The sequence below is a fragment of the Nocardia sp. NPDC057440 genome, assembly GCF_042802915.1.
Lineage (GTDB): Bacteria > Actinomycetota > Actinomycetes > Mycobacteriales > Mycobacteriaceae > Nocardia.
In genome coordinates this window covers 222556-279121 of sequence record NZ_JBHVDF010000008.1, presented here as the reverse complement: position 1 = coordinate 279121, position 56566 = coordinate 222556, and the positions used below count along the sequence as shown (strand labels likewise).

Below are 56566 nucleotides of genomic sequence, written 5' to 3'. Positions count from 1 at the left end.
GCCGGATTGCCGGATTGCCTGTCTCAGACGAACCCTCCCGGCATCCGGCCGATGCCTGCACAATGTGATCGAGAACGCCGCCCGGACAGTCATGTCCGCGCAGCCGAGCATGGGGAGACACGTATGAGCTCGAGAACCGACCTCGAACGCGAACTGGGCGGGCCGCTTTCGGCCCTCGATCTACTCTCCGATCAGGAGACCACCGAGCTGCTGACGATGTTCCACACGGCACAGCGGATCGAGACCGAGGGACTGACCGAAGCGGTGGACAAGGTGGTCGGCGCGCTGCCATGGCCGTTGCGCACGGCGGCCAAGAAGATCATGTTCGGGAATGCGCTGGGCTGATGACGGACTTGGTAACCAAGGCCCAGATCATTCTGCTGGCCAGGACTTTGCACGTGCAGGCCGAGAGCCTCGCACACCTCGAGAAGCTCGGCGCGCAGCAGCTGCATGAGCTGCAAGAACGCATGGCAGGCATAATCTTCGATCGGAACAACGCGATCTTCGAGCGACTCGGCGCGCTGGTTCCGATCGTGCCGCTGCGCATCTCGCTGCCGCTGGTGACGCGAGTCGTGCCGCCGACGATGGCGGGCCGGGCGGCCGGCGCGGTCGGGGGCGAGCATCCGAAGAAGGCCGCCGAGGCAGTCGGCATGTTGGATGTCTCCTATGCGGCGGACTGCGCGCCCTTCATGGATCCGCGCAGCGTCGGTCAGCTCGCCGACGTCGCTCCTCCCGGCCCGGTGATCCGAATCACCAACGAGCTGTTGCGTCGTGGCGACTACATCACCGCGGGACCGTTGCTCGCCTATGCGACACCGGAATTGATCCGAGCCGTCGAGCAGGGCGTGCACGATGACGAGGCACTCATCCGGTCGGCCGCGTACGCGTTCTCCGGCGCGAACGTCAGTGCCATCGTGCGAGAGCTGCTCACCGGTCCCGCCCAACGGATTCCGCGCATCGTCGCCACCGTGCTCGCCGGCGAGACCGATCTGCGATTGGCCGCCCTCTCGACTTTCGCCCGCTGCGACGAGGACGTGATCGCCGCGGTCGGCGACATCCTGTTCGACGTCGGTTCGACCGGGGCGATCACCGACTTCGCCATCTCGGCCATCGAGGCGGGCGCGGTACCCGACATCCTCACGTTCATCGGGCATTTCAGCCCCGCCGCACTGGACAGCCTCGCCGCCAACCCGCTGACGTCCGACGCAGCGGCAATGGCGACACTGGTCGCCGGGCTCGATGAGCGTGCCGAGGCCGCGCTCTGGCGCGGACTGCTGAACTTGGTGGAGCGCGCCGAGACCGATGTACAACGCAGAGTCGCACGGCATCTCACCGAACTGACCGAACCCACCCTCGCGGCGCTGCCCGTGGTCGCGAGGACGGCACACCTGTGGCCGACGCTGCTGCGGGTGCTGGCCGTCGCGGAGGTCGGCACCCAGACACAGATCGGTGCGGTGTGGTCGAAGCTGCCCGCCGCCGACCGCGAGCAGCTCGAACGCCGAGTCAGCGATCTGGCGCTCGACACCGAACTGGCCACCCTCACCGGCGCGCTCGACAGCTAGCGCCGTCGCCTAGACCGGCGTGAAGTCCCGGCTGCCGATGTAGCCGGGCCGGCGCCCGGGCGCGGCAAACGGCTCCACCGGCGTGTTCGCCACGCTGTTGAATACTAGGAAGATGTTCGAGCGCGGGAACGGGGTGATGTTGTTCGACGACCCGTGCATGACATTGGAGTCGAACAGCAGCGCCGATCCAGCGGCGCCGGTGAACTGGGCGATCCCGTACCGGTTGGCCAGCGTCGCCACATCGGCCCGGCTCGGCACGCCGATCTCCTGTTCCTGCAACGACTCCCGGTAGTGCTCGGCGGGCGTGCTGCCGGTACAGGGCACGAAGGTGCGGTGTGAGCCGGGCATCATCATGAGGCTGCCGTTGATCGAATAATTGTTGGTGAGTGCGATCGACAGGCTCACCGCGCGTGGCGCGGGCATCCCGTCCTCCGCGTGCCAGGTCTCGAAATCCGAATGCCAGTAGAAGCCCGCGCCGTGGAAACCCGGCATGTAGTTGACTCGGCTCTGATGCAGATAAACCTCGGAACCCAGTACCTGCCTCGCCAATCCGGCGACGCGTGACTCCTGGACGAGCTCGGCCACCGCCGCGCTGAGCCGATGCACCTCGAAGATCGAGCGCACCCGGTTCGACGACTTCTCGACAATGACGCGGTCGTCGCCGTGCAGCGCCGGATCTCCGGCGAGGCGGTCGATTTCGGCGCTGAAATCGGCCACCTCACCCGGAGTCAGTAGCGCGTCGAGGATCGCGAACCCGTCGACATCGAAGCTCGCCAGTTCCTCGTGCTCGATTCGGCCCCACACCGTCGGATCAGGGCGATCCAGGTGCGGCGCGGGACCGCCGAGACGAGTCGGATAGCGATCGGTGATGCGAGTGTCAGTGTGCGCCAACACTATTACGTATTCCTTTCAGACCGCGTTGGCGGCGACCAGCGGATAGACGCCGTTGCTGTCGTGGACTTCCTGCCCGGTCACCGGCGGGTTGAAGACGCACATCATCCGCATCTCGGTACGCGCGTGCAGCCGGTGGCGCTCGTGCTCGTCGAGCAGGTACATCGAGCCGGGTTCGAGTTCGTAGGTGAGGTCGTTGTCCAGATCGGTGAGCGTCCCCTCCCCCTCGATCAGCCACACGGCTTCCACGTGATAGCGGTAGTGGAATTCGTGCTCGGTGCCCGCGTCGATGGTGGTCTCGTGGAAAGAGAAACCGACGCCGTCACCGCCCAGGACGATGCGCTTGCTGCGCCAACCCGTGCCCGCGACGTCGCGTTCGGTGCCGGTGATGGCCGCGGTGGTTCGCACGATCATCTCAGCGACCCCCGATGGTGTCGATGGCCGTGCTCAGCAGATCGAGACCCAGGTCGAGTTCCTCGTCGCTGATGGTCAACGGCGGCAGCAACTTCACCACTTCGTCCATGGAACCGGAGGTCTCCACCAGCAGCCCGCGCTCGAAGGCGACCTGGCACACCTTGCTCGCCTGGGACGGGTCGTCGAACACCACGCCCTGGACCAGCCCGCGCCCGCGCAGCGAGACGCCAGGGAACTCCGCGGCCAGCCTGCCGAGCACCTGTTCGATCCGCTCGCCCTTCGCCTCGGTCGAGGCCTGCAGCGCGCCGTCGGACCAGAAGTGCTCCAGCGCGACCTGTGCGGTGACGAAGGCCGGGTTGTTGCCGCGGAAGGTGCCGTTGTGCTCACCCGGCGCCCACTGGTCGAGTTCCGGCTTGAACAGCACCAGCGCCATCGGCAACCCATAGCCGCCGATCGACTTCGACAGCGTCACGATGTCCGGAGTGATGCCTGCGACCTCGAAGGAGAAGAACGGCCCGGTCCGCCCGCAGCCCATCTGCACGTCGTCGACGATCAGCAGGATCTCCCGTGCGGCGCACAATCCGGCCAGGTGTCGCAGCCATTCCGGACGTGCCACATTGACGCCGCCCTCGCCCTGCACGGTCTCCACGATGACCGCGGCCGGGCGATCGAAGCCGGACGACGTGTCGTCGAGCACGCGCTCCATCCACTGGAAATCGGCGGTGGTGCCGTCGAAGTAGCCGTCATAGGGCATGGGCGTCGCGTGCACCAACGGCACGCCCGCACCTGCACGCTTGGCGGCGTTGCCGGTCACCGACAATGCGCCGAGTGTCATGCCGTGGAAGGCGTTGGTGAAGCTGAGGATGGTCTTGCGGCCGGTGATCTTGCGCGCGAGCTTCAGCGCGGCCTCGACCGCGTTGGCGCCCGTCGGGCCGGGGAATTGAACCTTGTAGTCCAGGCCGCGCGGCGCGAGGAGGGTGTCGCGCAACGTCTCCAGCAACCGCCGCTTGGCCACCGTCGACATGTCCAGCCCGTGCGTGATGCCGTCACTCGCGATGTAATCCAGCAGCGGCTGCTTGAGCACCGGATTGTTGTGGCCGTAGTTCAGCGCACCCGCACCCGCGAAGAAGTCGAGGTAGTCCTTGCCGTCCTCGTCGCGCAGCCAGGCCCCTTTGGCGGTGGTGAATACCGTGGGCCAAGCTCGGCAATATCCGCGAACATTCGATTCGAGTTCTTCGAAAATGGTTGTTTCAGCGGTAATCATCGGCGATCCTCCTGCGTGGTACGGGCGGTCGGGGCGATTCGATACAGATCTTCTGCGGCGTGGCTGTCCGGGAAAACTCCCGGTTCGAACAAGGGGCGCTTGGTGATTCGCGCATCGCGGCGGCGTGCCACCGCAGTGAACATGGCGATGGACCCGGGGTTGTCGGGCGCGATGGTCGTTTCCAGCACCGAAACTCCAGCTCCGGCGACAGTGTCGAGCAACTTGTCGAGCAGCGCGGCGCCGATGCCGCGACCCTGCTGGGCCCGCTCGACCGCCACCTGCCAGACGAACACCGTGTGTGGCGCCTGCGGACGCACATAGCCGATCACGAAACCCACGATCCTGCCGCCGACTTCGGCGACCACCGATGTGCCGGGGAAGTCCCGGCACCAGAGCAGGTAGGCATAGCTGGAATTGGTGTCCAGCACATGGGAATCCTTCGCGATCCGCCAGATGTCGGCCGCGTCGCCGACCCGCGGCGCGCGCAGCACAACGCGCGCTCCCGGCGCGGACTTCACTGTGGCCGAGGGTGATTCAGCATGTGAGCGATCGATTGTTGCGGTGGACAGTGTTGGCAGTGACATACATCTCCCAGGTTGGGTCTGCAGTACTTATCCAGGCTTACGAATCAACTTTGAGGTGGTCCGGTCGAGTTGTTTACGGTCGTGTTACGAAAAGGTCACAGAGACTCGCCGGCGAGGCCGGGCAACCGGAGGGTGAACCGGGCGCCGCCGCCCGGCCGGTCCACGCACTCGACCCGACCGCGATGCGCGGACATCGTTTCGGCGACCAATGCCAGACCGATGCCGGTGCCGGTCGCCGAGCTACGACCCGACCGTATGGTCACGAAGCGCTCGAAGATGCGACCACGATCCGCGGCAGGCACACCGGGTCCCGCGTCGTCGACGGTGATCACCGCGTCGCCGTCATCGCGGCGCACGGTCACCGCCACAACGCCGCCGCCGTGCCGGTCGGCATTCGCCAGCAGATTCACCAGGGCTCGTTCCAGCTCGAGTTTGCGGCCGCGCACGGTCACGTCCTCGACCACGGTCAGCAGCTCCGGTGCGTGCCTGCTGCCGGCCAGCGTATGGGTCAGCAGCTCGCGCACCGACAACGGATCGACGTCGCCGCGGTGCATGCCGGCCTCGGCGCGGGCCAACGCCAGCAGATCGTCGAGCAGCCTGCGCAGGTGATCGACCTCGTCGGTGACCAGCCCCAGCGCCCGGCGCGGACGCTCGGGGAACTCGACGCTGTGCCGATTGAGCACGTCGACGCCGGCCATCAGGGTGGTCAGCGGGGTGCGCAGTTCGTGGCTGACATCGCCGACCAGGCGGTGTTCACGCTCGATCCGCCGCTGCAGCGAGTCGACCATGGTGTTGAACGACCCGACAGTCGTGGCCAAATCCGGGTCACGGGTCTCGGGCAGCCGGGTGGTGAGGTCACCGGCCGCAATCCGGGCGGCGGTCCTGGAGACCTGCTGCAGGGGCGTGAGTACCCGCTTGCTGGCCCACCAGCCGACCGCGGCGCCGATCAGGGTGGCGACCAGCGCGCAGCCGATCAGAACGTTGCGCAGCAGCTCGAGATCGGGCTGCAGATCGCCGGCCGCGTATCCCTGCGTCTGCGGCCGCTGCGCCTCCAGGTAGCTGCGGCTGATGGCGAAGACCGAAATCACCAGTACCAGGGACATCAGCGCGGTAATCGCGGCGAACGCCGCCACTACCCGGGTGCGCAGGCTCCAGCGCTCCGGATCGAATCCGAATGCGCGCCAGCGTTCCGACGCAGAGTGCCGCCGTTCGCCCACGCTGTGCTGCCGGTCAGCGGCCTGTTCCCAGCGCTCGGGCGCGAACCGCTCCTGATCAGCGCTGCACATCTAGCCGGTAGCCGAGCCCGCGCACCGTCACCACGATGCGCGGGTCGGACGGATCCAGCTCGATCTTGGTGCGCAATCTGCGCATATGCACGTCGACGATCCGCTCGTCGCCGAAAAATCCACGGTCCCATACCCTTTCGAGGAGCAGGGTGCGGCTGAGCACCCGACCTGGAGTGTCGGCCAATTCACACAACAGCCGGAACTCGGTCAGCGTCAACCCGATCTCTTCGTCGCCACGGCGCACCGCACCGCCGTCGGGTGCCAGGACCAAGGGCGCTTCCGGGTGCGCGTCGAGCACCACTTCCTGCGGGGTGTCCCGCTCCGCGGACAGCCGCGCGCGCCGTCGCAGCGCCCGCATCCTGGCGGTGATCTCCTTGATCTCGAACGGTTTGGCGACGAAATCGTCCGCACCGGCCTCCAGCGCCGCCACCACGTCGTGAGTATCGTCACGCGCGCTGACCACGATGATCGGCACGTCGTGTTCACGCCGGATCTCCCGGATACAGTCGAAGCCATCCATGCCGCCGAGCATCAGATCAACGATCATCACGTCGGGGACGCCATTGCTGCGCAGATGAATGAGCGCGTCCTCGGCTTCCTGCGCCTCTGCGACGTCGTAGCCCTCGTCTTCCATGGCCAACCGCAGTGCACCACGCACACGATTGTCATCTTCCACGATCATCAGGTTCGCGCTCAAGACCCTCATCCTTTGCAGACACGCGTGGAGCGTGCCGCGACGCGGAGAATCGCATCCCCATACCGACGCGACAGTTTCCGCACTTCGAGCAACTTGCCGAACACACACTTACCCGGACCGACCGTTCGGTAAACGTCGCGGTTCGCGGTCAATGATGTGTACAGCGGCTTCCAGCCTGCTCATGAATACGGCGGCGGCGCAAGCTGGGCGTGATGTCCGACACGATCGAGCGTCGAGTCGGACGGGTCATCCGACCACGCGATCCACGCCCTCCAGCCGGTTGAAATTGCTGACCGATCCATCCGCCCACCGTTCCTGATACAGGAAGCTCAAACCTCGCGCGTCGAAGTCGGCGAACCATTCGTCCCAATCCACCGGCTGCAGGACGGCACCGCCGTAGCCGGGGAAATCCAGGCGCAGCACACCGAGGTGCCCGTTGTAGGCACTGCCCGGCATCGTCGCAGGACGCGCGCCACGCCGCTCGGCCCACCGTCGAATGACCTCGTGATCGGTAGTGACCAGCGTGCGACCCGACCGTGCGGGCCGGTCGGTGTGAGGCGAGATTTCTCGTGCTTGTTTCAGCGACCGTGCACTGTCCGGAGCGACGTGCACGTTCCGGGTACTCGGTCGTCGCTGATAGTTCATGACGACCTCCTGCGCCGTAGGCATCGAAATCCGGCTACTGTCTGCGTACCCCTGGGTCGTGTCCAGCAAACCGATGCCGCGGCACCGCGAAATACGTTCGTGAGCAAGATGACTCAGCGCCACTCCGAGAATGCGCTCAATCCCGCAATGCCTGTTCGCGCAGCCCCTTCAGCGTGCGCGACAGAATGCGTGACACGTGCATCTGGGAGACGCCGAGATACTCGGCGATCTGGGTCTGGGTCTTCGACTCGAAGAAACGCATGATCAGCACCCGTCGCTCCCGCTCGGGCAGCTCCGCGATCAGCGGCTTCACCGCCATGAAATCCTCCACCAGGTGGTAGGAGGACTCCTCGGCGCCGAGGCTTTCCAGTAGCGGCAGCGGCGCGTTCTCGTCGTCACCGGCCAGCGCATCGATCGAGGAGGACTGATAGGCGTTGCCCGCTATCAACGCCTGGGTGACCTCCACCAGGTCCACCTCGAGTGCCGCGGCGATCTCCCTTGCCTTCGGAATCCGGCCGAGCCGCTGCGCCAGAGCCTCGACCGCGGGTCCGATGGTCAGCTGGATCTCCTTGACCCGCCGCGGAACTCGCACCGCCCAGGTGTTGTCGCGGAAATGCCTGCGCACCTCGCCCATGATCGTCGGCACCGCGAAGGACAAGAACGACGAACCACGATCGACGTCGAAACGATCGGTCGCGTGCACCAGCCCGAGCCGCGCCACCTGCAGCAGATCGTCGAAAGCCTCGCCGCGCCCGGCGAACCTACGGGCAATGTGCTCCGCCAAGGGCAGGCAACGCTCGATCAGCTCTTCTCGCAACGTTTCTCTACGCGGATCTTCGGAAGCCAGCGCGGCGACCTTCTCGAAGAGCGGCTCGACATTGTCATAGCTATCGCCTGGCGATCTCGATTCACCGGGCATCCTAGGCACCTCGCACCCAGCTGAAGTCGACCGCGGTCGGATACCCCGAGACCACGCTGTCGAACGGGGACTGCACCGCCGCGATGGAATCGGTCAGGGTCCGGACAATGTGCCAACCGAAGCCCGCGTGTGCCACCACCGTTTCCGCCGCCGCGACCGAGGCGACGTGTACGAACATCTGCGTCTGGTCATAGCTGAACTCACAGTCGATGGTCGAGCCCGGCACCGCGTCCAAGATCAGCGAGGTGGCCACCTCGTCGAGCGCGAGCCGGATGTCGGTCACTTCGTCGAGCGCGAAATCCGCGATCATCGCCACAGTTTCGGCGAGTGCGCGCAGCATTGTCAGCTGTTCCAATTGCGCGGGCACCTGGATCCCGATCGTTGTGGTCTCCACCGAATCGCGCTCCTTCCGGGATCGTTCGAACAGGTACCCGAGGGTTCAGGGTCGAAACCCGTATCCATTACTCGCTTTTCGCCATCGCCACGGTGCTACGACCCAGGCCGCGGCGAACAGGACCGCGACAACCGCACCCGCAATCGCACCCTCGACGACGTCGGCCACCAAGACCACCGCACCGGTGGCGAACCCGGCTTGGGACGACAGAATCAGCAGCGCCCCGATGAGGAACTGCACGCCGGTTGGAACCACGCGCAATTCCTGGACCAGAGAGTCCCAATTCCGGTCCAGTTGCTCGGCCTCGGTTTCCTCGCGTGGATTCCGATCCGAGGCGTGATCTTGTGCGGCCACGAACAGCGTCCTTCCTCTACCGGTCGCTTACCCGAGTTCCCAGCGCATACACGCCCCGTTCCGGGGTATTCGGACGAATGCCCCTGTTCGACGGTTCTACCTGAAAGGAAACATTATGCACGGCGAACCGAGCGATTCGCGCCGAAACAACGACATCGACCGGCCCGAACACGATTTTCCGGACGACTCCCGCACCACAAGAACACACGCCGGTGAATCTATAGAAGATACCCGCGACTGGCCGGGAATCATTCTCTTCGGCGTCGGTATCGCTTTGCTTGCACTCACCCTGACCGCCGCGGGATACGGATTTGCCGGCTGGGCGGCTATCGGCGGTATTGCGTGCGCCCTGTGCCTGGGGGTAGGTGCGGTGTTGGTGATCGCCGAGCACCAGCGGGTCAACAACCAGGAACGGCTCGGCCTCAGCCGACCACGCGGCCATTGATATCCATTTTCGTCAGGAGAATCCAAGATGAGAACCACCGTAGGACCGAGCAGGGCGGCGATCGCCGCATTCGCGGTCGCCGCCGCGACCGCCGTGTTCACCAGCGGCTGCGACGAGGCGAAGAAGGCAGTCAACGCGGGCGGTGACACACCGTGCAACGAGTTCGTCGCGCAGGACAAAGACAAGCAGCGCGTCACCGTGACCAAGTTCCTCGAGCAGGAACGCAGCGACAAGTCCGCCCCGACGAACGACCAGGCGATCGACGCGGCGATTGCATCTATCGAATTGATGTGCACCGCCCAGGCCAATCCGGATACACCGATCAGGAAAGCCGACCTGACGGGAATCTTTGTACCCAAATAGACTGCTCCAGCCGAATCGAAAGGGTTGCCCGACGGAAGCCGGGCAACCCTTTCTGCATTCAGCTATGGATTTTTCGATGAAGGACCGGATCGACTACTGGCCGCGTTGATACGCGCGCTGACGCTGTTCATCCAAAGCGGCTTCGGCACGTTCCTTTTCGGCGGCGGCTTCCTTCTGCGCGGCTGCGCGCTGAGATTCCGCCTTGTCCTGCTGAGCCTTTCCTTCGTCCCGCAGGTCGTCGTTTCCGAAGACGGCTCCTACGGCCTCCTTGACCTTTCCCTTGACACCTTCGACAGTGCCTTCGACAGCTTCGCGGGGACCACTGTTGTGTTCGGACACGATATCTACCTCCGAAATGTCGGTTATCAGGTGGACACTCACCGCATACCCGCCATCGATGGGCTCAATCGGAAGTCTCGATTTTCGAAAGTAGCGCTGGTCACAACAACTCTCGGCGGTTTGCGCATGAAGGCAACGGGTATCGCCTCGACGGAACGGTCATGAGACGAGGCAGAGGAGCACACCATGGGGTCCGCAACGGTACCTCCCATTCCCGATCCCGATCCGATACCGGATCCGGGGTCACCGCCGCCGATACCGCAGCCGGGGGAACCGGTTCCGCCCGCACCCGACCCGGTGCCGCCGCCCGTTCCGGAACCACCGCCGGCGCCGGGTCCGCGACCGACCGAACCGCCGCCGACCATTCACTGACCGGCAGCCACCGTTGTCATCGGTTGCGCGAGCTCCGCACCCAGGTGAAGTCCACAGCGGTCGGATACCCGGATACCGTCGCGTCGTAGTGCTCCTGTGTCGCGGCAAGAGAGTCGGTCAGCGTGCGCACGATGTGCCAGCCGAAGCTGTCTTCGCCGACCGCTGGTCGCGCGGCCCCCACCGAAGCGACGTGGACACACATCTGGTTGTCGTCGTAGCGGAATGCGCAGTCGAGAGTGCTGCCCGGCACGGCGTCCAGGATCAGCGAGCTAGCCACCTCGTCGAGCGCGAGGCGGATGTCGGTGACCTCGTCGAGCGCGAAATCCGCGATCAGCGCGACGGTTTCGGCGAGGGCACGCAACATGATCAGCTGCCCGAGCTCGGCGGGCACCTGGATACCGACAGCCCTCGTTCCCAACGCTGCTTCCGAGATCGGTTCCGCCATGCCAACCACCACCTTTCTTGCCGTCACCGAGCGGCTCTCTTCGTTCGACACCAAACGACAGCCCGGGCCCTGTCGGCCGATCTTTGTGTATCGGGCGATCACGGGTGCGACGAATAGCCAGCGGCACGCGCATGGACCGGCTACCCGGTCCATGCCGCTCGAAACCCCTGGTCTTGTCCGAAGCCTGATCGGCGTCGTGGTGGGATGACGTCCCTCAGCGCCCGCCGGCCGATCCGCTCGGCGGGATCCGGGTGTGCACGGTCAGCAGCAGATGATCGAACTCCGTGCGAAGTCCTGTTGTGGAATGCACCATCGACCGCAGATCGGCGACCAGCTGGGTGGCCAGGGCACGCAGTTTGGTGTTGGTCTCCTGGGAACGCCAGCTCAGCACCCGGAACGCCTGCTCGGCGCTGATGCCGTAGACCAGAATCAACGCCCCCTTCGCCTGTTCGATCACCGCTCGCGCCGCATACAGCTCGGGCAGGGTGTCGTCGAGGGTCTCCCTGCGGTGTTCCTCGATGGTGTGCGTGACGTCGATGTAGTACCCCGACGTGCCGATCACCTCGTCCTCGTCGTCGACCATGCGGTCGGCGACGACGATCACGTGGTGCACATCGCCCTCGGTGTCGACGATGCGGTGGCTGCTGCAGAACGGCTCAGCGGTCTCGATGGATTTGGCCAGCGCGCTGGCCACCTGTGCTCGGTCGTCGGGATGCTTATGGGACAACAGCAGCTCGGTGGTCGGTTCTATCTCTCCACAGCCGTAGCCGTGCATCCGTGCGACCTCATCGGACCATTCCCACTTCTGGTCGGCGAAGAGGAAGTGGAAATAGCCGACATTCTGCGGCGTGCCTGCACCGATCACGCGATCGAGCGCATGCGCGCCTTCGGGGGACAAACCGCTTTCCGTCACACAGCAAGTATGTTCCGCACACCTCGCCGCTGCGACTGAATGGGCTCCTCCGAGTGTCGCTCGGCTCGGCGCGTCACGCATCCGATACCGAGCACATCGTCCCTACCACCGGGCTACGCCCGCCCGCACGGCGTCGACCCGATCGCCCCCACCGCAGCCACCGCAGCCACCGCAGCCACCGATTGAGCGGTACTTCTCCGGGTAATCGGGATGCGACGCCACCATATCGGCATCATCCGATATCGAGGAGGAGAAGTGAATCGGTTCAGTATTGCAGTGCGGATCGCGTTGTCCGCCGGATTACTCACCGCCGGTGCTCAGCTCGCGGCATGTTCGAGTGACGGCGAACCCGATCTGGCACCTGCGACACCGACGACGAACAGCATCTCGATATCGATTCCTGCGCCCTCGAGTTCTTCGGGCGCGCCCGATACCGACGAGATCACCCCCGCGGCGGCCACCAAGCTCTGCGACATGATTCGACCCGAGGTCGGCACCTGGCGCGAGGAAGGCACCGTGCTCGGCAAGATTTCCTTCAATGGCACCGTGCACAATTGGGCAGCCCGCAGCGGCGGCCTCAACGACGTCGTCATCGCCGACCGCAAGATCATCGACACGATCACCCTCGAACATTGCCCCGATGTCCGCCAGCAGGTGCTCGATGCCCTGGATATTCCGGACCTCGCGTCCGGGCTTGCGGGCTTCAACTGATCCGGCTACCGGTACATCCCGATCTTGCGCGCGACGGACTCCTGGTACAAAACAGGGAGATGAAGGCATGACAACCCGACATCAGCAGAATGTCGTGAATCTCTTACATGTACAGCACCAGCGAATGACAGAGCTCATCGAGGAAATCCTGTTGTCGGCCGGCATCGAGAACAGTTCGGCCTTGCGAGAGCTCGTACGACTGATCGCCGTGCACGAGGCCACCGAGGAAGAATTGGTGCAACACAGCATCACCGCATGCTGAGCACCTACACGAACGAGGTTGCCCGGTGGTGAGACCGGGCAACCTCGCGGCCTGTCGGGCTCTACTGCTGTCGCGTCCTTTCGCGCAGCTCCGCCAGATCTGCCTCGGCCCTTGCCTTTTCGGCCTCAGCTTCCTTCGTTGCCGCGCCGCGCAGCGATGCCGCCTTTCGGCCTTCGGCCCGCAGATCGTCATTGCCGAGAACGGCTCCTGCCGCTTCCTTGGCAGTGCCCTTCACGCCCTCGACGGTACCTTCGAAACCTTCGTGTGGTCCGCTCTTGTTTGTGGGCACGGTATTTCACCTCCAATAATTGGTTGATCAATAGTGGCCGCATACCCGGCGTCGGCCGGTCCAATCGACACGCATTCAAACGTTTCACCACAGCGATAACGGCTATGCCGGGAATATGACGCCACTCTGGTTGAACGACGCCACGGTGCCGGCGCGGCTGCGGCTGACGCCGGGACTTCGCTTCGACACCGTCGTGATCGGCGGCGGCTTGACCGGTCTGGTGACTGCGTTGCTGCTGGCCGAGAGCGGCGTCGAGGTGGCGGTGGTCGAGGGTAGACGTCTCGGGGCGGGCACGACCGGCGCAACCACCGGAAAGATCAGCCTGCTCCAAGGAACTCGCGCGCAGCGCATCGCCGCGCGGCATTCCGATCGAACGGTGGCCGAGTACGTCGAAGCCAATCGCGCCGGTCAGCAGTGGCTGCTGCGTTACTGCGAGGAACACGCGCTGCCCGTCCAGCGGTTGCCTGCCCTCACCTATGCCCAGACCGAGGACGAAATACCCGCGGTGCGTGCCGAACTCCGGGCCACGCGGGCGGCAGGCCTCGATACCTATCCCGTCGACGATCTGGACGTGCCGTTTCCCTTCCACGGTGCGGTCGGGCTCGCCGACCAGGCGCAGCTCGACCCGATGGCACTGCTCGCGATGCTGGCCGCCGATGTCGAGGCACATGCCGCGCCGATCTTCGAATCCACCATCGCCCACGGCGTTCACCACCGCGACAACGACGATCTCGTCATCGACACCGAACACGGCGAACTCGCCGCGCGCACCATCATCGTGGCCACCGGTACACCCATGCTCGATCGCGGCGGCTTCTTCGCTCGGCTCACCGCACAGCGCTCCTATCTCACCGCGTTCCGCGTCGCCGAGCCCATCCGGCGCGAAATGTTTATCAGTGCGGGCCAACCCACACGCTCGCTGCGCTACGTGCCCGGCCGTGACGGCGATCTGCTGCTCGTCGGCGGCAACGACCACGTGGTGGGGCGCACCGGCTCCACCAGCCGCCGCGTGGATGATCTGGCCGAATGGACCAGAACCTGGTTCCCCAGCGCCGAACCCCTGCAGTCCTGGTCTGCCCAGGACTACCACCCGATCGACGAACTCCCCTACGCCGGCCCATTGCTGCCCGGCCGGGAACGCATCCTGGTCGCGACCGGCTACGCGAAATGGGGATTGACCAACGGCATCGCCGCCGCGCTCGCCCTCGCCGGCCGCATCAACGGCAAACCACCGCGGTGGTCCGGCGCCCTCGCTACCTGGCGTCCCGCCGAAGTCAAAGCGATCCCTTCGGCCGCGCAAACCAACAGCGCTGTCGCACTGCGCCTTTCGACCGGTTGGCTACGCATGGCCCGATCCGGCTATGGCCCGATCCCCACCGAAGGCTGCGGCCGCGTCGAACGCCACGGCCTCCAACCCACGGCAGTCAGCACCGTCGACGGCAAAACCACCGAAGTCTCCGCCATCTGCCCCCACCTCTACGGCATCGTCCGCTGGAATGATGCCGAAAAGTCCTGGGACTGCCCCCTCCACGGCTCCCGGTTCGCCGCCGACGGCACGCTCCTCGACGGCCCCGCCACCGCCTCCCTCCCCCTGCTCTCCGGCCCTGCCGTCGTACCGGTCACCGACCCGCCTCGGGGTGGGCCGTCGACGGTGTTTCCCGAGAAGATCTAGCCAGTGGCGGTGCCTTTCACAAGATGTCCCGGTCAGAGATAGCTGTCGAGGGCCGAATTGCGTTCCGGTGCTGGCCATCCTCGTAGCCGACCGACCCCATCTCGGCGACCGCAGGAAGCAGCGCGATGAATCCCATTCGGAGCCTCGCGACGCTCGCGACCTTCCTACGGGCCACGAACCAGCCGACGACGAGGGCAGGAACCATGACGACCACGGTGGTGAGCACTGCCCATCGTTGAACCTCGTCATCGTTGGTCGCCATCAGGGCCACAACTCCGGCAAGGAACAGCAGGGTGGCAATACCGGTGTATGGGGACCCAGGAAGCCGGAACGCAGGACGCACGGCCCGGCCGGTGCGCGACCAGCGCCACAGCTGCAGCTGGCTGAGCACGATCACCGACCAGCATGTGATGGTGCCCAAAGCCGATACGTTCAGCACGATCTCGAATGCCTTCTCCGGCACGACGGCGTTGAGCGCGACTCCGAACAGCGCGATCGCACCAGCCGCCAGAATCCCGACGAAGGGCACGCCCCTGGTCGACATCCGGAACATGATGGCGGGCGCGCTGCCATTCGTCGACATCGACCGCAGGATCCTGCCGGTCGAGTAGAAGCCGGCGGTGAGGCTGGAGAATGCCGCTGTCAGCACCACGACATTCATCAGCGCCGCGGCGCCGCCGAGGCCGAGGTTCGAGAAGAAGGTCACAAAGGGGCTCTCACCGGCCTTGAAACTGGTGTACGGCAACAGTAGGGCAAGCAGGATCAACGATCCTACGTAGAACACCGATATGCGGGCGATGATCGAGTTGATCGCGCGCGGCATGATCTTGGCCGTGTCCTTGGCCTCCCCCGCCGCCGTCCCGACCAGTTCCACCCCGGCATAGGCGAAAACTACACCGGTGGTGACCATTACGAGCGGAAGGATGCCGGTAGGAAACAATCCACCGCTGTGCTCGACCACGCTGACACCGGTTTCCCGGCCCTGAATCCGGAACCGGCCGACCAGAAAGACCGTTCCCGCCAGCAGGAATGCCACCAGCGCAACAACTTTCACCAGCGCGACCCAGAACTCCAGCTCGCCGAACCATCGCACCGAGACCATGTTGATGCTCAGCACCAGCGCCAACGCGATGAGGGCGATCACCCATTGCGGAACGCCCTGGAAGGCTCGCCAGTAGTGGAAGTAGGTGGCAATAGCAGTGATGTCGACAATTCCGGTCATACACCAGTGGAAGAAGTACATCCAGCCGATGCCGAATGCGTACTTCTCACCGAAGAACTCACGCGCATACGACACGAACGACCCCGATGAAGGGCGGTGCATCACCAGTTCACCGAGGGCACGCAGAATGAAGAAAGTGAATATTCCGCACACTGCGTACACGATGAACAAACCAGGGCCTGCATTCGCAAGACGGCTTCCCGCACCGAGGAAGAGACCGGTGCCGATAACGCCGCCGATGGCGATCATCTGCACTTGGCGTGGTCGGAGGCTCTTGTGGTAGCCAACATCTTCGGTCCGCAACGGACCTTTCGCCTGCGAGTCTTCACCGGGACGAACTGTGATCATGGTGGGAAGCCCTTCACCCCGAACATTCGGATCGATCCCGAATGTACCGCTAGTCAACGGACCATTCAACGGGTTCTACAATTTGCCGCAAAATCCCCCTTCAAATCCAGCTTCCTTGTAGAGATGCCCATAGTTTGCTTCCCAAAGACCCGGCTCGACGAATCTCGCCGCCGCACATCGGGCCGTTAGATGCGGAATGATCGGGACTCCGCCCGGGGAGACGCCGGTCGTCCGGCCCATATGTCGGCGAGCTCGAGCAGCAACTCCGACCGTGGCCGCCTCGGCAGTTCGAGCCCGAGACGGCCGAGACGATCCGCTGACATCGCGGACAACCGCGCTGGTGGGAGACCATGCGAACCGCCATGCAGGGCCAGTCGCTCCCCGTACCTCGAGCTCGACACGGGCGCATACGAATCACCCGAAAACCGCTGGCAGTCGCAGTCACATCGCAATCAGCGAAATTGTTGTCGTACAACACGATCCGAACGCATCGGGTACTGTCCTACGGCACGTGTTTGTGAACGGGATAGTTGCTCAAGATATTTCACTACACTCCGGAATCGAGGCAAACGATTGAACCACAAGCTCTGGTTGCTCGGGCGGGTCGCCACAGTCGGTGGTCATGTACTGCTGGAGAAGATCACCCGGCCGAAAGCACGGAGCGTCGATGACGTCCCCATCTCCGGCGACGCGATCACCGTCGGCTGGCTGACGGCTGTCCTGTGTCGCGACGTCGCCGATGCCGAGGTGCTCTCGTTCAGCACATCCAACGGCAGTCACGGCACGTCCACGCGGGTTGCGATTCGCGTCGACTACAACGAGGCGGGCCAGCAGGCCGGATTGCCGACCGAGCTGTTCGCGAAGACCACCACCTCCCTCAGCCAGCGCATACTGCTCGGCGGGGCGAAAATGATCGACGGCGAAACCCACTTCTTCATGGACTTGCGTCCCGATGTCGAAATAGAGGCTCCGATCGGCTATTGGGGCGCCTACGATCCGTCGTCGTGGCGGTCGATCGCGCTCATGGAGGACATCGCCGCGACTCGTGGCGCGGTGTTCATCGAGCCGAATGCCCCGATCGCCCGCGACCAGATCGAAGATCTGGTGCGCAATCTCGCCCGCCTCCACGGCACCTTCTGGAAGCATCCGTCGATCGCGGTCCTCAAGACCCCGAACGACATGCTCGACGCCGTCCGCTCCGCGATCGATATGAAGAAGCGCTGCGAGGTCGGCATGGAGCGGGCCAAAGAGGTTATCCCCGCGACACTTTACGGTCAGAGCGACCGGCTGTGGGCCGGTGTCGAGCGGGCACTCGATATCGCGACCAAAGACATGCCCCCGACCTTGCTGCACGGCGACCCGCACATCGGGCAAACCTACGTGACCAGCGACGGACGCATGGGGTACGCCGACTGGCAGGTAGTGATGCAGGGCGGCTGGGCGCATGACTTCGCGTATACCGTCAATTCGGGATGCGAGCCCGACGACCGGCGCGCTTGGGACCGCGAACTGCTGGAGATCTACCTGGACGAGCTCGGTAGCGCAGGCGGCGAGGTGCCGTCCTTCGACGACGCCTGGCTAGCCTATCGGCAGCAGTCCATGTTCGCCTACGCGGCATGGGCATTCACGATCGGCCGAGCGGCATATCAACCCAAGATGCAGACGGATGAAACCTGTTTGACCCTGTTGAAGCGAATCACCACCGCCCTCGATGATCACGATTCGCTGGGCGCCCTAGGCATCTGACGAACCTCCGCGTGGTTCGGTCACTGCCAAGACCAGTACCCCGATGCTATGCCCCACAACCGGTTCCGGCCGGAATCAGGTAACGCACTCCCCGGAGCTGCGCCTCGGCACGGAATCCGTGCTACCCCACCCGCAGTGCACACGATTCGTATGGAGTTCCATTCTTGAGTACGCCGCCGTCCCAAATACCCGCCCAATCCTGCCCGGTCTACCACGGCTCACCGATGGATTCCGACGACCCGCGAGTGCCGCTGCATACGCCGGAATTCGCCGCCGATCCGCACCACTTCTACCAGGAAATGCGTAGACAGTACGGCTCTTTGGCTCCCGTGACGCTCGCACCCGGCGTGCCCGCCACATTGGTGATCGGCTACAGCACCGCGGTGCGGATCCTCAACGATCCTGAGCACTTCCCCGCCGATCCGCGCACTTGGCAGAAGAACATCCCCACGGACTGCCCTGTCCTGCCGCTGTTGGGGTGGCGGCCGCTCGCGAGTAGAAACACCGGACTCGACTTCGCGCGCTACCGGCAGGCCAGTACCGCAAGCCTCGACGCGATTGATCTGTATGCCCTCCACGACATCGTGGAGAAGATCGCTATTCCGCTGGTCAATACCTTCTGCCAGGACGGTTCTGCCGATCTGATCAGCCAGTACGTGTTCCCGCTGCTCTTCGAGGTCATCAATACATTGCTCGGCTGCCCCCCGGAGATAGGGCAGCGAGTCGCCGCCGGTACGGCCGCGATCGTCGAGGGTGTCGATGCCGAAAACGGCAACAAGATACTTTTCGAGGCGCTGCTGGAGCTGGTGGCACTCAAACGGGCCGAACCAGCGGACGACATCACCACGGTGCTGCTACAGCATCCGTCCGAACTGGATGAAATGGAGGTGGTCAACCACGTCGCACAGGTATACGGCACGGGGATCGAGTTCCTGCTGAACTTGATCGTCAACACCCTGCTGGTGATCCTCAGCGACGATCGGTTCGGTGGCAGTGTCATGGGCGGGAACCTATCCTCCCGCGAAGCCCTGGACGAGGTCTTGTTCAACGACCCGCCACTGGCGAACCTCCTGATCAGCTACCCCCGTCAGCCGATCCTCGTCGACGATGTCTGGCTGCCCGCGCATCAGCCGGTCGTCATCAGCATGGCCGCGTGCAACAACGACCCCGCGATCCGGACCGAGGATCTGGCCGGTAATCGCGCCCATCTGGCATGGGGCGTCGGCCCGCACGCCTGCCCGGCACAATCCTCGGCCTACCTGATTGCCCAGGATGCCATCGATCAGCTTCTCGATGCGCTGCCCGAGATGCGGCTGGACCTCCCGACCGGAGAACCGGTCTGGCGGCCGGGACCTTTCCACCGCGCTTTGACGGCACTGCCGGTGGCATTCCCGCCCTCTGCTCCGTTGAACGTGCACGGCTGATCGTCCTTACGCAGGTTCGGCGGACACCGTGATCGTGGTCCAACCGCCGAGATGGATACGGTCGCCGCTGCGCAACGGGACTGCCATCTCGGGCGTGATCAACTCGTCGCTGCCGTTGAGGCTGGTGCCGTTGGTGGAGCCGAGGTCGGTGATGCTGAGGCCCTCGGCGGCGACATGGATCATGGCGTGCGCACGGGAGATGCCGACGTCGGCGGGCGCGATACCCAGATCGATGTGGGGTTCGAGGCCCTGTGAGACGCTGCGTTTGCCGATCAGGATATCGCCCTCGCGCAGAGTAATTCGGCGCTCCGGGTAGAACGCGGGAAAACCGACCTGATCGGCGTCGGGACCGTCGCGGGCGACCACTCGGTCATAGAAGTCACGATCAGCGGTGATCGTCGCGACCCATGCCACCACCCTCGAGATTCGGGTGGGCGGGGTCGATGGAGCGGATTCGGCGACTATCGGTTCCGGCCGCGCGGGGGCGGCCGGAACCGGAGCGGGCAGCGCCGAATCATGTCCGCACACCTCGCAGAATCGGCCGCTGATCGGCACACCGCAGTACGGGCATGCCGTGGCCGGCGCGGGCATGACTGCCGCGAGCTCGGCCAGCGGCGAGCCACAGACATCGCAGTAGTCGATGGCGACGGAGTGATGGCCTTCCGGACAGACCATCACGCTTCCTTCCGCACCCGTGCCGTCTTGGTCGAGCGCGCGTCCAGCGCCATCTCATCGGCGGCTTCGACTGTGGCGCGCAATCGCACCGTCCCGTTGTGTTCGTCTACCTCGACGACTCCGCGCAACAGCTTGGCCGTCCCCTCGTTGCCGGATTCCGCGGCCAACTGCACCGCCCTGCGCAGCTTGGCCGTCGCGGTGTCCACGTCGCCGTTCTTGCGGGCGGTCAGCCCCTCCTGGACGACCTGTGCGAGCTCGGCCTGGCCCGTGTAATGCGCTACCCGCCTGCTGATTCGGGCCGACAGCTCCGTTTCGGTGGTCCACACCGCGCGGACGAGCCCTTGACCGACCACCTCCGCACCCGCGACGACACTGATCCTGGCCGCCAGCTTCTCCCGGCCGGGCGCGGCGGGTTCCACCCGCACCTGCACGTGATAGTCGCGATCCTCCGCACCCCACGCGCCGAGCGGGTACTCCCCCACCTGCGCACCGGATTCGGCACGACGCGCAGTCAGGTCCTCGATGGTCGGTGCGACCTGTTTGACGAACTGCACCACCGCGCCCGCAGGCGTCCAGACCCGCAGCGTCAGCTCCGGGATCGCCTTGGTCATCGCGGACTGCGTCATGGCGGCGAAGTCGGCGGCCAGGTGGGCTGGGTCGGCGACGATGTCGACGGTCCCGTGCAGCGCCGAGGCGATGGCGCGCAATTCGTCCACCCGCCAGTCGGTTCCGACACCACGGCAGTCGCAGGTGAACATTCCTTCTGACTGCCGGATCTCGGCGGCGAGCGCCTCGGGCTCCTCATGTTCGTTCTTGCCGTCGGTCAGCAGAATCGCATGCACCAGTGCGCCGGGATGCATGGTCGCCAGCTGCCGGGTCAGTCCGAGCCAGGTGCCCATCGCGGTGCCGCCGGTGGGCCGCAGTTTGTCGAGGTGGCGGCGCGCTGCGACCCGGCTCTCCCGGCTGGCGAGCACCGACGGCGTATCGGTGGGGAACACCAGGCGCGCCATCGAGGTGCCCTGCACGATAGCGAATTTGGCCCCGTCGGGCAGCACATCCAACGCCGCGAGCGTAGCTTTGCGCGCTTCGTCGAATTTCCGCGCCGTGCCCATCGACCCGGAACTGTCGATGATGAGGATCTCCACCCGGTCCGGCGGCGGCCCTGCGGCCACGAAATCCGCCCCGGTCTCGACGGTGACGACGGCGTCTACCGTGCCCGCCCCCTCGGCCAGATACTCGTTCTGGTCGATCGCTACCGAAATACCGTTGCCGTCAACAGAACTCACTACACTTCTCCTGGCTTGCCGGGTAGCCCGACGGGCACAAGCGCAACGGTGATGTTGTCGCTGCCGCCGGAGCGCAACGCGAAGTCGACGAGCTCGCGCGCGGCGAGCAGCGGGGTGGCGGGGGTGGTGGCCATGCCCGCCAGCGCCTCGGGATCGGACTGGTAGTTCCACAGCCCGTCGCTGCACAGCAACAGGGTGCCGGGGCCGGTGGTGCGCAAGGTCCGCACGCACGAGTCCGACCACGGTTTCGGATCGCTGTCCGCGCCGAGCCAGCGCAGCAGAGTGTGGGCGCGCGGGTCCTTCATAGCGGCCGCTTCGTCCATGGCGCCGGCGTCGACGAGAGCCTGTGCCCAGGAATCGTCGGAGGACAGTCGCTGGGACGGCGCGGCATCTCGGGCCTGCGGATCGCGCGCACGCAACCAATAGGCGCGGCTGTCACCGACATTCGCGACAGTGATCTCCGCCGCGCCGTCGCCGAGCAAACGCACGATGGCCGAGACATAGGTGCACGAGGGGGCATGCCCGTCGTGCTCACCGATATCGCGCACAGCCGTGGCCGCGGCCGCGAGCCCGGCCATCACCGCATCCTCGGCTGAGCGCGATTCGCCCAATGCGGCGACGGCGGCATCCACACCGGCCCGTGCCGCGGCGCCCGATGCCACCTGCGGATCCTCCGACGTCGACACCCCGTCGCAGACGACGAGCACCGTCGAGGCACGCTGCCACGGGGTTCGGCCCGCTACGACGGCGGCGGCGACCGCATCCTCGTTGCGCGCGTGCGCGATACCGCGGTCGGTCACCACGCACACCGCACCCAGATCCGCCTCGCACCGGTCCGGTTCGGGACGCAGCTGCCCGCAGTCGCGGCAGTAGCCGTCGGCGTCGTAACGGAGCCCGCCGCAGCCGTCGCATGTCGCTGCCGCGTCTGGGTCGGGCTGCGGCAGGGCGACCCGGCGCAGCCCATGGGCGATCAGCGCACCGAGCTCACGACCGCAGGCTTCGCAATAGCGGTCGGCCGCAGTGACACTCGCGGCGCATCCCGGGCACGTGGCCGCTGCGGCGGCCTGCCTGCCTGCGTTCACGACTCCACCCGCGGGCACTGTATCTATGGTTCGCTCCTTACGCTCGCTCACAACGTCGTCCTCGGCCGGATCCGGTTGGCCCGATCCACCAGCTCGAAACGCGTCCACATGTCGTCTGTTTCGCGAGCAAGGTCGCGATAACACCGCTCCAGTCCGATGCGCACACCGTCCTGGTCCAGGCGCGCGCCGAGCAGCGATTCATGCGCCGATGCCACCTTGCCCGCACCCAGCCAGGCCAGCGCGGCGTCGAGCACCCGCATCCGAATCTGCGCCCCACGGCGTTTGGAGTCCAGCCGCAGCAGCTCGACCCGAGCGCCCGCGTCCCGCAGCAGCGATTCGGATAGCTCGGCCGCCGCACGACCGGTCAGCATTGCTTCCACCGCCGCGATCCGAGCCTCGGAGTACAGCGCTGATGCTGCGTCCACCTGGTCGAGCACGGCCACCGCGCCCTCGCGGTCGCCGCGAGCCCGACGCAGGCGGGCAAGGCCGAACACGGCACTGGCAAACGAGCGATCAGTGCGCCACACCGTGTCGTAATAGCGCGATGCCTCCCGGGTCGCCGCCTCGGCACCGGCTAGTTCGGCGACGGCCGCCAATGCCAGTTTCGGTGCGGCCTCACCAGGCAGCGCGGCGTACACGGCATCGAATTCCGCACGGGCTGTGTCGAAATCCTCGGCGAGCAGCCGCGCTTGTCCGCGATACCAGGCCAAACGCCAATCGCCGGGCAGGGTTTCGGCAAGGCCGTCCAGTCGTCGTTCGGCCTCGGCCGAATCTCCCACCTCGAGTGCCGCGCGCACCAGCCGCAGCGGGATCTCCACCGACTCACCGCGCTTGGTGACGACCGACCGCAACCCCGCCTCGAAGGCGCTCGCCAATTCCGCTGGCGTGCTGCCGGTTGTCGTGGCCAGGAGCGCGGCGCCGCTGTCGCCGGGATCGACCAGCGGAATCGGCAGCGCCGCAACGACTGTGCCCGGTGCCGACACGGCGTCCGCGCCGACGCCGAACACCGCGCGCGGCGGCCCGAAATACGCCGACATGCCCGGTCGCGGCACCCCGTCGTTGGTGCTGAGCACCTCGCGCAGCACACCGGTGAGCTGGTCTGCCATCTCCTCCATCGAGGTGAATCTGGCTTCCGGCTCGGCGTCGGTGGCGCGCAACAGGAACCGGTGCAGCGAATCGTATTTCGCCAGTAGCGGTTCGGTGGCCGGTCCTGGCAATTCGCCGAAGTGCCCGCCCCGCTGCGGCACGTTCATCACCAGCACGGCGAGGGTGCGCCCCACTGTGTACACCTCGGTGGCGACCGTCGGTCCGGACTCGGCGATCTCGGGGGCCTGGTATCCGATGGTGCCGTAGATATTGCTGTCCTGATCGTCCATCGCGATCACGGCGCCGAGGTCGATGAGCTTGAGCTGCTCATCGGTCTGCATCACATTGTCGGGCTTGAAATCACAGTAGGCAAGGCCCAGCGAATGCAGGTAGCCCAGTGCGGGCAGCATCTCCAGGATGTAGGCGATCGCCTGGGCAGGCGGCAGGTAGCTGCCTTCGGTGTCCCGGCGGCGGCGCAGGATCTGCTTGAGCGAGGTGCCGCCGACATACTCCATGACGATGTAGCCGACGGCGATGCCATCAGGTCCGGTGTGTTCGACGAAGTTGTGAATCTTGACGATGCTTGGGTGCTCGACCTCGGCGAGGAACCGCTTCTCGGCCATAGCCGCCGCCATCGCGTCGACGTCGCCGGAATTCAGCAAGCCTTTCAGGACTACCCAGCGGTCGCTGACATTGCGGTCGGTCGCCAGATAGATCCAGCCGAGCCCACCGTGTGCGAGACAGCCCGCCACCTCGTATTGCCCGCCGACCAGATCGCCCTCGGACAGTGTGGGAGTGAAGGAGAACCGCGTACCGCAGTGCGGGCAGAAGCCCTCGGTGCGGCCGGGCACTCCGTCGCGGCCGCGGCCGACGGCTCGTTCGCACTTGCCGCAGAACCGCTTCGACTCGGCGACCTCGGGGACCGTCATGATCGCGGTGGCCGGATCGATGCGTGGCACCCGCGGTACCTCGACCATGCCCGCACCGAGTCGTCCACGCGCACTGGCCTTCGACGACGTGGACCGGCCGGTGCGCACCGAGCGTCCCGACGATCGGTTGGTGCCGGTCGAGACGGAACGCGCCGAGGTCGTGCGCACAGCCGGCGCGGTGCCGCATTCGTCGCAGTAGCCGTCGACAATCGTGCCGGAGCAGTCGGACTCCACGCACGCATCGCCCTCGATGGATACCGGATTCGGCACGGACACTACGCTTTCCGACGCCGAGCCGGAAGTCGCCTCGGCGGGCGCTGTCCCGCACACCGCGCAGTATCCGTCTTCGATGACCCCGCCGCACCCCGGCTCCTGACAGATCATGGTCGCCTCCCCGATTTCTCACCGATGAGCTGCTGGTAATCGGCGACCGCCCGGGTGACCGCCGCCAAGTCGCACGGCTTGCGGGACAACAGTCCCGCGGCGATCTGTGAGGCGGACAACAGATCTCGATCCTCGCCGACTCCGAGCCGAGCCGCCTTGGCTTGGTAGGCGGCCAGCCGCCCGCGCAGTTCGGCGCGCCGGTCGAGCAGGCCTTGCGCCAGTTGTTCGGCGGTGCCCGCGGCGGCGATGGCCTCGGCAATCCGGCGGCGCAGCGCCAGCAGCGCCGCAGCCGCACCGGGATTCGCCGACAATGCCTCCAGTTGCGCACCGAGGGTCGCGGTGTTGTCGACGGGCGCAGGCAGCGGTCCCGACAGAATCGTGCGCTCGACTTCGGCCCTGGCGTGGGCGGCGCGCTCCCGGGCCTCGCGCAGTGTGTCCCACCGGCTACGCGTCTGCGTGATGGCCGTCGGCCAATTCGCCGCCATCGCGGCGAGCTCGGCGAGGACGGTGGCGTGGTTGCGGAGCATGTCGCTCAATTCGGCAATGCGCGCGTCGATCTCGGGCGTGGTCAGCGCGAGCGGGTCGGTGGCCGAGCGACTCAGCAGGGCGGCGATGCCGTGTTCGATCACACCCAGCTCGGCGATCGCCGCTCCCCCCGCCTTGTCCAACTCCTCTCGCAGCGGCGCGAGGCCCGACGTGATCCGGGTGTTCACCGCATCGACCGCGTCGAAGAATTCGGCGATCTCCGGGAAGGTGGCCCGCATGCGGTCTACGGTATCGGCGAGCCCGACGAACAGCACCTGTTCGCTGGGACCGGTCAGCGAACGTTGCGCCATCGGTATCGGCGTGCGTGACGCCTCGTAGGGTCGCCCACGCAGCAGCCTGGTCACCTCGAGACGTTCGCTGTCGTCGAGCCGGGCTCGGCTGCCGCGCACGGTCCGCGCCGAATCCAGCATCGAGCGCAGCCTGCCGTAGTCCTCCCACATCAAGGCGAGCGCATCGCCCACCGCCTGCCACCGCTGCTCGGTGTGCCCGGTCGGCGGGAAGCGGCGCAGCAGCGTGTGTCCGGGATGCTTGTCCAGTTCCAGCAGGGTGGCGGTGATGACATCGAGTTCGGCTGCGCGGGCGGCCAATTCGCGATCGATCTCGGCTACGCTGAGCGGCTGCATGGTCGCCGCACTCACTCGGTGTACCGGGGCGTGGGCGGGCCGGAGGACGGGCCGAGGGCGCTGAGCCTGGCGTTGTAGAGGCGCTGCCACGTGCCATCGTTACGGAGCCGCTCGAGGACACCGTTGACGAAGCGGACCAGGTCGGGGTTGCCCTGGGCGATACCGACCGCGTACGCGCCGGTACCGATTTCCGCCCCGACGACCTCCAGATTGCGATCCTGCGCGACCAGTCCGAACAGGATCGGATCGTCGCCGCTGATGGCGTCCACATTGCCCTGTTGCAGTGCGGCAAGGCAATCGGTCCAGTTGCCTGCGCCCATGATGGTCGGTCGCTTGGGCAGGCCGAACAGCGGACCGGGCGCGGTGGTGCCGCGAGTGACGCACACGACCTTGTCCGCGAGGTCGGCGGCGGTCCTGATCCCGGAGTTCTTGGGCGCGAGAATCCGTTGCCCCGCACGGTAGTAGACCCCGGAGAAGTCGACATCCCTGCGGCGTTCGCAGGTGGCCGAGAAGGTGCGCACGATGAGGTCCACCTGTTTGTCGCGCAATGCCGGGATGCGGTCCGCGGCGGCGACCGAACGCAGCTCGATCTTGTCCGGGTCACCGAACAGGTCGCGGGCGATCTCCCGGGCGATATCGATGTCGAAGCCTTCCAGCTGGCCGCTGGCCGGGTTGCGGAAGCCGAACAGATAGGTGTTCTGGTCCACGCCCACCCGCAGGCGGCCGGTCGCCACGATGGCGGCCATGGGCGATCCCGGCGGCATCGCACCGGGTCTCGGCAGCGATCCGGGACGCAGGCTCACCTCGGGGTTGCAGGTGTCGTCGGCCTCCGATCCCGGCGCCGTGGTGATCTCGGTCAGGTCCGGCCGCGGGTTCACCGCCGCCACCCTGGTCGGGTCGGGAACCTTCGTGCCGGAACCGCACGCGGTCACCAGTGCACTGATGGCGACCAGCATCGCGGTCAGCAGCAGCCTCGTGTTCACAGGAACTCCTTCAGCCGCGACCACAACCCGACGGCGACGGCGACCGCCGCGAACACCATCAGCAGCAGGGTGCCCGACGGGCTGAACGCCAGTGACCCGCCCGCGGAATCGACACCGTCGCGCAATTCCCTGCGCACGTCGGCGAGTTCGTTGCGCAGTGCGGCATCGAGATCGGCGAATCGTGTGGCCGAGCTCTCGGGCGCGGAACCGATGGCCTGTGCGACTGCCGCCGGATAGTTGGCTGCCTCGTAGGCGTCCTTCTGGCGAGCGTGCCCGGCTTGCCAGCTCGCCAGCGCACCGGCCGCGGCCGAATCCGAACCGACCGTGTTCTCCAGGCGCGCACCGAGCGCGGCGGTGTGTTCGATGAAATCCGCTTCACCGGCGGTGATATCGCCACGGGTGATCAGCTGTAGCGTCTCGTCGGTGCGGGCCTGCTGGGCGAGAATCCTGGCCTGCGCCAGCGTCTCGAATCGGGTGCTTGCCCCGGACCTACCGGTGTCCACCCCGCCCGCCGCGACCAGGACCGCGGCCATCGACCACAGCAGGACGACGGCCGTTGCCCCCGCCGCGACGGCGAGGCCGAGGTTCATGCGCCGATTGGTCCGCTGCAGCAGCACGTATGAGCCGACGCCGCAGACGGCCGACACGGCCAGCAGCAGCGCGATGCTCGTCAGCGGCAGCGCCCCGATGTCGTTCTGATCGTCTCGCACCGCGGCGAAACGGTTCTTGCTGAGTTGTTCGGCATTGGGCAGCAGCGAGTTCTGCATCAGCATCGATGCCTCGCGCAGATACGCCGAGCCGACCGGGAAGCCTTGCCGGTTGTTGGCGCGAGCGGTCTCGACCAGCCCCGTGTAGGCGGGCAGGTCGGCGGTGATGCGCGCGACGATCGATCGGGTCTGCGCGTCGGAGGCGCCGGTGGTCGCTTCCGCCAGCGCGCCCGCCGCATCAGCGAGCGCCTGCTGATATCGCCCGCGCACCTCCGGCGATTCGATACCGCCGGACAGGAAGGCCGCCGCCGCGGAGGCGTCGGCGGCCGAAAGCGCGACGTACAGACTCTGCGCCGCATAGGCCAGTGGTTCGGTCCGCTCCAGCACGACATCGCGGCGAACCATCTTGTCGCTCAGCTGATTCGCGGACACGAAACCCGACAACACGCACAGCACAACGGTGACGACCAGTACCGCGCCGATCACGCCGGGAGTCGTCGTGGCGAAGCGCCGCGACCACCGTGCCCCGTTGCGGATGGCCGCCGGTAGGCGAACTTCCACACCGCCCCCCTTCATCCACTGGCGGGTGTCCTCGATCGCGATAGTACGGTAGCGGGTTGCACTTCGCTGCCCGTCACGTCGAGGGCTGGAATTACCGAAGCCGCTGCGGTGTTGGCCCGGGAAAAGCAGCCGAACGGACGGGAACACATGAACGACTTCAATGCCCAGATCATCGAGGAATTTCGCGCGAACGACGGCAACGTCGGCGGCATGTTCGAGGGGGCGCACATGGTGCTGATCACGACCACCGGCGCCAAATCGGGACGCCAGATCCTCAACCCGCTGGTCTATCTGCCCGACGGTGAGCGGGTCGTGATCATCGCCTCCAACGGCGGCGCGGACAAGCACCCGGCCTGGTACCACAATCTGCGCGCGAATCCCGAGCTCACCGTGGAAATCGGTACCGAGAAGTACCCGGCAAAGGCGGAGATCGTGACGGGCGCCGAACGCGACGAGCTGTACGCGCGGATGGTGGAGATCCTGCCCGGTTTCGCCGAGTACCAAGCCAACACCGAGCGGGTGATCCCGGTGGTCGCGGTGTATCGCCGAACGGCCTGACGCGCTACCCCCGTTGCTGGACGGCCGCGACCGCCTTGCGCGCGGCCACCAGCACGGGGTCCCAGACCGGCGAGAACGGCGGCGCGTAGCCGAGATCCAGCGCCGTCATCTGCTCGACGGTCATCTGCGCGGTGAGTGCGACCGCCGCGATATCGACGCGCTTGCCCGCCCCCTCACGGCCGACGATCTGCACGCCGAGTAGGCGGCCGGTGCGCCGCTCGGCGATCATTTTCACCGTCATCGTCGCCGCGCCCGGGTAGTAGCCGGAGCGACTGGTCGATTCGATCGTCACGGTGACGAACTGCAGCCCTGCCGCGCGAGCGTCTTTCTCGCGCAAGCCGGTTCGCGCGACCTCCACATCGCACACCTTGCTGACCGCGGTACCGACGACACCGGGAAAAGTCCCGTACCCGCCCCCGATGCCGGACCCGATGATCTGGCCGTGCTTGTTGGCGTGTGTGCCGAGTGCGATATGGCGTTCCCGACCGGACACCAGGTCGAACACCTCCACGCAATCACCGCCCGCCCAGATGTTCTCGTGGCCGCGCACCCGCATCGCGAGATCGGTGAGCAGGCCGCCGTGCTTGCCGAGCGGCAGCCCCGCGGCCTTGGCCAACGCGGTCTCCGGACGCACACCGATGCCGAGCACAACCACGTCGGCCGGGTACTCGCACTCCGAGGTGACCACCGCGCTCGCCCTACCGTCCGCGCCGGTGCGGATCTCGGTCACCTCGGCGCTGCTCACGATCTCGACGCCCATGTCGCACATCGCGATTCGGACCAGCGCGCCCATGTCCGGGTCGAGGGTGGACATCGGCTCGTCGCCGCGATTGACCATCGTGACCGCGAAGTCGCGCTTGATCAACGCCTCCGCCATCTCCACCCCGATATAGCCCGCGCCGATCACCACGGCCCGCTTACCATCGGTCCGCTCGAGGGTTTCGATCAGTGCCTGGCCGTCGTCGAGGGTCTGCACACCGTGCACCCCGGGTGCGTCGATGCCGGGCAGCGGCGGGCGGATCGGGCGGGCGCCGGTGGCGATCACCAGTTTGTCGTAGCCGGCCCATGATTCAGCGCCGGACTCGAGATCGCGGGCGCGCACCCGGCCGCCCGCGACGTCGATCTCCACGACCTCGGTCCGCATCCGCAGATCGATATCGCGGGATCGATGCTCCTCGGCGGTGCGCGCGATCAGCTCGTCGCGCTCGGCCACATCCCCGGCCACCCAGTACGGGATCCCGCAGGCGGAGAAGGAGGCGAAGTTGCCCCGCTCGAAGACGACTATCTCCAGCTCGTCGGGACCTCTGAGCCTGCGCGCCTGTGACGCCGCCGACATCCCTGCCGCGTCGCCGCCGATGACAACCAGTCGCTCACTCATACCGATCACGCTACGTCGCAGCGGGTAGGCAAGATCACCTGGTCAGTGCGTGACCGCGGCGGCCGCGCAGGCCATGTGCGTCTGCTGCGCCTCGGAGGAGGCGAACACGTCGACGAGGAAGAACGTCGCCGGTTCCGTCGCCGACCGGCCGGCCAACCACACCGTCGTCCCGTCCTCAGCTTCGATGGATGGAAGGGCGCGCGAGGATGTCGGCGAAGGCGTCGGCCTTGCCCGCGTCGGTACCGCAGGTGACGATCATTGCTGTGCGTGCTGTCATGACGGCGACGGTGTTGACAGCAATAGCTACGATTGCGACAAAGAAGCTACACTTTGCGACATGAGATTCGGTGTTGCCGCTATCGCCGATGGTTGGGACTCCGGACTGACCACCGTCCTCGACGTCTTGCGCACTGCGGAAGCCGGACGAGTACGCCTCGACCGTGACATCCCGGCCATCTCCGTGCACACGATCGCCGCAACACCAACCCCCGTCCCCACTCAGGGCGGGCTGCTCGTCCCGATCGACTTCACCTTCGACGACGCCAGGATGAACGAACTCGACCTTCTCGTCATCCCCGCCATCGGCGCCAACAGCCCACCCGGCGTCATCGATGCCCTGCTGCGCCCCGACATCCAAACACTGCGCAGCAGGCTGCGCGATTGGGTCGAGGAAGGCCGTCAACTCGCCGCCGCCTGCACCGGCACCCTGCTACTCGCCGAGGCCGGGATCCTCAATGGACGCCGCGCCACCACCAGCTGGTGGCTTGCCACCGAGTTCCAGAACCGCTATCCGCGGGTCGATCTCGACATGACCCGAATGGTCATCCAAGACGGCAACATCACCACTGCGGGCGCCGCGTTCGCCCACATCGACCTCGCGATCAACCTCGTGTCCCGGACCAGTCCGCAACTCGCCGATCTCACGGCCGCGACCCTGCTCATCGACCAACGTCCGGCCCGGAGCGTCGAATCCGCCCTCGGCTACCTCTCCACCGTCGATCGGCTCATCACCGACTTCGAAACCTGGATCCGGCTGCACCTGGCCGAACCGATGTCCATCGCCGACGCGGCCGCCGCCATCGGAACTACCCGTCGCACCCTCGAACGCCACATCCGCCAGCGGCTCGGCATCACCCCCAACACCCTCGTCCAGCGGATGCGCGCCGAACGCGCGCGCCACCTGCAACGCACCACCAACCTCCCCCTGACGAAAATCGCCCCCATGGTCGGCTACCAGAGCAGCACGGCGCTACGCAACGCACTCAACTCCACCGAAAACCAGGGCTGAGGTGCGCGTTCAGTTTTGCCGATGATGCCGGGCCACGCCGACTGCGGCTTCCTGGTCGAAGTAGCGGGTCATCGCCCAGTTCATGCCGCGCATGGCGAGGTTGTAGGAGGGCGGGAAGTACCGCTGCGCCCAGTGCCCGACGCGGATGTCGGGCGAGGTGTAGACCAGATACCGATTGCGCTCCACACCGCGCACGATGGACCGTGCGGCGGCTTCCGGGGTGACCGCATGGCGCATGAAAATCCCGATGGCGCGCTGCACGGTGGCGTCGGCGCGGTCGACACCGGCGATGTCCACACTGTCGACCATCGGCGTCGACATCGCACCCGGCACGGCGAGGCTGACACCGATGCCGTGGCGGCGCAGATCGAAACGCAGTACCTCCGAGACGCCGCGCAGGCCGAATTTGCCTGCGCTGTAGGGCGCATGCCACGGCAGGCCGAACAGTCCCGCGGCCGAGGACACATTCAGCAGGTGACCGCCGTTGCCCGCGTCGATCATGCGCGGCACGAACTCCTCGATCACGTGGATCGGGCCCATCAAATCGATATCGATCGTCCGACGCCATTGGGTGTGGGTGAGCCGGTCCACCGCGCCCCAGGTGGCGATCCCCGCCACATTCATCACGATGTCCACGCTGTCGACCACGGCATGGGCTTCGGCCGCGAGCGCGACCACCGCGTCGTAGTCGCTGACGTCGGCGGGAGCCGCGAGATGCACGGTGCCACCAGCGGACTGCACGTCGGCCGCGGTCCGCTGCAGACCCGCGTCGTCGATATCGGTCAGGATTACCGAGGCGCCCTTGGCGGTGACCGCCAGCGCGATGCTGCGGCCCAAGCCACTTGCGGCCCCGGTGATCAGGCAGCACTTGCCGCCGAACTTCGTCATGGACCAAGACGATAGGCGTAGATGAACAGCATTGTCTATAGATCGGCTCGTACTGTCTCGGACACGAGATCGCCACGGCGTCTCGGGGCTCGCCGCGTCATGACCGCGACTTCCGTCCACCGACGGCGTCCTCGGCCCAGGCCCAGTTCCGCGGACAGGGAGCGCATTCACCCTCGCTCGATCAGCCGGCCATAGCCATCGGGTGCGCAACCGCGCATGCTGGAGCAATAGCGCCGGAGGGTGTTAACAAAAATCGTTTCCATAGAGAAGAAATTTTCGGGATCGTTTCACATGTTCGACATACCGTGGTTTCGGTACAGGATCATCAGGAGGTCCATATGGGGAACCTGTTCGTGAATGTGCCGCGGACGCGCACTCACCTCGTCCGGATGGAGTGCCGGCGTGGCTGAGGAGCGGCAGACAGCGGCACGGAGCCTGACCACGCTTGCCGGGTACCGGCAAGCGACCTTCACCGCGACACCTGCCGTCCGCCCCATCCTGACCACCGCATTGCTACTGCTGAGCGTGGCGCTCGTGTACGAAGCGGGGCTGGCTGCCCGCGAGGGCGTCGATCACAGCTGGTTTGTCGCGGCGTCGATCGCCGGACTGTTCGTGGTTCGTGGCCTGCACCTGCGCAGGCCGATCACCTTGCCGCATCTGACGATCGCGGTGTTCGTGCTGGCGGCCGCCAATACCGCCTATCGCGCCTCCCACCCCGGATTCGGGTTCGTCTTCCTCGCCTCGACCGGCCTTATTCTGATGCTGCCGCAATCGAGCAGGCCACAGCCACAGCAGCTGTATCGGGTGGCGGAACTGGTCGGGCGGACCGAGCGCGATGCGCTCGCCGCATTCGCGCTGCATTCGTCGAAGAGCTACTTCTTCAACGCGAATTCCTCCGCCGCGATCGCCTATCGCACCCGCTTCGGCATCGCGGCGGTGGCGGGCGATCCGATCGGTGAGCGTGCCGCGTTCGGCGAATTGCTCTCGGAGTTCTCCGACTTCGCCGCCAACAACGGCTGGCGGATCGCGGTGCTCGGCGCCGGTCCCGAAATGGCGGGGATGTGGCGGCGGCGGGCCATCGAGCATCGTGGGCTGCGCGCGATCCCGGTCGGGCGCGATGTGGTGATCGAGGTGGACAGTTTCGCGATGGTGGGAAGGAAGTTCCGCAATCTGCGCCAAGCTGTGAGCCGCACCCACAACTTCGGCGTGACCACCGAGGTGGTCAGCGAAGCCACGCTGAGCGAGCCGCTGCGCGCCGAACTGCTCGACATCGTCGACGAATGGCAGCACGGCAGGCAGTCCCGCGGCTTCTCGATGATCCTCGATCATCTCCTGGACGGCCGAAACCCCGGCATGCTCGTGGTCATCGCCCGCGACGCGGACGGGCGGGTCGCAGGGTTCCAGCGCTACGGCGTGTCCGACCGCGGCCGCGAACTGAGCCTCGATGTCCCGTGGCGGCGCAAGGACGCCCCCAACGGCCTGGACGAACGGATGGTCCTCGACCTGGTCGACTACGCCCGCACCCAGGGCATTCAGCGAATCTCTTTGGCCTTCGCGCCTTTCCCCGAGTTGTTCGCCGACAAGGACCGCTCTCGCGGGGCCGCGCTGATCTATGCGTTCGTGCACCTGGGCGATCCACTGATTCGACTGGAATCGCTGTATCGGTTCCTGCGCAAGTTCCGCGCGCTGTCCGATCAGCGCTTCGCCCTCTTCCGGTGGCGCGAAGTCCTGCTGGCCGCGGCCGCATTGCTGACGCTGGAGTTCATTCCGCACCGCAAGGAGTATTGAGCGCCGGCGTCACTCACTCGGCCGAACCGCGCAGCAGATCGGTTGCGGCGCGGTGGATTTTCGCCAGCGCGCTCAGCAGATGCTCGCGTTCGGTCGCCGTGAGATCAGCGGTGATCGCTTCCTCCAGCGCTCGTCGTTCGGCCTCGACCGGCTCCCGCAGATCATGGCCCGCGTCGGTGAGCCGGAGGCGCACGAGGCGGTTGTCGTGATCGTCGCGCTGACGGACGAGCAGCCCGGCGTCGGCCATCCTGGTGGCCATTTTGACGACGGTGGGCGTCGTGACGTGCAATGCGGCGGCCAATTCGCCCGGCGTCTGCCCATCCCGCTCCCACAGCGCTGCCAGCAGGTGATTCTGCCCCAGGTGCAGTCCGTGCCGCCGCATGCCCGCGTCGGCCACCGCGCGCAGCGCCTTCGTCGTCTTGCTGTGCAGGTCCAAGAACTCGGGCATGGCGTCTCCATAGTCGGGCAGAACAGGTCGATTGACGGCTAGTCATTAACCGGCTAACGTTCCGTTCGAGCAGTCGATAGTCGGCTAATGAACTGGGAGCAGCAATGATACTGATAACCGGAAGTACCGGAAATGTGGGGCGAAAACTGATCCGAGAGCTCGATGGACGCGGCGCCGCATGCCGAATCCTGGTCCGCGATCCCACACGCGCCGCCGGGCTGCCCGATCGCATCCCCCGCGTCGTCGCCGATCTCGACGACCCCGCCACCCTCGCGAGCGCTTTCGACGGCGTCGACGCACTCTTTCTGCTCACTCCGGGCATCGGCACCGAGCAAACCGCGCACGCCATCGCGGCCGCAGTACGCGCAGGCATTCGCCACGTCGTGCACCTGTCCTCCATCAATGTGCTCGGCGATCCCATGCCCGCGATGGGACGTTGGCATCACGCGCGGGAGGAAATCGTCCGGGCCAGTGACATTCCTGCCACCATCCTGCGGCCGGGCGGCTTCATGACGAATGCGCTCGAGTGGGTGCACAGCATCCGCGACGAGGGTTTCGTCCTCGACCCCGTCGGTCCAGGCCGCTTCGCGCCGATCGACCCCGTCGATATCGCCGCGGTCGCAGCGCACGTCCTGACCGAAAACGGCCATGAGAATACGGAATACGTTCTTACCGGCGACGAGGCACTCACCGTCACCGAGCAAGTGCGGATTCTCACCGCGACGCTCGGCCGCACCATCGAGGTCCGTGCGGTCCACACACCCGAGGAAGCTGTTCGTTCCCGCTTTCCGCACGGCGCTCCCCCGGCGCTGGCCGCTGCCATCGCGGAAGGGTTTGCGCTGCTGCGCGCCGATACGACCGGGTTTCGCACCGACACGGTCGAGCGGCTGCTGGGTCGCCCGCCTCGGACCTTCGCCGAATGGTGTGCGGCGAATACTGCCGCGTTCCTCGGCGACGCTGTGGACGCCTCCCGTCGGTGACACACACGGGAGCGCGGCTGGTCTCCGATTGCCACCCATCGATAGCGGTAGAGCTGCCGAACGTTCGATAGTTCAGCCGCTGCCGTCGCAGGCGAACCGCGGTCAGCTGTCGGCGACGTTGATGCCGATCGCGCGGGCGAAATCGGGGGCAAGGTCCATCAGTTGGCGACTGCTGATGGTCGCGCCGCGCAACGCGTCGACGCCATCGGCGATGCCGATGCTCACGGCGTCGCGGAGGTCGAACTTCTTCAGGCGCGCGCGATTCAGTAGCAGTCCTTGCACCACCGTGCCGGGGAAGGTCACATTGGTCAGCTCGGCGTCGCCGAAATCGGTGTGCCGCACAACGCAGTCGACGAACGACACGTCGCGGAACTTGGCGCGGCGGAAGTTGACGGAGTCGAACTTACAGCCCTCGAACCGAACTCGTCGCAAGTTGGCCCCGCCGGCGTCCACACCGGACATCGCGCCCTCGATCAACTCCGCGTCCTGCCACGAGGTGTCGGCCAATTCCGTGCCGACCCAGCGCACATTGCGCACCCACACATCGGTGAATCGCGAGTACCGCATGCTGCCGCGATTGATCGAGAGCGAGGTGAACACCGTCTCGGAGAACCGCGCGTGGCCCGCCTCGACATCGTCGATGTCCGCGCCGCTCACCTGCACACAGTCATAGTCGCCCTCCTGCTCGAGTGGGCCTTCCAGCGGTTTCAGGTAGCTCGCGTAGGGCAGGTCTGCCAACTCGCGGGGCATCTCGCCCACCTCCCGGGTTCAGTCGTCGACGGCGATGTCTGTCTACCAGGCGGGGCCGACACACCCTCGATGCGCATGCGGGCGCGAGTTCGGCCGCACCCGGGCCATCGGCACGGGTGCGCATCATTCGATGGCGCATCCGAGCCGGTTCGTTACTCGCGCGGCGATACTCGCGTCACTGCGGGGACTCGATGGCGGTGTGCAGTGTCGTCATGAGCAACTCGATGCGATGCTGCTCCTGCGCGGCGGTCTGCGGCGGATGATGAATTTCGATGCTCAACCGGTCGTCGAAGGTGCTGATGATGCAGGTGTTGGCCGCAGGCCTGCGGCCGGTTCGGTCCGGCTTCGCGATGAAGATCGAGCGAAAGTCGTCGATACGCAAGTCCTGCTGCGCGGGCAGTTGGGGCACCCTGCCCCAGTTCGTCGCCATCACCATCCCGGGAATCCTGGGTGGTCCCGCCGCCGCAACATCGGGGATCTGCAGTGGCGTCTGCTGCACGAATCCCGAGTCCACGGCGGCCTGCAGGGCATCGCAGACGCCTCGGGCCAGACCGATCAGTGTTGTCCCCGCTTCTGCACCTGGCAGATAGTTCGTGAATCCCAGGACGTCGGTCCCGTCGGTCAGGCCGATCGGTGGGCTGACCCTGGTGCGTAGATCGACAGAGTACAAGTACAGGAGCTCGGTCAGCGGCAGTGCCCGAATCTCGGCCTCCATCAGCAGAATCGCCGCGGATACCAGCCCGTGCACCGTCACCTGTTCGCGGTGCCCGAGATCGACCAGCCGCGCGGTCGCCTCCTTGCTCAGACGGCATCGCGTCGTCTGGGGCATCGGGTATCCCGGGTCGATATGGTCCGGCGCGGGCACAACGGAAGGGGGTGGGGTGACCACGAGCAGCGGCGCCGGTGCGGCCGCCGCCGGATTCGGGAACTTCTGGATACCGCGGGCGGCCAGCAGTGTCTCCACCGACTCCGGATAGGGATGGATCTGCGCTTCGACTGGGCGGCCTTCGGTGGCAGCACCGTAGAACCCCCACAGGTCGCCCAGGATGGCAAGGGAGTGGTAGGCATCTGCCACGCTGTGATGGATCACCAGCGTGACGCTCGCGGAGTCGCCGTCGCGGACCACGCACAGCGCACCGACCGCTACGCTCTGATCGAACTTCGCGCCGGTGAGCAGCTGCTCCGGATCACCGTCGACCACCGAGATTTCCGGTGCCGCCCCCGACGCAGCCACCAGGACATGCCCGCCGGTCTCGGCGGCGTCGAGACGAGCGCCCAGAATGGGGTAGGCGCGAACAACGGCGTCGAAGGCCGTCGACAACGCAGCCAAGTCCAATCGACCGGACACTCGAACCGAGTACCCGACGAAGACCTCGCCGAAGGCGAACATCTGTTCGCTCGGCGCCAGCGGACGGATGACGCTTGCTGTGGACATGCAGTTCCCTTCAGATGTTGCCTATCGCCCCGGAGATCGAGCCGCCATCCACCTGTCCGAACCTGCGGTCGCCCCCGACGTCGCTACCCCGAATCCCCGGGTGCTGCCGAGTCTTTCAGGTCTCGGCGCTCGCCGTTGCCGCAATTCGCGCATCTCATCGGATGCTTCCGAGATTCCCCGATACGCGAAATAGGTTCGCACGTAAGCCACCTCATGACCCGCGGACCTGGCTACGATGAGTGAGCCGCGCCACTCTTGGCGCGCCGACTCGCGAGAAGCTGACAGAAGCACCGCTGCGTTCTGTCGATATCGGGTCTGGGACCGGACCCGTGCGGACGCCGCGAGATCCGGTTCATGCCAGAGAAATCGGGAAACAGGGATATGACGACAACACACATCGGATATGCGCACGAATCGGGCAAAACGGTCTACACCGTGCCCGAGGCGTTCCAGGAGACCCTGACGTTGCGGCCCGAGCAGGTCGCGCTGCGGACGGTCGGCGGCACCCAGGAGATCACGTGGCGTGAGTACGGCGAACGTGTGAAGTCGATTGCCGCGGGCCTGGCCCGGCTCGGCGTCGGGCCCGGCGACACCGTCGGCATCATGCTCACCAACCGCCCCGAGTTCAATCTGGTCGACACCGCCGCGCTGCATCTCGGCGCGACTCCGTTCTCGGTCTACAACACCAGTTCGTCCGACCAGATCGCGCACGTGTTCACCAACGCGGCCAACAAGGTCGTTGTGACAGAACAGGTTTTCCTCGGCGCGGTGACCGGCGCGGGCGTGGACCTCGCGCACACCATCGTGGTCGACGGTCCGGCCACCGGCGCCATCACGCTCGCGGAGGTCGAGGCCAACCCCCTCGACGACTTCGATTTCGATGCGGTGTGGCGCGCGGTCGCCGCCGACGATCTCGCCACCCTGATCTACACCTCGGGCACCACCGGCCCGTCCAAGGGCGTGGAGATCACCCACCTCAACGTGCTCGCCCAGATCATCGCGCTGGTCAATGGCCCGCTGCAGGTGGGCATGGACCACCGTACGGTGTCCTACCTGCCCGCCGCGCATGTGGCCGACCGCATCTCCGCACATGCCCTCAACCTGACCACCGGCATCCAGATCACCACCGTCACCGACCCGCGCGAGGTGGCCGCCGCGCTGCCCGACGCCCGCCCGACCACGTTCTTCGGCGTGCCACGGGTGTGGCAGAAGATCAAGACGGGCATCGAGAACAAGCTCGCCACCGAACCGAGCGCGGCCAAGAAGGCACTCGCCAACTGGGCCATCGGCACCGGAATCGCCGCTGCCCGAGCCGATCTCGCGGGTAAGGGTCGCGGCCCGATGCTGGCCGTGCAGCACAAGGTGGCCGAGACGCTGGTGTTGTCGAAGCTGCGGCACGCCCTCGGACTCGACGAGCTGAAGGTCGCGGCTTCCGGCGCCGCACCCGTGCCGCCGGAGACCCTCGAGTACTTCCTCGGCCTCGGCTTCGCCGTCACCGAGGTGTGGGGCATGTCCGAGACCACCGGCGTCGGCACCTACACCGAACTGGCCAAGCCGCGCCCCGGCTCGGTGGGTCGCACCGTCGACGGCATGGAACTGCGCTTGGACGCCGACGGTGAAGTCCTGGTGCGTGGCCCCATCGTCACCCGCGGCTATCGCAACATGCCCGACAAGACGGCCGAAGCGATCGATGCGGACGGCTGGCTGCACACCGGTGACGTCGGAACCATCGACCCCGACGGCTACCTCCGCATCGTCGACCGCAAGAAGGAACTCATCATCAACGAGGGGGGCAAGAACATCGCCCCGAGCAATATCGAGAACGCGATGAAGGCCGCCTCCTCGCTGATCGGTCAGGCTATCGCGATCGGCGACGCCAAGCCCTACATCACCGCGCTGATCGTCCTCGACCCCGATGTCGCCGCCCTGCGCGCCAAGGAGTTCGGCGCCACCGACGCCGACCTGGCCACACTCGCCACCCGCCAGGAGATCGTGGACGAAGTGCGCGCCGCGGTGCAGGCGGGCAACAGCAAGCTGTCGCGAGTGGAGCAGATCAAGCGCTTCACGATCCTCGGCGCGGTATGGGAACCGGGCGGCGACGAACTGACACCGAAGATGTCGCTCAAGCGCGCCCCGATCGCCGGCAAGTACGCGGACGGAATCACCGCTCTGTACTCGAAGGAGCCCTCGGACAAGGTAATCAGCGTCGAGTAGAAGACCACGCGCGTGCCGAGGGCGACCTCCCGTGCGGATGAAGGTCACCTTCGGCAGGCGGGGACGGGCACAGGAACGGGAGCACGACGACCATGACGAAACCGGGATCGAAATCGCTGGCGGGCAAGACCATGATCGTGACGGGCGGCAGCCGCGGCATCGGCCGGGCCATCGCACTGCGCGCCGCCGCCGACGGCGCGAACATCACGCTGCTCGCCAGAACCGATCAGCCGCACCCGAAGCTGCCCGGCACCATCCACACCGCGGCCGCCGAAATCGAAGCCGCAGGCGGCCGGGTCCTCCCGTTCGTCGGAGATGTCCGCGACGACGACACAGTGGCGGAGGTGGTGCAGGAGACCGTCGACCGGTTCGGTGGCGTCGACATCGTGGTGAACAACGCCTCGGCGATCGACCTGACCCCCACCGACTCCATGACGATGAAGAAGTACGACCAGATGCAAAGCGTGAACACTCGTGCCGCGTATCTGCTGTCCAAACTCGCCATACCGCACCTGCGGGCGTCGGCGGCCGCAGGGCGCGACCCGCACATCCTCACCCTCTCGCCACCGCTCAATCTCAACCCGGCATGGACGGGCTCGTCGTTGGCCTACCTGGTCTCCAAGTACGGGATGAGCCTGACGACACTCGGGCTCGCCGAGGAATTGCGTGAGGACGGCATCGCCGCCAACTCGCTGTGGCCGCGGACCACCGTCGCCACCGCGGCCGTGCGTAATCTCCTCGGCGGCGAGGCGGCGATCGCGAAGTCACGCACGCCCGAAATCTGTGCCGATGCGGCACATCTCGTGCTGTGCTCCCCAGCTGCCGACATGACCGGCAACCTGTTCCTCGACGACGAAGTGCTCACCGCGCACGGCGTCACCGACTTGGACCGGTACCGCGTCGTCCCAGGCGGCGGCCCGCTCGAACTCGATATCTTCGTGGACGCCTGACTATTCGGGTGCGCGTTCCACCTGATTCGGGAACACCACCCGCACGAAGGCCCAGAACCGGAACACCATCCCGAGCGCGGTACCGACTAGCTGCGCGGCCACGAAATCGGCGACGTTCTGGGTGAACCGGGAGACCTCGGGCGCCTCGAGGTGGAGTACATAGCGTGACACCCACAGCGGTGCGGTGTTGATCGCGATGGCCAGAAAGCTGACCGAATAGAACAGCGCTGCCTCGTGGTGCCCGCGCCGGCCGCCTCGTGCGGCGAACGACCACTGCTTGTTCAGGATGTAGGACAGCGTGACCGCCGCGAGCACCGCCAGCACCTTCGCGATGATCGGCTGTGTCTCGAGCACAGTGCTCTTGAGCGTCAGAAAAACGGCGGTGTCCAGCGTGAACGCGGCCACCCCCACGGAGGCGAAGCGAATCAGTTCACGACGTCGTGCCTCGCCCCCGAGCGCAGAGGTCACCCGGGCGAAAACGGGGCGATCGGAAAACAGCACAGGTAGAGTCTCGTCCGTATCTCTTTATCTCACAATAAGATCGGCGGATTTGTCGACAGGCGCATGTCCGCCGGACGTCTGGTCGGACGGAATCCCGGCAGTGGGTAGGCAACGTGAAACGGAAGAAGCCGCAGCGGCGCACCGACCTCGACAAGGCGACGGCCACACCGAGCGCACAGCCGATCGCCGTGGTCGGCATGAGCTGCCGATTCGCCGGCGGCGCGGATTCACCGGAAGCCCTGTGGCGCTTGCTGATCGGCGAGGTCGACGCGGTCGCGGACGCGCCGCCGGCAGGCCGGTGGCCGGCGGGGAACTACCACGACACCGAGCGCGACGCCCCCGGCACAACCGTCTCGATCGCCGGCGCCTACCTGCCCGATGTCGAGTTGTTCGATGCCGAGTTCTTCGGGATCACCCCGCGCGAGGCCGCCGATATGGACCCGCAGCAGCGGCTTGCCTTGGAATTGTCCTGGGAAGCGTTCGAGGACGCGGGAATTCGTCCCGACGCCGTCCCCGACACCGGCGTGTACTTCGCCAACAAGTTCAACGACTACCGGGCGGTGAAGTTGCGGCGCGGCCCCGCCGCGACAACACCCTTCACCAGCACCGGCGATGTGGAGGGCATCATCGCGAACCGGGTGTCGTATTTCCTCGATTTCGACGGGCCGAGCATGACGGTCAACGCCTCCTGTGCGGGTTCGCTGATCGCGGTTCACCTGGCCTGTCAGGCGCTGCGCGCTGGGGAAAGCGCGGTCGCGGTGGCAGGCGGTGTCCAGCTGAATCTCATTCCGGACACCGCGATCGGCCTGTCGAAGCTCGGTGTGCTCTCCCCGGGCGGCCGCTCCCGCGCCTTCGACGCCACCGCCGACGGTTATGTGCGCGGCGAAGGCGGCGCGGTGGTCGTGCTCAAACCGCTGTCGGCGGCATTGCGCGACGGCGACCGCATCTACTGCACCGTGCTCGGCAGCGCCACCAACAACAACGGCCACCACCATCGAGGGACGGCATCCGCCGGGGTGGGTGGACACAGCATGCCGGCCAGCAGCGCTGCCGGGCAGGAACACCTGCTGCGCCGCGCCTGTGCCCGCGCGGGCGTGGACCCGTCGACCGTCGACTATGTCGAAGCCCACGGCACCGGCACCGCTGTCGGCGACCGCGCCGAGCTGACCGCTCTGAGTGCCGTCTACGGTGCGGCCAGGCGAGGCGGCACCGCACTGACCGTCGGTTCGGTCAAGACGAACATCGGGCACACCGAGGCAGCCGCCGGAATGGCCGGACTGCTCAAGGTCGCGCTGGCGCTGCGGCACCGCCAGATCCCGCGCAGCCTGCATTTCGACCATGCCGCAGCGGATCTCGATCTCGCGGCGGCAGGCGTCCGGGTCGCGGACACCCTGCTGCCGTGGCCCGAACGGGAGGGACCGGTCCGCGCCGGGGTGAGTGCGTTCGGCTTCGGCGGCTCCAACGCGCACGTGATCGTAGAGGAAGTCCCGGCAGCGATCGCGGATGCGCCGCGGACGAGTGTGCGCGGGACTTCGAGCGATGCGGAGCTACGCTACCCAGAGCGTTTGATCGTGTTGTCCGCACGCACCGAACCCGCACTGCGCGAGCAGGTTCGCCGGCTCCGCGACCACCTGTCGAGCCACCCCGGCATCACGCTCGACGATCTCGCGCACACGCTGTGCCGCACGAGAAGGCCTTTCGCGCAGCGCCTTTCACTGGTGGCGACCACCACGGCAGAGGTGAACAGCTTTCTGAACGAGAAGCTCGGCGACACCGCACCGATCGGGTCGACCGAGACGGCCGGCGCATCCCAAGCCTCGGCTCTGGTGGTTGCCGCAGCCCTGCGACCGGGTACAGTGCCGCGCCACAGGCTGCTGCGGGCGGTCGGCGCGCTGTTCGAACGTGGTGTCGACCCGGATTGGTCCGCCGTCGCCCCACCGGGCCGTGTGGTGTCGTTGCCCACGTATCCATTTCAGCGACAACGCCATTGGGCCATCCCCGCGCAGACCGAACCGATGCGCGACGATCGATCCGAAAACACCGTGGTAGCGGGTAATTCGACGTATCCCGCGCGAAGCCACCGCCGCGGGCTCGCCGCGCTGAGCGACACGGTGGCGAAGGAACTGGCCGAGGTCGTCGGTGTCACGCCCGACCGCATCGGCCGCACCCGGAACTTCGATCAGCTCGGTGTCGGTTCGGTGCACGCTGTCGAACTCAGCTCCCGTCTCGCCGCCCGCCTCGGCATGACCGTCCCTGCGGCGCTCATCTGGGGCCATCCCACCGTCGAACTCCTCACCGCCGAACTGTCCAGCCGCCTCGAAGCGACGGATCACCCGGCGGCGCCACCGGCAACCGGCGCGCGTGAGCTCCCGGACAGCCTGGAGCCCGCGCTCCTCGCCCGGCCGCCGCGAACAGCGGCGGACGAGGAGGTTCTCTCCATACCCGAACTACTGGCGCTGGGCCGCGAACTGCTCGGCTGATCGCCACCGCCGTCAGGTCAGTGCCGGCTGGGTGGCCCTGCGCACGGGTCGGATCCGAATGCCGAACTCCGGGCGCAGGTTCACCGACGCCAGTGGCACTACCGGGTGCGCGCTGTCCAGCTCGAGCCGGAAGCGCTGCACGGTCATCGCCAGGATCAGCACCATCTCTGTCATCGACATATCCTTGCCGAGGCAGATGCGCGGGCCGCCGGAGAACGGAAAGAACGCGAACTTGTGCCGTTCGGCCACTTCCTTGTCGGCGAAGCGCTCGGGCCGGAACTCCGCAGGGTCGTCCCACAGCCGCTTGTCGCGGTGAATGTAATACATGCACAACGTGACCCGGGCGCCCGCCGGGACGTGGTACCCGCCGATCTCGTCGTCGGCGATCGGCGTGCGCTCGACGATCCACGCGGGCGGGTACAGCCGCATCGTCTCCTCGATGACCATCCGGCAGTAGCCGAGCTGTCCGAGGTCGGCGAAAGCCGGGGTCCGGTCGCCGAGCGCGTCGCGGACCTCGCCCGCCAGGCGTTCCTGGATCTTCGGGTGGGTGGCCAGCAGATAGCACGCCCACGACAGCGCGTTGGCCGGTGATTCGTGACCCGCCACGAGCAGCGTCTTGATCTCGTTGAGCAGGTCTTCCTCGCGCATGCCCAGCCCGCCCTCGTCGCGGGCGCGGACCAGCGCGGTGAGTACGTCCGAGGTGTCGCCGCCGCCCCTGCGTTCCTCGATGAGCTGCCGTACGACGTCGTCGAGTTCGCCCACCTTGTGGGCGACCCGGCGCGCCGCCGGCGTCGGGAACGACTGCGGCAACTTCACCGGGGCGTTGACCCGTTTCATGATGAACGCGAAGGCGGCGCGCATCGCATCGGTGACTTGTGTTGTGTCCGTGGACAAGTCGATGCTGAACAGAATCTGTCCTGTCACCGCGAGCAGCAGCTCGACGTAGTCGTCGTAGATGTCGCGATACTCGCCCGCCGCGGCATCCCAGCGATCCAGCATGGCCGCCGTGCTGCCGGTGATGTCGTCGGCGAATCCCTTGACGTGCGTGTGGGAGAACGCCGGGCTGATCAGCTTGCGCTGCTTGCGCCAGTAGTCCATGTTGTTGGTGGTCAGCTGGCCATCGCCGAGCAGGATACTGAACTCGTCGTAGATCGGGCTCTTGCGATAGTTGGTGTAGTTGTCCTTGAGCACGTATTCGGTCATCACCGGGTCCGCGACCAGGTAGACCAGCATCGGCCCGGCCTTCACCCGGACCACGTCGCCGTAGCCGTCGAGCAGACTGCCGACAGTGGCTAATGGATTCTTCGCCAGTTTCGGCAGCATACGGCCGGTTTCGACCAGTCCTGGACCGGGGGCTTTCATGGTGGGACCTTTCACTTCAACAGCTTCGCGTGCTTGCGCAGCTGGTTCACGTAATCCTGTTTCTCCACCACGAGCGGGTACTGCTCAGCGTGGTAGAGACGCAGCCCGGCATACAGATCGGGCTGTGCACCGTGGGTCGCGCGGACGAAGCGCTCGATCCCTTGCGACCCGGCCGCCTTCGCCTGCACATAGTCGGCGACGAGTTCGGCCTGGTGCGCGTAGACATCCCAGTGGGAGCCGATCGGCCGCACCATCCCGACGACGAACAAGCCGAGTGCGCCGGGCGGAAAGATGTTGAGGTACAGCCCCGGCCGCAGCGACTCCTCGGCCCAGTTGAGGTGCACGCGGTCGACCACCGGATAGTTCGGCACGAAACCCGTTGCCAGGATGACCATGTCGACCTTCTCCTCGCTGCCGTCGGCGAAGGTTGCTCGGTCGTCCTCGATCGCGGCGACATCGGGTTTCGGCGTGATGTCACCGTGGGTGTAGTAGTGGTGCAGTTGATCGCCGAGCATCGGAATGACGATGCCGTTGTCGAAGTCGGGCACTGGCAGCCCGAAAGATCGGGATCGGCGGCGCAGGTAGGAGAACAACGTGTGGAACGCTCGCTTGCGCATGGGCCGCCACATGCGTCCCTGCAGCATGCTGTCGGTGGGCTGCCCGAACAGATACTTCGGCATGCAGTAGAACCCACGCCGACTGCTGTGCAGAGTCAGTGCCGCGTTCACCGCGCAGTCGGACAGGATGTCGGCCGCCGACTGCCCGGCGCCCACCACCAGGACGCGCTTGCCGATGATCTGCTCGGGATGCCGATACTCGCTCGAATGCAACACCGGCACCGTGCTATTGCCCGGGATGTCGATGCGACGCGGGGTCCGGTCGTGTCCGGTGGCGATGACCACGCCCGCGTACGACTTCCGGGTGCCGTCACCGAGGATCACCTCCCATCCGGCCGCCGGTCCTTCCGCGGCGGGCTCGATCCGCAGCACCTCGGTGTTCAGCCGGATATGTGGCGCGAGTTCGTTGGCGTCGACGTAGTTCTGCAGGTAGCGCAGGATCAACTCGTGACCGGGGTAGTCCGGATAGTCTTCCGGCATCGGGAAGCCCGGAAACGCCTGCACCCCTTTCGAAGCGATCACATGAGTATTGCGGCTGACCGGCGAATCCGATCTGCGCGCGTCCCAGATCCCACCGATCCCGTCGGTCGCCTCCAGCACCTCGAACGCGATCCCGCGCGCGGCGAACGCCCGAGCGGTCACCAATCCGGCCGCACCGGCGCCGATCACACAGTAGGTATTCATGCCGCACCGACCGGTTCGGGTTCCGATGCCGCGACGCCGCGGGCTTGCCCTGCCTCCGTACCACCGCTCGCCCGCCAGGCCACCGCGAAGCAGGTGAGGTAGATGATCGTCTGCCCGACCAGGGTGAAGTACACGTTCTCGTTGTAAACCGCGACCAGGAGCCAGGCCACGGTCAGCAGCGCGATGTTGCGCTTGCTCCCCTGCATCAGGCCCGCGTATACCGCGAACATCCACACCGCGCCGACCGCGATGTACACCCACGGCCCGAACGGCGCCCGGAACGAGGCCAGCGTGAGCACCGCAAGCCAGATGGCGAGATTCTCCGCCCGGAACCGCGCACCTTCCGCTCCGGCGCGCAGCCGCCGGTGGATTCGCACCGCGGTGACGGCGACCAGGATTACCAGCAGCAGCGTGTAGATATTGGTGATGAGCCGGGCCGGGCCGGTGGGATCGCCGATATCCCAGCCCATGATGTTCGCCTTGTACGGCAGCCCGTAGGGCGAATAGTTCACCAGCTGATTGGCCCGTTCGACGAGGACGAACTGATGGAACTCGCCGCTGGCCAGCTTCTGCCAGGTGCCGTCGGACAAGAACAGCCGCCACGGCTCACGTCCGAAGATGAGCAGCGTTGCGAGCGAATAGATTCCGCAGAACGCCGCGGTCCACGCCGCGGGTCGCCAGCGTCGTTGTACGAGCAGATACACCAGCAGGATCGCAGGCGACACCTTGGCGATGATCGCGAACGCCAGCGCCGCGCCGCCGAATATGTTGCGACGCAGATGGAACAGCACCATGGCGCCCGCGCCGCCGACATACAGGATCAGCACATGGATATTGCCGATCTGCAAGGTCGCCAGGGTCGGCAGGCTCAGCCACACGACCGGCGTCAACGCGGCGAGCACGCCACCCTGCTTACCGCCCACCCAGCGGGCGATCCCCAGCATGCCGATCAGTACGATGGCGACGTACAACGAGTAATACAGCGCCCGCAGCGTGCCGAAATCGTGGCTGAACACCAACAGCAGCCGCGGCAGCAGCAAGAACGGCGGCGGGTACAGATAAGCGTCCCGGTCCTGCGGCAGCACGCTCGGCAGCACCGAATCCGCCTGCGGGGACTCGTACCGATGCCGGTTGTACAGGTTGGCCGGGTCGTCCTCGGCGACAAGCGCGCCGCTGACATAGCCGGTCAGATGGGACTTCTTCACCAGGAAGTCGTCCTCGGCCGACAGTGAACTGTCCACGTTGTTCGCGTCGAGAATGAACTGCGTCAGCCGGGCGAGCACCAACACCACGGCGAGAATGACCACACTCCACAGCACCCGCACGACGATCGGCTTGCTGCGCACCACGTCCCGCCATTCGACGGGCACCGACGGTACGAACAGGACGAACAACACTGCCGCGCAGAGGATTCCGAGCAGCGCGGTGGCCGCACCCGGTAGTCCGGTGAGCGACAGCGTGATCATCACGATGGGGACGAGAATGCCGACGACGAATACCGCGTACATCGCAGTGTAGTAGTCGAGTGCGCCACGGAACCTCGTCCAGGTCCTGGATATCATGTATAACCTGCGCTTTCCAACTTCAGCGTGGTCCTGCCCGAGGACGTCGCGGTGGTCTTATCTGATCCGCGCGCCGATGCGATCGGCGAGCTCTGGGACGATCTGCGCCACTACCTCGTTGGGCGTCGGCGCGTCACGGATATCGGCCCCGACCCGTTCGGCGGCGGCGCGGAACCCTGGTTCACGCAGCAGCGTCCCGATGGACTCGGCCAGGCCGTGCGTATCGGCTTGCGCGGCCGGGTCTTCGGCCGCCTGACCCGCGCCCGCGCGCACAATGCCGCGGGCATAGTCGAACTGGTCGAACATCTGCGGCAACACCAGTTGCGGCAGGCCGTACCAACCGGCCGTGAGGCCGGTCGTCGAACCGCCATGGTGCACCAGGAGATCGCATCCGGGCAGGAATAGTTGCAACGGCACCTCTTCGACGACACGGAGGCGATCGGGCAACTCACCGACGAGCGCCCGATCGGTGGCGGAGAGCGCGACCACGATCTCGACGTCCGCGACCTCGGACAGCGACTCGACGATCGCACGCAGCGGACGTGGCCCGGTCAGGCTCAGTGTGCTGCCGCCCAGGCAGACCGCGATCCGCTTGCGCCCCTGTTCGTTTCGGTGCCAGTCGGGTAGCACGCCGGTCCCGTTGAACGGGATGAATCGGATCGGCGTGCCGGGCGCCGCGTCGGGCGCCTGCACACTCGCCGGGCAGATGTCGAGCACGGCGACGGGGTCGGCCAGCGCATTACCCGACTCCGCGACCAATGCCGCCGTGCGTTCCATGAACGGCCCGCCGGTCGGATCGATGCCCCAACGGTGCACCAGCACAGGCAGATCCAGGACGGCTCCGAGTGCCCGGCCGACGGTCGCCAGCGGGTCGGTGAGGACGACGTCGGCGCCCCAGTCCCTGGCCACGTCGGCGAACACGTCGACGTACCGCGCCGCGTGGTTGTACCAGTTCTGCGCGGCGATATGCCAGAGACCCTGACCCGAGGCCTGATCCCGGTCGGCGAACAGCGGCAGCGGGAACATGCTCGAGTTCACCTGGCTACGCAGCTCGTCCATCGGCACATTCAGCGCCGGCAACTCGACGGCGTTCAACCCGGAACGCCGCGCGGTGGCCGTGACGTCGCTGCGCGAGGCGACCAGCACATCGTGACCGGCCAGCCGCAACGCCCAGCAGAACGGCACCATCGCCAGCAGGTGCCCGGACGACGGCACCGGGACGACGAGGAATCTCATACCGTCACTCCTTCGGCTTCATCCACTCCATCGGATTGGTATGCCGCGGCACCCATGATGGAGCGGATTGCTCACGGTTGCGGCGCTTTTCGATGACAACGATGTTGTGGTAGAAGTGCACCGCGCCGATCCACTCATCGTGCGGGCGGGTCTGCCGCCCCGCGTCCTTCTCGAATTCCTGGTGATGCAGCGCGTCGACAAGTGTCTTGAGATAGCCCACCGTGGTCGCCGGACTGTCGAGTTCGGTGCTGCTGCCGCCCCAACCGGTCCAATACGAGGTCTGAGTGTCTTCCACCACGTACAACCCACCCGGGCGTACGTGGTCGAACAGTGCCTCGAACGAGGCGATCACATCGCCGCTGATATGGCTGCCGTCATCGATGATGATGTCGAACGGACCGAGCGAGCCACCGAGTTCGGCAAGGAACGCCGGATCCCCCTGATCGCCCTGCAGCGGCTGCAACCGTGGTTCGGCGATGCCGGACTTGTCGAAGTAGTCCAGTCCGTACACCATGCCGCGGCGGAAGTACTGCTTCCACATCCGCAACGAGGCGCCACCGACGTTCGGTGCCTGATAGCCGCCGATGCCGAGTTCCAGCACCCGCACGCGACTGTTGCGCAGCGGTGCGAAATGCCGCTGGTAGTGCTCGGTGTACCAGTGGCCACCCCACTTGTCCGAGCCGAACCGCAGCGACAGCGCGCCGAGCTCGTAATGATGCGCGGCGCAGGCGGTCACGATGCCGTCAGCGGCGCGCGCCGCGGCATCGCGGGCCATCCGCCACGGGTCCTCCGGCGCGAAACTGCCCGGCCCTGGCTCGTCCTTCAGCGCGATCGAGCGGGTGCCGATCTCGACGTCGGGCGGCCCGTATACCGCGCGCAGCAACTCCACCAGGTCCTGCCGCACCACCAGCCACGGATCCTCCAGGGTGCCGGGGGCGACGGCGGGGTCCTCGGCGCCGAAGGTGACCAGGTAATCCAGTTGCTTACCCTCGTGGGCCAACTCGAACACCGCCGTCACCGGCGGGCTGGGCGGCACGCCGTCGCGGGCCCGCCACGCGATTTCCTTCAGCACCGCATCGATCACCGTTTCGGTGCCGACCTCGCCGAGTCGTGCCGCTGTCTCCTCGTAAACACCGTCCGCGATGGAGATCAGGTGCGCGGCAAGGAGATTCTCGTCGTTCAGATTCACATCATCCATCCGTTCCGCCGGTGACCACCGGCCTCGCTTCGTCGGCCAGGCGCACCCCTTCGGCCGCGAGCATGACGCGCACCATGCCCCGGAAATCCACGGAGGGCCGCCATCCCGTCCGCTCGCGCAACCTGCGCGCGTCGCCCACCAGTGGCTGCTGGTGGCGGGTCAGCACGGAGGGGCGTTCGCGAACATGTTCTCGCCAGTCCAGTCCGGCTTGGCCGAACGCGACCGCGCAGAATTCCGCGACCGTGTGATGTTCACCGGTCGCGACTACGAAGTCGTCCGGTTCGTCGAGCGCGAGGATCCTCATCATCGCCTCGACGTAGTCCGGCGCGTATCCCCAGTCCGCGCCCGCGTCGAGCCGACCGAGTACCAGCTCGTCCGCTGCGCCCCGCTGGATCCGGGCGACCGCACGCACGATCTTGCGACTGACGAATTTCTCTGCCCGCAAGGGTGATTCGTGGTTGAACATGATCCCGGTCGACACGAACACACCGCGGGCCCGATAGGCCCGGCAGGCCAATAGACCCGCGGCCTTGCTCACCCCATAGATCGAGTGTGGCCGCAACCCGCTGTCCTCGCCCCGGACAGCGCCGTCGCCGGGACCGAACACATGTGAGGAGGCCGCGTAGAACAGCCGCGTGCCGGTCCGATAACGGTCGATCGCTTCCGCGAAGTGCTGCACCGACAGCGTGTTCACCCGGTGCGAGTCGCGGGCAAGCTCGCGCTGATCCACCGGCGGATCCTCCGAGGAATGCTGGACTGCCGCAAGCAGATACACCTGCCGCGGTCGCTCGGCCGCGATCAGCCTCGCGACCGATTCCGCGTCGGTGATGTCTACCGGCCCAGCGCGGCTGAGCGGGAACACCTGGTGGCCACGCGCGCCGAGCAGGTTTGTCAGCAGCGTACCGTCCTGCCCCGACGCGCCCGTGACGACGACGGCCATCTCACACCACCTCCAGCTCGGGCAGCGGAAATACGAGATGCCCACCGGAGGAACGGAACTCGCGTTCCCGCTCGACCATCATCGAGCGGAAGTGCCAGGGCAGCACGAAGTACTGGTCCGGCGCGCGCTCGCGCGCCTGCGCTTCGGACACGATCGGGATGCCGGTGCCTGGAGTGCACTTGCCGAACTTGTCGTCGTTGACCTCGGCGATGCACGGCAGATCCGATGGCCCGATCCCGCAGTGTTGCAACAGCACATTGCCCTTGGTGGATGCGCCGTAGCCGAGCGTGCGCAGGCCGGCCCGCTTGGACCGGTCGAAGAACTCCCTGACCTGCTCCCGATGCTGATCGACGCGCTTCGCGAAGTCGGCGTAGATCTGCGGTGTATGCAGGCCGAGATCGGCTTCCTCGGCGCGCATCCGCGCCAACTCGGCCGCGTCAGCGGGGGTCGGAGCGCCCTGCTTGCCGAGCGTCAGCGCGAAACTGCCACCGTTGATGGTGTTGCGTTCCACCTCCAGCACCACGAAGCCGCACCGGCGCGCCATCCACTCGATCTGGTCGAGGGTGTAGTACTCGAGGTGCTCGTGACAGATGGTGTCGTAGGACGTGGTGGCCAGCATGGCGGGCAGATAGCTCTGCTCCAGCACCCAGATGCCGTCGTCGGTCAGGCCGGCGTGTACGTCGCGCATGAACTCGAGTGGGCTCGGCACGTCGTAGAACATGGCGATCGACGTGATCACCTTGGCTCGCCTGCCGTTCAGCAGCGAGGCGACCAGCTCGCGGGAGAAGTAACCGGTCGCCAGCCGCGCATGCGAGGGGTAGAACTCCCGGAACTTCTCCCCCAGCGGATCGATGCCCACCACGGTGGCGGAGCCTGCCGGGTAGCACTTCAGCAACGTCGCGTCATTGCTGCCGATGTCGATCACCACATCGTCGGGTCCGAGGTCGACCCGCGCGCGGATCCGCGCCACCCGGCGACCGAGATGATCGATCATCGAGCGATTCAGTCCCGATCGGTATCCATAACCGGCGGAATACATTTCGTCGAAGTTCGCGGTGTGCCGCAACTGCGCCAGCCCGCACTCCTCGGCTCCGGTGCGCACGCAGCGCACCAGCTCCAGCGGATAGCGCGGCACCTCGAGCGGGTCGGTGGCAGGGAACACCCCGGTCAACGCCATCGTGCCGAGATCGACGACCGTTTCCAGCCGGGTGTTCTCGCATACCCGGCAGTGTTCAATCTGGCGTGATCGGGGCCCTACGTGGTTACGCAAGCTGCCTCCTCCGGGCCTGACCTCTCATGCGGCGATGCACCGTCAACGCTTCCGTCACGCGTTCTCCATATCGTGGGCAACCATCAACTGCACCAACTCCGTGAAACTCGTCTTCGGCTCCCACCCGAGCTTCTCCTTGGCCTTGCGCGGATCGCCGGTCAAATGGTGTACCTCGGCGGGCCGGAAGTAGGTGGGATCCACCTCGACGAGCACCCTCGAGGTGCGCCGGTCGATGCCAATCTCCTCGAGTCCTGTTGACTCCCAGACCAATTCGACACCAGTTGCCGAGAACGCTACCTCGCACAGCTCCCGAACGCTGTGCGTTTCCCCGGTCGCGATGACATAGTCGTCCGGCTCCGGCTGCTGAAGCATCAACCACATCGCCTCGACGTACTCCTTGGCGTAACCCCAGTCCCGTCGCGCGTCCAGGTTGCCGATGAAGAGCCGATCCTGTTTCCCCTGCGCGATCCGCACCGCACCGCGAGTGACCTTCCTGGTAACGAAAACCTCTCCACGCCTGGGTGATTCGTGATTGAACAAGGTCCCGTTGACCGTGTACATCCCGTAGGCCTCGCGATGGTTCACGGTGATCCAGTACGCGTACAACTTCGCCACCGCGTACGGCGAGCGTGGGTGGAACGGCGTGTCCTCGCTGAGCGCGACATCCTGCAGGCCGCCGTACAACTCCGATGACGACGCCTGGTAAAACCTGGTCGCGATGCCGGTCTTGCGGATCGCGTCCAGGATGCGCAGAGTGCCGATCGCATTGGTCTCCGCGGTGAATTCCGGTATCTGGAACGAGATGTGCACGTGCGACTGCGCGCCGAGGTTGTAGATCTCGCTCGGGCGCACCACTTCCAGTATCCGGTTGAGGCTGCTCGAGTCCATGAGATCGCCGTAATGGAGAAACAACCGGCGTTGCGAGTGCCGTTCGGAATAAAGGTGGTCGATACGATCGGTATTGAAATTCGACGCACGCCTGACTATTCCATGGACCTCATATCCTTGTTGTAACAGGAATTCGGTCAGATATGACCCGTCCTGGCCGGTTATGCCGGTTATCAAAGCCTTCCTCATCAAACCTCCAACCAGAGACTAACGGTTGTAGAAATCACGGGCAATACCTATATTTCAGTCGCCGGACATACTAAAATTGGATCGCATGAGCACGGCCTCCGAAAGAACTCTGATAATGATTCCGACGTACAACGAGCGTCGCAACGTCGGGCCGTTGCTCGATCAAATACTCGACCAGGGCACCGATTTCGATGTGCTCTTCGTCGACGACAACTCTCCGGACGGCACCGGCGAGCTGCTGGACGACCTGGCGAGGGAGCATGCTCCGCGGATTAACGTGCTGCACAGGCCGGGTCGCAAAGGCGTCGGCTCCGCGCACCAGGACGGTATCCGATGGGCCTATTCCGAGGGATACGACAACATCATCACGATGGATTCGGATTTCGCACATCCGCCGGCGTATCTGCCGGCTCTGCGAGCCGCCGCGGCCGGTTTCGATATCGTGGTCGGATCGCGGTACCTCAAAGAGGACAGCCTGGCCGACTGGACTCCCTTCCGTAAGATCCTCACCAGGGTCGGGCATTTCCTCACAACGACACTGCTGCGGATGCCCTACGACGCCACCGGCGCTTTCCGATTCTACCGGCTCGGCGCCGTTCCGGTCGGCGCTTTCGACCGGGTGCGGTCCACCGGATACTCGTTCTTCTTCGAAAGCCTCTACATCATGAACGCCAACGGTTTCCGCATCCAGCAGATACCGATTCACGTGCTCAATCGCACGGCGGGCGCGTCGAAGATGCGCACCCGCGACGTGGCGACAAGTGTTCGATTTCTGCTGGTGCTGTGTGCGGAGAAGTACCTCCGGCCGAGCAGGCACCGCATCAGTTCGCCTGCCCGCCATTGATCCGCCTCCTCGAAAGCCAGTCGATCACCGTCGCCGCGTCCGGCCAATCGGACTCGGTGACGGTGGCCGGGAATTGGTCGTCGACGTAGTCCTTGGCGAATTCCGACCGCGACCCCACCGCATCCCGCACCTCGGCCAGCGTCACCGTGGTGCGCGCGCCCACCTCACGCAGACCGGTGCCGTCGGCGTGGCGGGCGATCCATCCGGCGCACCACTCCACGGAGGCGAAGCTTTGCCGGGATCGCCCGCTGGCGAACACCGGACGGTCGGCCGCCATGTCCGCCAGCACGCCTTTGCGGTAGTCACCGCCATACATCGGTCCGAGCCGGACGATGAAAGTTTCGGTGCCGGTGCACAACTGCTCCGCCGCGGCGCGATTGCGGCCGTACACGGTGTCGAGTTGGGTCCGAGCCGAGATGCTGCTGATCTGGACGAACCTGTCCCATCTCCACGCATCCCGCAGCCACTCGGTCCTGGTCACGGTCTCGTCCTGATCGGCGGCCGGGTTGTGTTCGGCCCAAAAGCGTTTCGACGGGCACGCCGCATTGATCAGCACGGAGTAGCCGCCCGCGGTACGCAGCCGCTCGTGGTTCGCGCGGACCACGGGCACCACCTCGTAGTCGGGGTGCTTGCCGAAGGCCTCGACCAGCGCCGCGCCCACATAGCCCGCGGCGCCGACGACGGCCACCCGCAGCCGGGACATCACCCGTTGCCTTCCAGGGTGTGTGGCAGTGGCGCCACCTGGACGATCGGCGGATCGCACTCGTCCCACGGCTTGGTCAGCATCGCGATGAATGTCAGCGGCGTGATCGAGTACACCGTGTGCATCACCCCGATCGGCGTGCGCGTGCAGATCCCCTTGGACAGGTGGATGAATTCCTCCGGGCAGTTCGGATCCTGGTGGTCGTCCTTGGTGACCAGCACGCCATTGCCCTCGACGAACAGTAGATACTCGACGAAGTGCGGGTGATAGTGCAGGCCGCGCACCTTGCCCGGATGCATGTAGATCAGATTGAACTCCAGCAAAGGTTCCGGCGGCACCCAGGTGAATATGCCGCCGCGTCCGTCGCGGACCGTGTCGAGATTGCAGGACGGAGTGAGGACTTCGACCTTCATGGAGTGATCCCTTCATCAGGCGGATACCGCGTTCGGATAGCCGGCGAGCAGCGTGTCGGCGATGGAGTCGACCAGCGCGTCACGCTGGTCCAGCAGGAAGAAGTGGCCGCCCGGCAACAGTTCGGTGGAGCGAACCCCCGGCAGCACATCGCGCCAAGCCTCGAGTTGCGTGGCCGCCACCTGGCGATCGTCCCGTCCGCCGTAGAGGTGGACCGGGCAGGTCGGCGGCGGGTACGGGATAAACCGATAGTCGTCGAAGATCTCGAAGTCGCTGCGCAATGCGGGCAGGAACAATGCCATCACTTCCGGGGTATCCAGGACCTCGGGTGGGATGCCGCCGTAATGCCCTACTGCGGATAGGAATTGATCATCCGGCAGGCTCGACAGACGCCCCGGCCGCGGCAGGTGCGGCGCCACCGACGCGGCGAGGAACAGCACCTCCGGAGTGACCTGGGCAGGGAGTCGGGGGGGGGGGGGGGGGGGGGGGGGGCCGGCGGGGCGGGGGGGGGGGGCGGGGGCGCGGGGAAGTGGACGTCGTGCCCTCCCACCCCCCCCCCGGGGCCCCGCACAAAGACTATA

General features: G+C 66.2%; 57 protein-coding genes. 17 read left to right on the top strand and 40 right to left on the bottom strand.

The genetic code is table 11. The annotated features are described in order from the left end of the window. Nucleotides 1–123 precede the first annotated feature (123 nt). Both ACFU4Z_RS19260 and ACFU4Z_RS19255 read left to right on the top strand, forming a co-directional pair. Nucleotides 124–345: a hypothetical protein gene (locus ACFU4Z_RS19260; RefSeq protein WP_379064741.1), complete on the top strand. Its 222-nt coding sequence runs from the start codon at nt 124–126 to the stop codon at nt 343–345. After that, nucleotides 345–1562 (top strand): hypothetical protein, encoded by a 1218-nt coding sequence (locus ACFU4Z_RS19255; protein WP_379064739.1) that lies wholly within the window; start codon nt 345–347, stop codon nt 1560–1562. Before ACFU4Z_RS19260 ends, ACFU4Z_RS19255 begins: the two co-directional genes overlap by 1 nt. A gap of 9 nt (nt 1563–1571) precedes the next feature. Here the strand turns inward: ACFU4Z_RS19255 and thpD are convergent, their stop codons facing one another. The 10 genes from thpD to ACFU4Z_RS19205 form a co-directional block, all read right to left on the bottom strand. Next, nucleotides 1572–2459 (bottom strand): ectoine hydroxylase, encoded by an 888-nt coding sequence (gene thpD, locus ACFU4Z_RS19250; protein WP_379064842.1) that lies wholly within the window; start codon nt 2457–2459, stop codon nt 1572–1574. A 12-nt stretch (nt 2460–2471) separates the two neighbouring features. Beyond that, complete coding sequence (locus ACFU4Z_RS19245; protein ID WP_379064737.1) at nt 2472–2867, bottom strand: ectoine synthase; 396 nt, start codon at nt 2865–2867, stop codon at nt 2472–2474. A 1-nt stretch (nt 2868) separates the two neighbouring features. Next, entirely contained in the window at nt 2869–4131 is a 1263-nt protein-coding gene (gene ectB, locus ACFU4Z_RS19240; RefSeq protein ID WP_379064735.1) for a diaminobutyrate--2-oxoglutarate transaminase, read from the bottom strand. Continuing rightward, nucleotides 4128–4715: a diaminobutyrate acetyltransferase gene (ectA, locus tag ACFU4Z_RS19235; protein WP_379064732.1), complete on the bottom strand. Its 588-nt coding sequence runs from the start codon at nt 4713–4715 to the stop codon at nt 4128–4130. The genes ectB and ectA overlap by 4 nt, the downstream gene beginning before the upstream one ends. 95 nt (nt 4716–4810) lie before the next feature. Next, nucleotides 4811–6001, bottom strand: a complete 1191-nt coding sequence (locus ACFU4Z_RS19230) for a sensor histidine kinase (protein WP_379064730.1) — start codon at nt 5999–6001, stop codon at nt 4811–4813. After that, entirely contained in the window at nt 5988–6698 is a 711-nt protein-coding gene (locus ACFU4Z_RS19225) for a response regulator transcription factor (RefSeq protein WP_379064728.1), read from the bottom strand. Before ACFU4Z_RS19225 ends, ACFU4Z_RS19230 begins: the two co-directional genes overlap by 14 nt. A gap of 246 nt (nt 6699–6944) precedes the next feature. Further along, nucleotides 6945–7343 (bottom strand): hypothetical protein, encoded by a 399-nt coding sequence (locus tag ACFU4Z_RS19220; RefSeq protein WP_379064726.1) that lies wholly within the window; start codon nt 7341–7343, stop codon nt 6945–6947. 136 nt (nt 7344–7479) lie between these two features. Next, nucleotides 7480–8262: an RNA polymerase sigma factor SigF gene (locus ACFU4Z_RS19215; RefSeq protein ID WP_379064724.1), complete on the bottom strand. Its 783-nt coding sequence runs from the start codon at nt 8260–8262 to the stop codon at nt 7480–7482. A 1-nt stretch (nt 8263) separates the two neighbouring features. Then, on the bottom strand, nt 8264–8656 hold the full coding sequence (locus ACFU4Z_RS19210; RefSeq protein WP_379064722.1) for an ATP-binding protein: 393 nt from the start codon (nt 8654–8656) through the stop codon (nt 8264–8266). A gap of 45 nt (nt 8657–8701) precedes the next feature. After that, on the bottom strand, nt 8702–9010 hold the full coding sequence (locus ACFU4Z_RS19205; protein ID WP_379064720.1) for a DUF6328 family protein: 309 nt from the start codon (nt 9008–9010) through the stop codon (nt 8702–8704). Nucleotides 9011–9125: 115 nt separating this feature from the next. On the opposite strand from ACFU4Z_RS19205, the gene ACFU4Z_RS19200 reads away from it, so the two are divergent. Continuing rightward, nucleotides 9126–9455: a hypothetical protein gene (locus tag ACFU4Z_RS19200; RefSeq protein WP_379064718.1), complete on the top strand. Its 330-nt coding sequence runs from the start codon at nt 9126–9128 to the stop codon at nt 9453–9455. A 27-nt stretch (nt 9456–9482) separates the two neighbouring features. After that, nucleotides 9483–9818 carry a hypothetical protein gene (locus ACFU4Z_RS19195; RefSeq protein ID WP_379064716.1) on the top strand — a complete coding sequence of 112 codons (336 nt, stop codon included), beginning with the start codon at nt 9483–9485 and terminating at the stop codon, nt 9816–9818. Between the two features lie 93 nt (nt 9819–9911). Here ACFU4Z_RS19195 and ACFU4Z_RS19190 read toward each other — a convergent pair whose 3' ends face one another. The 4 genes from ACFU4Z_RS19190 to ACFU4Z_RS19175 all read right to left on the bottom strand — a co-directional run bounded on the left by ACFU4Z_RS19190 (nt 9912) and on the right by ACFU4Z_RS19175 (nt 12363). Beyond that, on the bottom strand, nt 9912–10157 hold the full coding sequence (locus ACFU4Z_RS19190) for a CsbD family protein (RefSeq protein WP_379064714.1): 246 nt from the start codon (nt 10155–10157) through the stop codon (nt 9912–9914). 388 nt (nt 10158–10545) lie between these two features. After that, nucleotides 10546–10974, bottom strand: coding sequence for an anti-sigma factor (locus tag ACFU4Z_RS19185; RefSeq protein WP_379064712.1), 429 nt, complete (start codon nt 10972–10974; stop codon nt 10546–10548). Between the two features lie 214 nt (nt 10975–11188). Further along, nucleotides 11189–11887: a PAS and ANTAR domain-containing protein gene (locus ACFU4Z_RS19180; protein ID WP_379064710.1), complete on the bottom strand. Its 699-nt coding sequence runs from the start codon at nt 11885–11887 to the stop codon at nt 11189–11191. 317 nt (nt 11888–12204) lie between these two features. Beyond that, entirely contained in the window at nt 12205–12363 is a 159-nt protein-coding gene (locus ACFU4Z_RS19175) for a hypothetical protein (RefSeq protein WP_379064708.1), read from the bottom strand. Between ACFU4Z_RS19175 and ACFU4Z_RS19170 the strand changes: the two genes are divergently transcribed. Continuing rightward, nucleotides 12362–12598 (top strand): hypothetical protein, encoded by a 237-nt coding sequence (locus ACFU4Z_RS19170; RefSeq protein ID WP_379064706.1) that lies wholly within the window; start codon nt 12362–12364, stop codon nt 12596–12598. The genes ACFU4Z_RS19175 and ACFU4Z_RS19170 overlap by 2 nt on opposite strands. 124 nt (nt 12599–12722) lie before the next feature. After that, complete coding sequence (locus tag ACFU4Z_RS19165) at nt 12723–12860, top strand: hypothetical protein (RefSeq protein WP_379064704.1); 138 nt, start codon at nt 12723–12725, stop codon at nt 12858–12860. Between the two features lie 61 nt (nt 12861–12921). Here ACFU4Z_RS19165 and ACFU4Z_RS19160 read toward each other — a convergent pair whose 3' ends face one another. After that, entirely contained in the window at nt 12922–13149 is a 228-nt protein-coding gene (locus ACFU4Z_RS19160) for a CsbD family protein (protein WP_379064702.1), read from the bottom strand. Between the two features lie 115 nt (nt 13150–13264). Here ACFU4Z_RS19160 and ACFU4Z_RS19155 point away from each other — a divergent pair, with 115 nt between their 5' ends. Continuing rightward, entirely contained in the window at nt 13265–14821 is a 1557-nt protein-coding gene (locus ACFU4Z_RS19155) for an FAD-dependent oxidoreductase (RefSeq protein ID WP_379064700.1), read from the top strand. A gap of 16 nt (nt 14822–14837) precedes the next feature. Here the strand turns inward: ACFU4Z_RS19155 and ACFU4Z_RS19150 are convergent, their stop codons facing one another. Beyond that, the gene (locus ACFU4Z_RS19150) at nt 14838–16391 is read right to left on the bottom strand and encodes an amino acid permease (RefSeq protein WP_379064698.1); all 1554 of its coding nucleotides are present in this window, start codon (nt 16389–16391) and stop codon (nt 14838–14840) included. Nucleotides 16392–16964: 573 nt separating this feature from the next. Here ACFU4Z_RS19150 and ACFU4Z_RS19145 point away from each other — a divergent pair. Both ACFU4Z_RS19145 and ACFU4Z_RS19140 read left to right on the top strand, forming a co-directional pair. Then, nucleotides 16965–18137 (top strand): phosphotransferase, encoded by a 1173-nt coding sequence (locus ACFU4Z_RS19145; protein WP_379064696.1) that lies wholly within the window; start codon nt 16965–16967, stop codon nt 18135–18137. 164 nt (nt 18138–18301) lie between these two features. Beyond that, complete coding sequence (locus tag ACFU4Z_RS19140) at nt 18302–19561, top strand: cytochrome P450 (RefSeq protein ID WP_379064694.1); 1260 nt, start codon at nt 18302–18304, stop codon at nt 19559–19561. Between the two features lie 6 nt (nt 19562–19567). Here ACFU4Z_RS19140 and ACFU4Z_RS19135 read toward each other — a convergent pair whose 3' ends face one another. The 7 genes from ACFU4Z_RS19135 to ACFU4Z_RS19105 are packed head-to-tail and all read right to left on the bottom strand — an operon-like array spanning nt 19568 to nt 28423. After that, nucleotides 19568–20236 (bottom strand): FHA domain-containing protein, encoded by a 669-nt coding sequence (locus tag ACFU4Z_RS19135; RefSeq protein WP_379064692.1) that lies wholly within the window; start codon nt 20234–20236, stop codon nt 19568–19570. After that, nucleotides 20236–21522, bottom strand: a complete 1287-nt coding sequence (locus ACFU4Z_RS19130; protein ID WP_379064690.1) for a VWA domain-containing protein — start codon at nt 21520–21522, stop codon at nt 20236–20238. Before ACFU4Z_RS19130 ends, ACFU4Z_RS19135 begins: the two co-directional genes overlap by 1 nt. Beyond that, a complete protein-coding gene (locus ACFU4Z_RS19125; RefSeq protein WP_379064688.1) occupies nt 21522–22655 on the bottom strand; it encodes a PP2C family protein-serine/threonine phosphatase in 1134 nt (377 codons plus the stop codon). The genes ACFU4Z_RS19130 and ACFU4Z_RS19125 overlap by 1 nt, the downstream gene beginning before the upstream one ends. Then, nucleotides 22652–25003, bottom strand: coding sequence for a tetratricopeptide repeat protein (locus ACFU4Z_RS19120; RefSeq protein WP_379064686.1), 2352 nt, complete (start codon nt 25001–25003; stop codon nt 22652–22654). The genes ACFU4Z_RS19125 and ACFU4Z_RS19120 overlap by 4 nt, the downstream gene beginning before the upstream one ends. Beyond that, on the bottom strand, nt 25000–26187 hold the full coding sequence (locus ACFU4Z_RS19115) for a hypothetical protein (RefSeq protein ID WP_379064684.1): 1188 nt from the start codon (nt 26185–26187) through the stop codon (nt 25000–25002). The genes ACFU4Z_RS19120 and ACFU4Z_RS19115 overlap by 4 nt, the downstream gene beginning before the upstream one ends. Next, nucleotides 26184–27155: a glutamate ABC transporter substrate-binding protein gene (locus ACFU4Z_RS19110; protein WP_379064682.1), complete on the bottom strand. Its 972-nt coding sequence runs from the start codon at nt 27153–27155 to the stop codon at nt 26184–26186. The genes ACFU4Z_RS19115 and ACFU4Z_RS19110 overlap by 4 nt, the downstream gene beginning before the upstream one ends. Beyond that, complete coding sequence (locus ACFU4Z_RS19105) at nt 27152–28423, bottom strand: hypothetical protein (protein WP_379064680.1); 1272 nt, start codon at nt 28421–28423, stop codon at nt 27152–27154. Before ACFU4Z_RS19105 ends, ACFU4Z_RS19110 begins: the two co-directional genes overlap by 4 nt. 147 nt (nt 28424–28570) lie before the next feature. Between ACFU4Z_RS19105 and ACFU4Z_RS19100 the strand changes: the two genes are divergently transcribed. Next, nucleotides 28571–28981, top strand: a complete 411-nt coding sequence (locus ACFU4Z_RS19100; protein ID WP_379064678.1) for a nitroreductase family deazaflavin-dependent oxidoreductase — start codon at nt 28571–28573, stop codon at nt 28979–28981. A 4-nt stretch (nt 28982–28985) separates the two neighbouring features. On the opposite strand, the gene ACFU4Z_RS19095 is transcribed toward ACFU4Z_RS19100, so the two are convergent. Next, complete coding sequence (locus tag ACFU4Z_RS19095) at nt 28986–30359, bottom strand: FAD-dependent oxidoreductase (RefSeq protein WP_379064676.1); 1374 nt, start codon at nt 30357–30359, stop codon at nt 28986–28988. A gap of 337 nt (nt 30360–30696) precedes the next feature. Here ACFU4Z_RS19095 and ACFU4Z_RS19090 point away from each other — a divergent pair, with 337 nt between their 5' ends. After that, nucleotides 30697–31647, top strand: coding sequence for a GlxA family transcriptional regulator (locus tag ACFU4Z_RS19090; RefSeq protein ID WP_379064674.1), 951 nt, complete (start codon nt 30697–30699; stop codon nt 31645–31647). Between the two features lie 9 nt (nt 31648–31656). Here the strand turns inward: ACFU4Z_RS19090 and ACFU4Z_RS19085 are convergent, their stop codons facing one another. Next, nucleotides 31657–32535 carry an SDR family oxidoreductase gene (locus ACFU4Z_RS19085; protein ID WP_379064671.1) on the bottom strand — a complete coding sequence of 293 codons (879 nt, stop codon included), beginning with the start codon at nt 32533–32535 and terminating at the stop codon, nt 31657–31659. Nucleotides 32536–32937: 402 nt separating this feature from the next. On the opposite strand from ACFU4Z_RS19085, the gene ACFU4Z_RS19080 reads away from it, so the two are divergent. Further along, nucleotides 32938–34323 (top strand): bifunctional lysylphosphatidylglycerol flippase/synthetase MprF, encoded by a 1386-nt coding sequence (locus ACFU4Z_RS19080; RefSeq protein ID WP_379064669.1) that lies wholly within the window; start codon nt 32938–32940, stop codon nt 34321–34323. Nucleotides 34324–34336: 13 nt separating this feature from the next. On the opposite strand, the gene ACFU4Z_RS19075 is transcribed toward ACFU4Z_RS19080, so the two are convergent. Further along, on the bottom strand, nt 34337–34771 hold the full coding sequence (locus tag ACFU4Z_RS19075; protein ID WP_379064667.1) for a MarR family winged helix-turn-helix transcriptional regulator: 435 nt from the start codon (nt 34769–34771) through the stop codon (nt 34337–34339). A gap of 104 nt (nt 34772–34875) precedes the next feature. Here ACFU4Z_RS19075 and ACFU4Z_RS19070 point away from each other — a divergent pair, with 104 nt between their 5' ends. Beyond that, the gene (locus tag ACFU4Z_RS19070) at nt 34876–35751 is read left to right on the top strand and encodes an NAD(P)H-binding protein (RefSeq protein ID WP_379064665.1); all 876 of its coding nucleotides are present in this window, start codon (nt 34876–34878) and stop codon (nt 35749–35751) included. A gap of 102 nt (nt 35752–35853) precedes the next feature. On the opposite strand, the gene ACFU4Z_RS19065 is transcribed toward ACFU4Z_RS19070, so the two are convergent. Further along, nucleotides 35854–36501, bottom strand: coding sequence for a pentapeptide repeat-containing protein (locus ACFU4Z_RS19065; RefSeq protein ID WP_379064663.1), 648 nt, complete (start codon nt 36499–36501; stop codon nt 35854–35856). Between the two features lie 175 nt (nt 36502–36676). Next, on the bottom strand, nt 36677–37936 hold the full coding sequence (locus ACFU4Z_RS19060; RefSeq protein ID WP_379064661.1) for a hypothetical protein: 1260 nt from the start codon (nt 37934–37936) through the stop codon (nt 36677–36679). Between the two features lie 381 nt (nt 37937–38317). Between ACFU4Z_RS19060 and ACFU4Z_RS19055 the strand changes: the two genes are divergently transcribed. Both ACFU4Z_RS19055 and ACFU4Z_RS19050 read left to right on the top strand, forming a co-directional pair. After that, nucleotides 38318–40150 (top strand): AMP-dependent synthetase/ligase, encoded by a 1833-nt coding sequence (locus ACFU4Z_RS19055; RefSeq protein WP_379064659.1) that lies wholly within the window; start codon nt 38318–38320, stop codon nt 40148–40150. Nucleotides 40151–40242: 92 nt separating this feature from the next. Next, a complete protein-coding gene (locus ACFU4Z_RS19050; RefSeq protein WP_379064657.1) occupies nt 40243–41100 on the top strand; it encodes an SDR family oxidoreductase in 858 nt (285 codons plus the stop codon). Here ACFU4Z_RS19050 and ACFU4Z_RS19045 read toward each other — a convergent pair whose 3' ends face one another. Continuing rightward, nucleotides 41101–41601 carry a GtrA family protein gene (locus tag ACFU4Z_RS19045; RefSeq protein ID WP_379064655.1) on the bottom strand — a complete coding sequence of 167 codons (501 nt, stop codon included), beginning with the start codon at nt 41599–41601 and terminating at the stop codon, nt 41101–41103. A gap of 113 nt (nt 41602–41714) precedes the next feature. Here ACFU4Z_RS19045 and ACFU4Z_RS19040 point away from each other — a divergent pair, with 113 nt between their 5' ends. Further along, complete coding sequence (locus tag ACFU4Z_RS19040) at nt 41715–44081, top strand: beta-ketoacyl synthase N-terminal-like domain-containing protein (RefSeq protein WP_379064653.1); 2367 nt, start codon at nt 41715–41717, stop codon at nt 44079–44081. A gap of 12 nt (nt 44082–44093) precedes the next feature. On the opposite strand, the gene ACFU4Z_RS19035 is transcribed toward ACFU4Z_RS19040, so the two are convergent. Genes ACFU4Z_RS19035 through gmd form a run of 8 tightly spaced genes read right to left on the bottom strand, consistent with a single transcriptional unit; the run spans nt 44094 to nt 54027 of the window. After that, entirely contained in the window at nt 44094–45443 is a 1350-nt protein-coding gene (locus tag ACFU4Z_RS19035; protein WP_379064651.1) for a cytochrome P450, read from the bottom strand. An 11-nt stretch (nt 45444–45454) separates the two neighbouring features. Next, complete coding sequence (locus ACFU4Z_RS19030; protein ID WP_379064649.1) at nt 45455–46744, bottom strand: flavin-containing monooxygenase; 1290 nt, start codon at nt 46742–46744, stop codon at nt 45455–45457. Then, nucleotides 46741–48306: a glycosyltransferase family 87 protein gene (locus ACFU4Z_RS19025; RefSeq protein ID WP_379064647.1), complete on the bottom strand. Its 1566-nt coding sequence runs from the start codon at nt 48304–48306 to the stop codon at nt 46741–46743. Before ACFU4Z_RS19025 ends, ACFU4Z_RS19030 begins: the two co-directional genes overlap by 4 nt. A 57-nt stretch (nt 48307–48363) precedes the next feature. Next, complete coding sequence (locus ACFU4Z_RS19020; RefSeq protein ID WP_379064645.1) at nt 48364–49542, bottom strand: nucleotide disphospho-sugar-binding domain-containing protein; 1179 nt, start codon at nt 49540–49542, stop codon at nt 48364–48366. Between the two features lie 4 nt (nt 49543–49546). Beyond that, nucleotides 49547–50731 carry a class I SAM-dependent methyltransferase gene (locus tag ACFU4Z_RS19015; RefSeq protein ID WP_379064643.1) on the bottom strand — a complete coding sequence of 395 codons (1185 nt, stop codon included), beginning with the start codon at nt 50729–50731 and terminating at the stop codon, nt 49547–49549. 1 nt (nt 50732) lies between these two features. Next, entirely contained in the window at nt 50733–51680 is a 948-nt protein-coding gene (locus ACFU4Z_RS19010) for a GDP-mannose 4,6-dehydratase (protein ID WP_379064641.1), read from the bottom strand. Between the two features lies 1 nt (nt 51681). Continuing rightward, complete coding sequence (locus ACFU4Z_RS19005) at nt 51682–52950, bottom strand: class I SAM-dependent methyltransferase (protein WP_379064639.1); 1269 nt, start codon at nt 52948–52950, stop codon at nt 51682–51684. 54 nt (nt 52951–53004) lie between these two features. Beyond that, complete coding sequence (gene gmd / locus ACFU4Z_RS19000) at nt 53005–54027, bottom strand: GDP-mannose 4,6-dehydratase (RefSeq protein WP_379064637.1); 1023 nt, start codon at nt 54025–54027, stop codon at nt 53005–53007. 85 nt (nt 54028–54112) lie between these two features. Between gmd and ACFU4Z_RS18995 the strand changes: the two genes are divergently transcribed. Continuing rightward, nucleotides 54113–54871, top strand: coding sequence for a polyprenol monophosphomannose synthase (locus ACFU4Z_RS18995; RefSeq protein ID WP_379064635.1), 759 nt, complete (start codon nt 54113–54115; stop codon nt 54869–54871). Here ACFU4Z_RS18995 and ACFU4Z_RS18990 read toward each other — a convergent pair. The 3 genes from ACFU4Z_RS18990 to ACFU4Z_RS18980 are packed head-to-tail and all read right to left on the bottom strand — an operon-like array spanning nt 54849 to nt 56425. Next, nucleotides 54849–55574 carry a hypothetical protein gene (locus ACFU4Z_RS18990; RefSeq protein ID WP_379064633.1) on the bottom strand — a complete coding sequence of 242 codons (726 nt, stop codon included), beginning with the start codon at nt 55572–55574 and terminating at the stop codon, nt 54849–54851. The genes ACFU4Z_RS18995 and ACFU4Z_RS18990 overlap by 23 nt on opposite strands. Continuing rightward, nucleotides 55574–55987 carry a cupin domain-containing protein gene (locus ACFU4Z_RS18985; RefSeq protein ID WP_379064631.1) on the bottom strand — a complete coding sequence of 138 codons (414 nt, stop codon included), beginning with the start codon at nt 55985–55987 and terminating at the stop codon, nt 55574–55576. Before ACFU4Z_RS18985 ends, ACFU4Z_RS18990 begins: the two co-directional genes overlap by 1 nt. Nucleotides 55988–56002: 15 nt before the next feature. Further along, nucleotides 56003–56425 (bottom strand): thioesterase II family protein, encoded by a 423-nt coding sequence (locus tag ACFU4Z_RS18980; RefSeq protein WP_379064629.1) that lies wholly within the window; start codon nt 56423–56425, stop codon nt 56003–56005. Nucleotides 56426–56566 lie beyond the last annotated feature (141 nt).

Bases quoted from the DNA above. Each gene is read 5' to 3' on its own strand.
- ACFU4Z_RS19260 (WP_379064741.1), top strand. From the start codon at position 124: ATGAGCTCGAGAACCGACCTCGAACGCGAACTGGGCGGGCCGCTTTCG.
- ACFU4Z_RS19255 (WP_379064739.1), top strand. From the start codon at position 345: ATGACGGACTTGGTAACCAAGGCCCAGATCATTCTGCTGGCCAGGACT.
- ACFU4Z_RS19245 (WP_379064737.1), bottom strand. From the start codon at position 2,867: ATGATCGTGCGAACCACCGCGGCCATCACCGGCACCGAACGCGACGTC.
- ectB (WP_379064735.1), bottom strand. From the start codon at position 4,131: ATGATTACCGCTGAAACAACCATTTTCGAAGAACTCGAATCGAATGTT.
- ectA (WP_379064732.1), bottom strand. From the start codon at position 4,715: ATGTCACTGCCAACACTGTCCACCGCAACAATCGATCGCTCACATGCT.
- ACFU4Z_RS19230 (WP_379064730.1), bottom strand. From the start codon at position 6,001: ATGTGCAGCGCTGATCAGGAGCGGTTCGCGCCCGAGCGCTGGGAACAG.
- ACFU4Z_RS19220 (WP_379064726.1), bottom strand. From the start codon at position 7,343: ATGAACTATCAGCGACGACCGAGTACCCGGAACGTGCACGTCGCTCCG.
- ACFU4Z_RS19215 (WP_379064724.1), bottom strand. From the start codon at position 8,262: ATGCCCGGTGAATCGAGATCGCCAGGCGATAGCTATGACAATGTCGAG.
- ACFU4Z_RS19200 (WP_379064718.1), top strand. From the start codon at position 9,126: ATGCACGGCGAACCGAGCGATTCGCGCCGAAACAACGACATCGACCGG.
- ACFU4Z_RS19195 (WP_379064716.1), top strand. From the start codon at position 9,483: ATGAGAACCACCGTAGGACCGAGCAGGGCGGCGATCGCCGCATTCGCG.
- ACFU4Z_RS19185 (WP_379064712.1), bottom strand. From the start codon at position 10,974: ATGGCGGAACCGATCTCGGAAGCAGCGTTGGGAACGAGGGCTGTCGGT.
- ACFU4Z_RS19170 (WP_379064706.1), top strand. From the start codon at position 12,362: ATGATTCGACCCGAGGTCGGCACCTGGCGCGAGGAAGGCACCGTGCTC.
- ACFU4Z_RS19175 (WP_379064708.1), bottom strand. From the start codon at position 12,363: ATGTCGCAGAGCTTGGTGGCCGCCGCGGGGGTGATCTCGTCGGTATCG.
- ACFU4Z_RS19165 (WP_379064704.1), top strand. From the start codon at position 12,723: ATGACAGAGCTCATCGAGGAAATCCTGTTGTCGGCCGGCATCGAGAAC.
- ACFU4Z_RS19155 (WP_379064700.1), top strand. From the start codon at position 13,265: ATGACGCCACTCTGGTTGAACGACGCCACGGTGCCGGCGCGGCTGCGG.
- ACFU4Z_RS19150 (WP_379064698.1), bottom strand. From the start codon at position 16,391: ATGATCACAGTTCGTCCCGGTGAAGACTCGCAGGCGAAAGGTCCGTTG.
- ACFU4Z_RS19135 (WP_379064692.1), bottom strand. From the start codon at position 20,236: ATGGTCTGTCCGGAAGGCCATCACTCCGTCGCCATCGACTACTGCGAT.
- ACFU4Z_RS19120 (WP_379064686.1), bottom strand. From the start codon at position 25,003: ATGATCTGTCAGGAGCCGGGGTGCGGCGGGGTCATCGAAGACGGATAC.
- ACFU4Z_RS19100 (WP_379064678.1), top strand. From the start codon at position 28,571: ATGAACGACTTCAATGCCCAGATCATCGAGGAATTTCGCGCGAACGAC.
- ACFU4Z_RS19095 (WP_379064676.1), bottom strand. From the start codon at position 30,359: ATGAGTGAGCGACTGGTTGTCATCGGCGGCGACGCGGCAGGGATGTCG.
- ACFU4Z_RS19090 (WP_379064674.1), top strand. From the start codon at position 30,697: ATGAGATTCGGTGTTGCCGCTATCGCCGATGGTTGGGACTCCGGACTG.
- ACFU4Z_RS19085 (WP_379064671.1), bottom strand. From the start codon at position 32,535: ATGACGAAGTTCGGCGGCAAGTGCTGCCTGATCACCGGGGCCGCAAGT.
- ACFU4Z_RS19075 (WP_379064667.1), bottom strand. From the start codon at position 34,771: ATGCCCGAGTTCTTGGACCTGCACAGCAAGACGACGAAGGCGCTGCGC.
- ACFU4Z_RS19070 (WP_379064665.1), top strand. From the start codon at position 34,876: ATGATACTGATAACCGGAAGTACCGGAAATGTGGGGCGAAAACTGATC.
- ACFU4Z_RS19065 (WP_379064663.1), bottom strand. From the start codon at position 36,501: ATGCCCCGCGAGTTGGCAGACCTGCCCTACGCGAGCTACCTGAAACCG.
- ACFU4Z_RS19060 (WP_379064661.1), bottom strand. From the start codon at position 37,936: ATGTCCACAGCAAGCGTCATCCGTCCGCTGGCGCCGAGCGAACAGATG.
- ACFU4Z_RS19055 (WP_379064659.1), top strand. From the start codon at position 38,318: ATGACGACAACACACATCGGATATGCGCACGAATCGGGCAAAACGGTC.
- ACFU4Z_RS19050 (WP_379064657.1), top strand. From the start codon at position 40,243: ATGACGAAACCGGGATCGAAATCGCTGGCGGGCAAGACCATGATCGTG.
- ACFU4Z_RS19035 (WP_379064651.1), bottom strand. From the start codon at position 45,443: ATGAAAGCCCCCGGTCCAGGACTGGTCGAAACCGGCCGTATGCTGCCG.
- ACFU4Z_RS19030 (WP_379064649.1), bottom strand. From the start codon at position 46,744: ATGAATACCTACTGTGTGATCGGCGCCGGTGCGGCCGGATTGGTGACC.
- ACFU4Z_RS19025 (WP_379064647.1), bottom strand. From the start codon at position 48,306: ATGATATCCAGGACCTGGACGAGGTTCCGTGGCGCACTCGACTACTAC.
- ACFU4Z_RS19020 (WP_379064645.1), bottom strand. From the start codon at position 49,542: ATGAGATTCCTCGTCGTCCCGGTGCCGTCGTCCGGGCACCTGCTGGCG.
- ACFU4Z_RS19010 (WP_379064641.1), bottom strand. From the start codon at position 51,680: ATGGCCGTCGTCGTCACGGGCGCGTCGGGGCAGGACGGTACGCTGCTG.
- gmd (WP_379064637.1), bottom strand. From the start codon at position 54,027: ATGAGGAAGGCTTTGATAACCGGCATAACCGGCCAGGACGGGTCATAT.
- ACFU4Z_RS18995 (WP_379064635.1), top strand. From the start codon at position 54,113: ATGAGCACGGCCTCCGAAAGAACTCTGATAATGATTCCGACGTACAAC.
- ACFU4Z_RS18990 (WP_379064633.1), bottom strand. From the start codon at position 55,574: ATGTCCCGGCTGCGGGTGGCCGTCGTCGGCGCCGCGGGCTATGTGGGC.
- ACFU4Z_RS18985 (WP_379064631.1), bottom strand. From the start codon at position 55,987: ATGAAGGTCGAAGTCCTCACTCCGTCCTGCAATCTCGACACGGTCCGC.